Below are 57,671 nucleotides of genomic sequence, written 5' to 3' on the forward strand. Positions count from 1 at the left end.
TGTTATTGTCTCAAGGAATTCCATATAACGTATTGGCGGAAGAGGTAAATACATCTACTTTAACTGGGATTGATGATGCAAATGCTATCTTGAAAGGTCTTACAAAGGAACAACGTAATGCCTTAAAAACGTTGGATACAAAACCAGGTTTTGTTATTTCACCAGGCATCAATACAGCAAGTCCTAATAATGTGAATGTGATTATAGAATTTAAGCAAGCACCTAGCAAGATTGAGGTGTTAAAACAAGCGGCTAAAGGGAAAAAGTTAGCTCTTTCAAATGCGGAACAAAAGGTAGAGGCATCCCATAAAGGATTTAAAGCAGAGCTTGAACAGCTTCAAAAGAATAAAGATAAAGGGACGAATTTTAAATCTGCCAAAATAACAAGAGAATATAAGAATGCTTTTAATGGTGTAGCGATTTCGTTACCTGCGAATATGATTGAAGACTTAGTTCGCACTGGTATTGTTAAGCGCGTATGGGAAGATCAAGAGATTAAAATTGATTTACCGAAAGAAACAGCTAAGACGGCTGTCGAACCAAAAATGGCAGATAGTGTACCACAAATTGGTGTGGACAAGCTACATGCTGAAAACATAACAGGTAAAGGAATTAAGGTGGGGGTACTGGACACAGGCATTGATTATAACCACCCTGATTTGAAAGATGCATATAAAGGATATCGTGCAAAGCAAGGTGAAGATCCAAGCAAAATAGATCCGAACTCAATAAAAGGATGGGACTTTGTTAATAATGATGCTGATCCAATGGAGACAACGTATAAGGATTGGCAAAATTCTGGAGGATATCCCGAAATTTATGATGGAAGTGCATACTATACATCCCATGGTACTCATGTAGCTGGGACGATCGCTGCAGACAAAAAGAATAATGTTGATTACGCGGTTACGGGAGTCGCTCCAGATGTAGACTTATATTCATATCGTGTATTAGGACCATATGGAAGTGGTCAAACAAGCGGCATTCTTGCTGCGATTGATAAAGCAGTGAAAGACGATATGGATGTTATCAATTTATCGTTAGGTGCGGCTATTAATGATCCTTTATATCCTACTTCTGTGGCAGTGAACAATGCCATGTTAGCTGGTGTTGTTACAGTAGTAGCGGCAGGTAATAGTGGTCCAGGAGAAGGGACAATTGGATCACCTAGTGCGGCGGCACTTCCAATTACAGTTGGAGCAAGTGACGCTGCGATGTCTATCCCAACGTTTTCTGCCGCTGCAGGTGATTTACATGTGGATAAGATGATGCTACTTGGAAAAAGCTTTACTGATAAGCTTGAAGACTTAAAAGGTCAATCCTTATCGGTTGTATATGCAGGACTTGGGAAATCAGATGATTTTACAGGAAAAGATGTAAAAGGAAAATTAGCGCTTATCCAACGCGGTGAGATTACATTTGATGAAAAAATTAAGAATGCGAAGGAAGCAGGAGCAAAGGCTGTAATTGTATATAACAATGTTGATGGTGAAATCACAAGTTATCTCGGAGAAAGTACTTCATCTATTCCATCGTTCCGCTTAACAAAAGTAGATGGTGAGAAATTACAAGCAAACGCTGTCCAAGGGGATGTGGCTTTAGCATTTGGAGAACTTAATAATATAAAAACAGAGGGAGATCACTTAGCCGATTTCAGCTCTCGTGGTCCTGCAACTAAAACAGATGATATTAAGCCGGATATTGTAGCTCCGGGTGTGTCTATTTTCTCTACTGTTCCTGAATATATTAATGATCCAAAGGATGGAGAAAATTATCCGGTAGCGTATGGACGTATGTCAGGTACATCTATGGCAACTCCTCATACTGCGGGGGTAGCAGCACTCATTTTACAAGAACATCCAAACTATAGTCCATTTGAAGTAAAAGAAGCGCTTATGAATACCGCAGTTGACTTAAAAGAAGAGCGCTCTGTATTTGAGGTAGGCTCAGGCCGAATTGATGCATATCGTGCAGTTCATGCAGATACATCTATCGAGGTTATTGATAAAACATCAAACGTTGTAAATGATGAAGAGGTAGAAGTTGAAGAAAAAACAGGTTCTATTGCATTCGGGTATAAAAATCAACTCGGAAATGGACCTATTAAAGATAGTCGAAAAGTCTTAATTAAGAACAGCAGTAAAACAGACGGGAAAGAGTTCAAATTAGAAGTAGAGTTTTCACCTACAAGTGTAGGTGTGCAGGATGCAGCGAAGAATGGTGTGAAGCTGAACGTACAAGATTCTATTAAAGTGGCTCCTGGTACATCAGGGGAAATTAGCCCTGAAATTATCATTCCAGAAAATGCTGAATTTGGTAGATATGAAGGATATATTCATATTTCAAATAAAAACAATGAAAAAGAAGTATATCAAGTGCCATTTGCCGTTAAATTCACAGAAAAAGGGATTGCGTCTGTAGATTTACTAAGAGACACAATGGCAACAGATGCATCTAAATTCCATCCATTTATGGAAAGACCAAGTTCGCCGTTGGCATTTAAATTAAATAGTCCTCTTGAAACCATTGATGCAGTTGTGAAGGATCGAAAAACAGGAAAGGCATTAGGAGTCGTTGGTACACTTAATGCAAGCAGTCTAGCACCGAATGTTGAATATATGATGTTTTCTGGTATGGGAGGGTATGTACTTCCATTTACAGGAGATCCTGCTCATCCAATTGGGGATAAACCTGTTATGTTGCCTGATGGAGATTACGAATTGAACTTCGTTGGATATGATAAAGAAGGAAAATCTTATACAAAAGGCGATAGCATTATCATTGATAATGTAATACCTGAAATGAAATTTAAGGATGTACAACCTGGTATACATGAAGTAAATGATTCCATGTTTAAAGAAGAAGACGGTCAGCGAGCATTATGGGTACACGGTAATATTTATGATTCTACAGTGGATGCATTAAAGGCAAAAGGCCTGCAGTATGACCAAAAAGCTAATCAAATTGTATATTATCAAAACTCGGCCTTTCCATCAGGTTGGTTGAATACAATTCAAGCAAATGGTGATTTTAAATTTGGAGTACTTCCAGAGGAAATAAATGAACCGTTAACTTTAAAATTATTTGGATATGACCTCGCAACTGCAGGGGATATGGCAACCGGATTTAAAGACTATGTTTTTGTTAGAGAGGGAACGGAATACGCTGTTCCAAGCTATGACAAAGATAAAATCAAATTAGGAGAGAAAATTACGTTAACTTTAAATCTCAATAATGTAAAGCAACTTATGACAGGAACATTTGAAATTCCTTATAACAAGCAGCTATTTAAATTTACAGATGTGAAACCAAATTCAGCGCTTACGGAATATGCAAAACAACATGGATTAAACTTGAAATTAGAAGACCCAGCTATAAATACAGAAGGAGCTTGGGAAAACAAGGTGAAAGTTGGTGCGTCGTTAGAAGGAAAAGAATTTAAAGGGTTAGATGGAGACACACCATTTTTAGATGTTACATTCGAAATGACAAGCGATGAATATTTTAATGATGTAACTGCATTTGGAGCAGATAAATTTTATTATACAAAATCTGGTGCAGCAGAAGGTGTTGAAATTCCTGTGTTTAAGGATAAATCCATCTCCATTATTTCGAAGCATTCTACAGTTAGAGGGTATATCGGACCAGAAGCATTCTTGAATGAAGATGGTTATTTAGGTAAGAACGACTACACAAAACTAGGAGCAAAAGTGTACGTAGTTGGCAAGGATGGAAAGAAATATACAGGAACGATTGATGATCATGGACAATTTGAAGTTCATAATGTTCCTGTAAGTGATAAAGAATATGATGTTTTCGTAGAGATGCCAGGTCATTTAAATAGTAAACTAACAACCAAAATAGGGAAAATGCAAGATGGAGAATTAGTGGGACAAAACTTTAGAGCTGATATGGATGACAACCTTGCAGGTGATGTAAACGGCGATAAAGTGGTAGATATTCAAGATGCTAGAATAGCAGCTTTATCGTATGGAAAAGGAAAAGTATCTGTAAAAGATGGAGATATAAATCAAGACGGTGTTGTAGATGAAATAGATATTCGTTTTATCGAGAAAAACTTCTTGAAAAAGGGTTCAGATGCTAAAGAAAATCAGACACCGAAAGAAAATGTAGGGCCAGTGACATTAGATAAAATCTTACGCTCTATTGGTTTAGAGCCAAAAAAATAAGGGGACACACTTCTAGGGTAAACGAAGCGATAAAGCAATGAACACAGAAGAAAATTGGTTTTACTAAAAACGAACCGGTAATGATTCACTGTAACATTACCGGTTATTCTTAAAATAATAGCTATTTGGGTACATGAAGTAAATAGTTTAAAGTTAGTTTGCTTTCGTTATGGGACAAGGTAGTTGCTTAATTATTATTGTTTGTGGGATGGAAATAAGGTTTGTAGTTTGAACTTTAAAAATAGGGGGACTTGTGAAATGAGTATTAAGAAAAAACTTGGTATGGGTCTTGTAACTGCAGCGCTTGGTTTATCTTTAATTGGCGGGGGAACATATGCGTATTTTAGCGATAAGGAAGTATCACAAAACACGTTTGCAGCGGGTACTTTAGATTTGAGCATTAATCCTGAAGTTGTTATTAATGTTGACAATATTAAACCGGGTGATGAAATGGAGCGCGGCTTTCAATTAGTTAACAAAGGAACCTTAGCAATAGGAGACGTGAAACTTCTTACAGATTACAGTGTAATCGATGCTAAAGGAGATAATGGAAATGCGGATCTTGGTGATCATATCCGTGTTGATTTCTTGTGGAATTTGGATAAAAATGAGGTTCCAATTTGGTCTACTACATTGTCAGAATTAAAGGTAGCTACGCAAAAAGGAAGTATTCCTGATCTAGTACAAAAAGGTGTTGTAGACCGAGAAGGAAATGGACTTGCTCCTGGTGATGATGATACTTTCTATGTAATGTTCACATTTGTAGATAACGATGAAGAACAAAATGTATTCCAGGGAGATACATTGAAGTTAAATTGGACCTTCAATTCAATGCAGGCAAAAGGGGAAGAGAAATAAAGATAAATGTTATATATGAGAATGAATTGATGAAGAATTGAGAAATAGTATTTTTAATAGTGTAAAGGTTGATTTAGTGAATCAACCTTTTTTGTGTTTTGTGAGAAAATTAAGCTTGGATTATTTGGAAAAAGGGGATTGAAAGTTACGTTACGTCATCTTTTATACTTAAGGAAACAAGGAGTAGAGGGATGGTGTATATGACTTTGAAAAGTATGTGGGGATGGAAAGAAATTTTATATTTATTTGTTTTCGTATTTCTGATTGTTCCAGTAACAGTTGAATCTCTTTTTTATGATTATGCTTTAAAAATAATAGGGAACTCATTATATACTGGAGTTTTAATGGGACTTATAATGGCGGCGGTATTTACTTTTGTAGTTTATCTTTTTTGCATAAAAAGATATAAACTGTCGTGGAAAGATATTGGAATTCGGAAGCTTTCATGGAAAGATTTTTTATGGACAGTTATAGCGCTGATTCTCTTAATTGTAGTTAGCGTTGCTGTATTAATGATAATGGAGAAAATGGATATTTCCTTTGAAAATAGTAAAACAGAGACGATCCAAAATGATAAATCAATATACGCGTTCTGCATCGCGGGAATTGGAGCGGCAGTTATATCACCAATATATGAAGAGATTTTATATCGAGGTGCTTTTTATACGTTTTTTCGTAATAAATATGGCATATGGAGCGGTGTACTTATAAGTTCCATAATATTTACCGTTGTCCATATTCCAACATATAACACATTACCGGTGAATTTTTTAAGCGGAGTAGTATTTGCGTGGTTATATGAGAAGACCAATTCTATTTTATCGTCTATGATTGCCCACGCAGTATTCAATTTCATAGCAGTACTTCTCACATTTATGTCGAATTAAGAAAATATATAGGAGGGATACATATGGAAATAGCCGTAGAACGTGTTTTTACGAAAGGGATATTAAAAAGAGCAGCAAGTTTGTTTCATGTGGCAGTGGAAGAAACTCCACTTGGTGATTTTGAAAACTATATTTTTAAGGTAAAGGATAAAAATGATGAAGATTACGTATTACGTTTAACGCATTCTTCTCATCGCTCTAAAAAAGGGGTAGAGGCTGAACTAGATTTTTTACGATATGTTGCGGAGAACGGAGCAAAGGTGGCAGGACCTCTTTACTCAATATCTCAAAATCTTGTAGAAGAAATCGTAGCAGAGGATGGGACTTTCTTTTTCGCTTCCTTATTTACATATGCAAAAGGTGAGCAAGTAAAAGGAGAAGAATCGCCTTATTGGGGAGATGCTTACTTTGAAGCGTGGGGAAAAGCGATTGGACAACTTCATCGACTTACAATGGATTACCCTAAAACAGATTACCGTGATACGTGGGAAGAGGACGAGAGTGGGATTGTTAATGAATTAGAAGATGAGAAAGTGAAAGAGATTGCTACAGTATTAATGGATGAAATAAAGGGTCTTCCGGTTGGAAGAGAGACGTTCGGCCTTATGCATGGCGATATTCATCCAGGGAATTTTCATTATGATGGAGAAGAACTTACCATCTTTGATTTTGATGATGCATCTTATAATTACTTCATTCATGATTTGGCAATGGTTCTTTATTACTCTGTTTTATTTACACCGTGGACAGTGGAGGAGAAGACAGAATTTGCCTGTAAACAGTTAAAGGTGTTAAGAAAGGGATACGAATATGAACACATTCTAGCTGATACCTGGTATGAATCGTTACCGTTATTTTTACGTTTACGTGATATAGGTTTATACGGCACGCTCCAAAAGAAATTTAAAGGGAAAAATATGCCAGATCATTTCAGAGAATTAGCTGAACAACTTTATGAAAGAATTATAAAAAGAGAAGCGATTGTGAATATATAATACATTCGTATTAAAACAAAGTATATAAAATAAATATATACTTTGTTTTTTTATACAAAAATATGTTTACTTTATTAAAATAATATTGTTATAGATTCGGTATACACTTATAATTTTATATATATTCTGAAAATTCTTTATAAAGAAGGAGGGGGAATGTTGGAAGCTTTCGTAAATTGGTTAAACAATATTGTTTGGAGTCCAGCACTTGTTTATTTATGTTTAGGCGTAGGTTTATATTTTTCTATTCGAACGAAGTTTTTACAAGTAAGGCATGTAGGAGAAATGGTGAAGCTGACATTTCAAGGAGAAAAATCAGAGGCTGGTGTTTCTTCTTTTCAAGCGTTAGCACTTTCGTTATCAGGACGAGTTGGGACAGGGAATATAGCTGGAGTAGCAACAGCGGTTGCATTCGGCGGACCAGGGGCTGTATTTTGGATGTGGGCAGTAGCCTTTTTAGGGGCAGGATCAGCTTATGTAGAATCAACACTTGCACAAATATATAAGACGAAACATCAAGGACAGTTCCGCGGTGGACCTGCTTATTACATTGAAAAAGGTCTAGGTGTGAAATGGTATGCTTTAGTATTCGTTGCAGCAACAATTCTTGCAACAGGACTTTTATTACCGGGTGTGCAAGCAAATAGTATCGCTGTAAGTTTAGAAACGGCCTTTGGAATTAATACTTCATTATCAGGAGCTGTATTAGTAGTTGTATTAGCTCTTATCATTTTCGGCGGAGTAAAGCGAATTGTTAACGTAGCACAAGTTGTAGTACCGTTTATGGCAGTTGGTTATATTTTAGTAGCTTGCGTTATTGTTGCTATGAATATTGAAAAATTACCAGAAGCATTTATGTTAATTATAAGAAGTGCATTTGCATTGGAAGCTGCTTTTGGTGGTATTATCGGTTTAGCAATCTCTTGGGGTGTAAAACGTGGTATTTATTCCAATGAAGCAGGACAAGGAACTGGACCACATGCAGCAGCGGCAGCAGAAGTATCACATCCAGCTAAGCAAGGTTTAGTGCAAGCATTTTCCGTTTACATTGATACATTATTTGTTTGTTCAGCAACAGCATTTATGATGATTATTACAGGCATGTATAACGTATTTGATGCAAGCGGAAAAAACTTTATCGTTAATAAATTAAACGGTGCTCAGCCAGGACCTGGATATACACAGGCAGCGGTAGAATCTGTTTTCCCTGGATTTGGAAACGGTTTCGTTGCAATCTCGCTCCTATTCTTCGCGTTTACAACAATTATGGCATATTACTACATTGCAGAAACGAATATCGCTTACTTAAATCGTGATAAAGATCGTCCGTGGATGTCCATGGTACTAAAATTTGTATTTTTAGGAGCTGTATTCTATGGCTGTATAAAAACAGCCGCAACAGCGTGGGCTTTAGGGGACATTGGTGTAGGAATTATGGCATGGATAAATATCATTGCGATTTTACTATTACAAAAACCTGCATTAGTTGCATTAAAGGATTATGAAAAGCAGAAAAAAGAAGGAAAAGATCCAGTATTCGATCCACAGCCGCTAGGAATTAAAAATGCTGATTTTTGGGAACATGAATACGGGAAAGATAAGAAGGAAGAAGTATCTTAATAGAATAGGAATGAAAGAGCAAAGGGAGGGCCCTTTGCTCTTTTTTTATGGGCAAAATGTAGCTAGAAGTTATTTTTTTGCCTATTTTTGAATATAAAAAGAATGTACATGCTTTGTTAGAGGAAGGGGGGAGTATGTTGATAGAGTTTCGTAATGTAAATAAATATTATGGTAACTTCCAAGTTTTGAAAAATATTAATGTGCAAGTGAAAAAAGGTGAAGTGGTAGTAGTTGTCGGGCCTTCAGGGTCAGGAAAAAGTACATTGCTCCGGTGTATAAATCAATTAGAGACAATTACAGACGGAGAATTAATTGTACAAAATACAGAGGTACACAATAAGAAAACGGATATGAATGAATTGCGCCGAAATATCGGGATGGTCTTTCAACATTTTTATTTATATCCACATAAAAAGGTTCTTCAAAATATTACATTAGCACCGATTAAAGTAAATAAAATTTCAAAAGAGGAAGCTGAGCAAACAGCGATGTTTTATTTAGAGAAAGTAGGAATTCCAGAGAAGGCTAATGTATATCCCCATCAATTATCAGGAGGGCAACAGCAAAGGGTAGCGATTGCTAGAGGACTTGCGATGCAGCCGGAAATTATGCTATTTGATGAGCCTACGTCTGCTCTTGATCCGGAGATGATTGGTGAAGTGCTTGATGTTATGAAAACGCTAGCTAAAGAAGGGATGACGATGGTCGTCGTCACACATGAGATGGGGTTTGCACGCGAAGTAGCAGATAGGATTTTATTTATGGATGCTGGCCAAATTATCGAAGATACAACACCAGCACAATTTTTTGCGAATCCTGAACAAGAAAGAGCTCGTTTATTTTTAAGCCGAGTGTTAAACCATTAAAGGAGGAATTTCATGCTTAAAATGAAAAAGTTGTTTACTTTAATTGTATTCTCATGTTTATTCGTGCTTGTCGTTGCTGGATGTGGAAATAAACAGGATGAGGCGAAGGAAACGAATACGAAGCAAGGCGGAGTTGTTGAGCAAATTAAGAAGCGTGGGAAATTAGTAGTTGGGGTGAAGAATGATACGAATTTATTTGGACTAAAGAATCCTTCAACAGGACAGGTAGAAGGATTTGATATTGATATCGCGAAGGCGCTTGCGAAAAAAATTCTTGGTGATGAAAAGAAACTAGAGCTGAAAGAAGTAACTTCTAAAACTCGTATTCCAATGCTAAAAAATGGTGATATTGACGCGATTGTTGCGACAATGACCATTACGGAAGAACGTAAAAAAGAAGTAGATTTTTCAGATGTATATTTCAAAGCAGGACAATCGTTACTTGTGAAAAAAGGAAGCAATATTAAGAGCATTGATGATGTGAAACAAGGCGTTAAAGTATTGGCTGTAAAAGGCTCAACGTCTACAAATAATATACGTCAAAAATCACCAGAAGCGACTGTATTAGAATTTGAAAATTACAGTGAGGCATTTACAGCGTTAAAAGCAGGTAAAGGTGATGTTTTAACGACAGATAATGCAATTTTATACGGAATGGCAAAACAAGATTCTAATTATGAAGTGGTAGGAAAGATCTTCACAGATGAACCGTACGGAATTGCAGTGCAAAAAGGTGCAGATGATTTAACGAAAGAGATTAATAGCTTGCTAAAAGATATGAAGGCAAGCGGAGAGTATGACAAGTTGTATGAAAAATGGATTGGGCAAAAACCAGAAAAGTAAAGTGAAACTTTAATCAGTGGGGGGGGTGTTCATCCCCCACTGATTATTAGCCCACACCAATCAGGCAGTTATCTCCCACCTAACTTCCTCGCATTCGCCAAATTTTGAGGTGGGAGTCTTATTGCACGTTACTGCGGGATAAATAACAAAAGTGAGAGGATGGGGGTACTCATCCTCTTCTTGTAAAGAAAGAGGGGAGAATATGTGCCTGATTTTTCTATATTAACGAATAACATTGATATGTATTTAGAAGGGTTTAAATATACAGTTATGTCTAGTGTAATCGCATTAATAGGTAGTTTTATTCTAGGAGTAGTTTTGGCGGTAATGCGCATTGCACCGATTCGTATTTTAAATTGGGTGGGATCTGTTTTTGTAGAGTTTATAAGAAATATTCCACTCGTATTAATCGCATTTATATTCTATTTTGCTTTACCTGTAATAGGAATTACGTTAAATGGCTTTGTAGCAGGAACCGTTACGCTTACGATATACACTGCAGCATTTATTGCAGAAGTAATTCGCGCTGGTATTTTATCAGTTGCGAAAGGGCAAATGGAAGCGGCGCGCTCTTCCGGATTAACGTATGTGCAAGGAATGTATTATGTTGTCTTACCTCAAGCTGTGAAAATCGTAATCCCCCCTTTAGGAAACCAATTTCTCAATTTAGTTAAAAACTCCTCAATACTCGGAATTATCGCTGGTACTGATTTAATGTATCAAGGGGACTTAATTTCAACGAAGACGTTTGTTACGTTTGATGTATATATATTTGTCGGGATGTTTTATTTAATATTAACAATTCCCCTCAGTATGCTAGTGCGTTATTTAGAAAAACGCTTGGCAAAGGAGGCGGTGTAAATGGATTTTAAGGGAGCAATAACAGGTGATCATATTCTCTTTTTACTAAAAGGATTACTCATAACGTTAGAGGTAGCACTCGTAGCCATTGTACTTAGCTTTATCATTGGTAGTGTAATAGGAATAGTGCGCTACACGAAAATACCTGTCGTCTCACAAATATTAGGCTTTGTCGTTGAAGTGATTCGAAATTTACCGCTACTTTTAATTATATTTTTTACGTATTTTGCGCTTCCAGAAGCGGGATTGAAGTTAGAAATTATAACAGCTACAATCGTTGCTTTAACAATATTTGAAGCTGCAATGATATCTGAAATTGTTCGGAGTGGTCTATTGTCTATTGAAAAAGGGCAGATTGAGGCCGCAAGATCTTCAGGATTGACGTATGTTCAAGCGCTCTGGCATATTATTTTGCCGCAAGCATTAAGAAGAATGGTTCCGCCGCTTGTTAGTCAGTTTATTTCATTACTAAAAGATACATCGCTAGCAGTTGTTATATCATTGCCAGAGCTTATGCATAATGCACAAATTATTAGCGGACAAAATGTAAATTATATGATTCCAACGTTTATATTAGTGGCTTGTATGTACTTTATAGTGAATTATAGTTTATCAATTTTATCGAGAAGATTAGAGATTCGCTAACCCTTACAATATACGTGAGGGTTTTTCCTTTTTTAACCTTATTTTCCTCTAAATAGCATCTTAATCTTACAATAATTCGATTTTTTATATTGTTTTATCAGAAAAGTGTTAATTTTATATAGAAATTGTAATCGCTTTCGTGTATATTTTTATTATCAGAAAATTTTAACAAGATATAGGGGTATTTGTAGGGGGAGGATTTAGATGCAGCAACCAACGAATGAGAAATTACATCGTACGATGAAGAGTAGGCATTTATTTATGATCGCACTTGGTGGTGTAATCGGGACTGGTTTTTTTCTAGGTTCAGGTTATACCATTAATCAGGCTGGACCAGGGGGGGCCATCCTTTCATATTTAGTGGGCGGATTTATTATGTATTTAACAATGCTTTGTCTTGGAGAGCTAACGGTAGCAATGCCAGTTTCAGGATCTTTCCAAAAGTATGCGACAAAGTTTATTGGACCAGGAACGGGCTTTATGATCGGCTGGCTATACTGGCTTGGCTGGGCAGTAACAGTAGGACTAGAATTAACGTCGATTGGTTTAATGATGAAAAGATGGTTTCCAACTGTCGATGTTTGGGTATGGTGTCTCGTATTTGGAGTTATTTTATATGCTTCAAACGCTATCTCAGCGAAAAGTTACGCTGAATTAGAATTTTGGTTCTCTAGTATTAAAGTAATCACAATTCTTGCATTTGTTGTTCTTGGTGGTAGTGCATTATTAGGATTTATATCATATGATGGAAAAGAAGCGGCACCTCTTTTCTCTAACTTTGTAAGCGATGGCGGACTATTCCCGAACGGGCTAGCTGCTGTACTCCTTACAATGATTACAGTTAACTTCTCATTCCAAGGAACAGAGTTAATCGGGATTGCAGCAGGAGAGAGCCAAGAACCTGAAAAAACAATTCCACGTGCAATTCGTAATACAGTATGGCGCATTATGTTATTCTTCATTTTAACAATGACAATTTTAGTAGGATTAATTTCTTGGAAAGAAGCAGGCGTAATTGAAAGTCCATTCGTAGTTGTATTTGATAAAATTGGTATTCCATATGCAGCTGATATTATGAACTTCGTTATTATTACTGCTTTATTATCTGTAGCGAATTCAGGATTATATGCGGCAACTCGTATATTATGGTCACTTTCAAATGAAGGAATGGCACCAACTTCTTTCAAGAAAATAAATAAACGTGGTATTCCAATTACAGCGCTAGTTGTAACGATTGCTGTTGCGGCTTTATCTCTATTAACAAGCTTCCTTGCAGAAGATACAGTATATATGTATTTATTATCTATAGCTGGTTTATCCGCTGTTTCGAGTTGGATCATTATTGCTTTATCGCAACTTCGCTTTAGAAGTCAGTATATAAAAGGCGGAGGAAAGTTAGAGGACTTAAAGTATAAAACACCGTTATATCCAATTGTTCCAATTTTAGCTTTAGTTACAAATAGCATCGTTGTTATTAGTTTAGCATTTATTCCTGAACAACGAATGGCGTTATATTGTGGTATTCCATTTATCATTTTCTGCTATATATATTATTATATTAGTAAGAAAAGGAAGAAACCGATGAAAGTGGAGATGGACACAACGTATGAAACTAACAATCAAGCATGATGATATAGAGGCAGATTTATCGTACGGTCAATTAGCGATTGGAAAAGAAAACGGGTATTCACCGTTACAATTACTCGTTTCTTCCATCGCGGGATGTAGTGCAATTGTCTTTCGAACAATTTTAGAAAAGAAACGTATTACATACGATACGTTTACAATTGAAGCTGAAATTGGGAGAAGTGAAGCTTTATCGAAACCAGTTGAAAGTGTTCATTTGCACTATAAAATTAAAGCGGAAAACATTACAGAAGAGCAATTAAACAAGGCACTGCAACTTGCAGTGAAGAATTGTACGATTGTTCAATCTGTAAAAGATAGTATAAAGGTTACGGAGACAATTGAATTAATAAGGTGAAATGTAAAAACGTGAGAATAGGGCGCTCACGTTTTTATGTTTTTAACAGAGGGGGAAGTATTATGAAATGTTTAGGATGTAAATTAGCAAATGAAGAGGAAAAAATATATAAAATATATGAGGATGATTATGTAACGTGCTTCTTAGATCATGCGCCTTTTTACCCAGGACATATTTTAATTGTGCCAAAGCAGCATGTTTTAGAAGTAGACGAATTAGATGATGCTGTAGCAAGATCAATTATGGATGCTTCTAAAATTATTACAAAAGCGATTAAGTTAGTATATAAACCTGACGGAATTACAATTTGTCAAAATGGTGGAATCTTTAACGAGTTAACACATTACCATATGCATGTCGTACCAAGATATAAAGAGCGCTCGTTTGCTGAGTTTTATACGGTACAACCGGAGGAAAAGCAGAATCATAACTTTGAAGAAACAAAAACATTGTTAAAAGACGCGATAGAGAAAATACTGCATACTGAAAAGGCGTAAGAGGAATTTTCTTACGCCTTTCTAGTCTCCATACATATTTAAAACCTCTTTCGCACGTATACGTAAACCATCTATTAATTCTTTCGGTTCTAAAACTTTTGCATCTTTTCCAAGCCTATAAAATAAAGGGGTAATAAAATTGACTTCACCTTTATCAATTGTTGAATTTATATATCCTGTCCCATCTTCGTTTACTACAACGAACTCTTCAAGGTAAGGAACGCTTTTACATTGGCGCACGCCTTCTGTAGTTAGTAAAACATGTAACTGAGTAGGAATGGTTATTACGTTAGAGTTAGAGGCAAACCATTCTTCTAAATTCATGAATGTATCTTCATTTTCTTCCATTGATAATATAGAAAGAATACGATCGACGCGATACAGTAATACTTTCTTTCTACTAAAATCATAGGATGGCAAATACCATAAACCGTCGTGAGCATATACACCGATAGGATGAACATGTTTTATTTTTATCCCCGATTTAGATTCATATTGAAAGTGTAAATTTTTATTTTCAATAGCCGCGGTTAATACTTCGTTTAAAAAAGGTGTCTTAATTGCCCTCTTCGGATTCCAAAAAGCGATATAAGAACGTATTTTATCAACTTTAGTTTTCGCATCATTTTGTAGAGAGCTATACAGTTTATGAGTAACGGAATTGATTTCTGTATTAAAAGGTAAATTACGATAGTAGCTTAAAGATTGAAAGGCAAAAAAGATGGAGACCGCTTCTTCTTCGGTAAATAAAATAGGGGGAAGCATGCTGTTTGTTAATACTTTATATCCGCCATTACGACCTTGTTCAGCGTAAATGGGTAATCCCATATCACTTAAATCTAAAATATATCTATGGACAGTACGAACGGAAATATTAAATTCATCAGCTATTTCTTGAGCTGTAAATGTTTTTTTCGCAGAAGCAAATATAAGAATGTCTAATAAACGTTTTGCTTTTGACAAATATATCACCTTTTTTCTTGTTTAACATGACATGAATTGTCATGTTTTATTGTTAGTATATTGCTTACATCATAATTTTATCAAGATGAGACGCAAGGAGGAAAAGATATGTCACGTGAAATTGTTTTATTTATTGCAGCGAGCTTAGATGGATTTATTGCGAAAGAAGATGATGATTTACAATGGTTAATGGAAACGGAAGGAGAGGGAGACAACGGTTATACAGAAATGTACGAAACAATTGATACAATAATCATGGGAAAGAGAACGTATGATTATGTGATAGAGCATACGGAAACATTCCCGTACTTAGATAAAAAATGTTATGTTTTTTCTAATTCTGAAAAAGTTTCAAACGAACATGTAGAGTTTGTAAATGAAGATGTAGTGGAGTTTACAAAAAGGTTAAAGGCGCAGGAAGGATCAAAAATATGGATGATCGGTGGAGGGAGTCTACTGAGAGAGTTCTTTAAGAATAATCTAATTGATGAATATATTGTTACGATTACACCTCATATATTAGGTTCTGGCATTCCATTATTTAAAGAAAAGAATCCACAAATTGATTTAACTTTAACGGATACGAAACGTTTTGGGCAATTTGTAAATTTATATTATAAGGTAAAAGGATAAAAACACGACTATTGATGATAGTCGTGTTTTTATCCCGCTATTTGTGGGCAGTAAAACTCCCACCTCAAAATTCAGGTGGAGCAAAGAAGTTAGGTGGGAGGTCAACTGCCCGTAAACGCCCGATTGGTTCAACTAATAATCAGTGGGAGATGAAAAAACCCCCCACTGATTAAAGTTTCACTTTATATAGATGGCAATGAAATTGTAAAACAAGATCCATGATCAATCTCACTTGTTGCAGTAATATTTCCGCCGTGTAGTTCTACAATTTCTTTCACGATAGAGAGTCCTAAGCCAGTCCCGCCTGTAGCTCTGGAGCGTGCTTTATCAACACGGTAAAAGCGTTCAAAAATATGAGGGAGATCTTCAGGGGGAATACCTTCGCCTTCATCCTCAGTTTTGATGGAAATACGTTTATGTTCTTCTGTAACAGAAATATTGATATGAGAATCTTCCTTGGAATGTCTATAAGCGTTATTTAAAATGTTCACGATAACTTGTTCGAAACGTTGTTCATCTAAGTTTACTAGCAGGGAAGGAGGACAAGTAAAAGAAACCTTAACGTGTCTTTCCTTATACATGGCGTTTACTTTTTCAGTTATACGAGTAAGAAAAGAGTGTAATTGAACTTCTTTTACTTCGATAGAAAAGCTATGTTTCTCCATTTGTGCAAGTAAAAATAAATCTTGAACTAAGTTTGTAATGTAATCAGACTCATCTTTTATAATAGATAAATATCGCAAACGTTGCTCAGGAGGGGTGCTTTCTTTTAATGCAATGTCCGCATAACCTCTTACGTATGTTAAAGGTGTTCGTAATTCATGAGCAACACTAGCTAGAAATTCACTTCTTTCCGTTTTCATATAATGTAAATCATTTGCGAGAGCTTGAATAGATGATGCTAGTTCACCAATTTCATCATTTCGAGTAGTCGTTAATGAAACTGATAAATCGCCTTTACTCATCTTTTCAGTGGCATGTTTCATGTGTAACAAAGGCTTTGTTAATAAACGAGATAATAGAAAAATTATGATGACTGTTAGTAGAAATGTAATGATACCAGCAATAATGAATTGTTTCGTTAACCCGTTAACCATTTCTTCGATTGATTCTGTCCCAAGAAACATGTACACATAGCCTTCATGTTTTCCAGCCACTATAATGGGGCTAACTGTACAAATATAATTAGATGTTTTCCAATGATTTTCTATAATCGCTCCGTTATGGTCTGTTCGAGTTTGCATTCTACTAATATGATCTTTTATAGTCGTGTTTATTTCGTTTGATTTGGCTAGTACTTCTTTATTTGCATTTGTAATAACAACAGTTGTTTCAGCCTCGGATTCCATTAATGCAACGTGAGAGATTGTTTGCTTGTCATAATATTTTTCAAGTACATCTCGATGACTGTTTCCTCGTTTTAGTAAAGCAGTCATTTCTTCATTTACTCTATTGTTTACAAGGCTATAATAGAGCAAAACAAAGAGGACACTTTCGATTAAAAGTGTAACAATTAAAAAATAAAATCCGAATTGAATAGAAATTCGCTTCATTGTTTCGCTCCTCAATATTCGGTATCAACCCATCGATAACCGACTCCGTACACAGTTTTTAAATGATAATCAATTGGGAAATTTCTTTTTCGCAATTTATCACGTAAATTACGAATATGTGAATCGACTGTGCGATCTTCTGTATTTGTATTGAATCCCCAAATTCGTTCGATGAGCTGATCACGGCTTAATACGTAATTCACATGGCGTAAAAATAATCCGAGTAAAGAAAATTCGATTGGTGTAAGAAGGAGTTCTTCATTATGTACAGAAACGAAGTGCTTCGCCTCATCCCATAAAATACCGTGATATTGGATTTGCTTATGTTCATTTGTGCGCCTTAAAACAGTTTCAATTCTTGCGAAAAGCTCCTCTTCATGGAAAGGTTTCGTCACGTAATCATCTGCTCCGAGTTTTAATCCTTGAACGATATCTACCGTTTGATCACGGGCAGTTACCATAATAATAGGAACGTTACTAAACGATCTAATCCTTTTGCAGGTTTCCCATCCGTCCATTTTTGGCATCATAATATCGAGCAAAACAAATTTAAAGTTTCGATTTTCTATATGTAAAATAGCTTCTTCTCCTGATGTCGCACATATGCAGTTATATCCAATTGGAGTCAGATAAAGTGTTAATAATTCAAGCATTCTCGGTTCATCGTCTACGAGAAGTATATCAATCATAGAGAGCCCTCCATATTTATAATCGTTACTTAAAGTGTAATGCAAAATCATGAAGAAATGGTGCAGATTATGATGCGTCTGCATAATTTCTTCAGAATTGCTTGTTATTGTGTAGTTGAAATTTCATTTTAGGTAATCATATTGGCTCGAAAATGATTAATACGGAGGCGGTATAGTGAAAAAAACAACTCGGATTTTGGGAGTAACGATAATTACAGCAGTCGGTCTTGCGGCATGTGGGCAAACGAATACAGATCATAAAAACCATGAATCTACAAAAGAGAAGAAAACAGAGCAAAAGGAAATGAAAATGAATCAGGAGATAACTGCGCCGAAAGAAATGAATACAGGTGCCTCTAATGACTTATTAACGACAAGCTTAAAAAATGTAACGAGGTTAAATACAAATGATCCGCTGCGAATGGCAGTATTAACTTCGCAAACGATATGGTCAGCAACCCATAAGGAGAATCAACCAGGCGCTGTTATTTTAGTGCCAGTGAATGAGTGGCAATTAGGTATTGCAAGTGCGGATCTTATTCATCATCCGAATAATGGGCCGATTTTATTTATAGAAAAAGAAGTGGTGCCGGAAATGACGTTAAAAGAAATAAAAAGATTAAATCCTCTCGGAACGAAAGATGGAACGCAAATTATGGTGATGGGGGATGTAGGGGCATCTACGCTTGAGCAATTAAAAGATTATAAAGTAAAACAAATAAAAGAAACGGACCCAGCTACATTTGCAAAAGATGTTGATAAAGAATACGCCGATATAACAGGGAGCTATCCAAATAGCGTTATTGTCGGTTCGTCTGAAGAAGAAGGGCGTTTATATACAACACCAGCTGTAAATTGGATTTCTCATATGCCTGAACCTCTTCTATATGTAGAAAAAGACAAGGTGCCAGAAGCGACAATTCAGGCGTTAAAGATGAGAAAAGATAAAGCGAATATATATGTGTTAGGACCAGAAAAAATTGTTTCAAAAAAAGTAGAAAAAGAGTTAAGTAAATACGGGAAAGTAACGCGTATTAGTGGGGAAACTCCGACAGAGAATTCAATTGCGTTTGCGAAGTTTAAAGATGAAAAAACAAAATTTGGCTGGGGGTTTACGAAACCAGGTCACGGTTTGTCATTTGTTTCAAGTAAAACACCAGAATTAGCAATTGCGGGAGCACCTTTTTCACATATGGGTAAACACGCACCTGTTGTACTGTTAGAAGAAGGCAAAGTTTCACAACCAGTGTATGAATTCCTAGCTAGCATTCAGCCAAAGTTTAAAGATGATCCTACACTTGGACCTTATAATCATGGTTTCCTGCTAGGAGGTATTCGTGATATTTCATTTGAAATGCAAGGAATATTAGATGAGAGGTTAGAGATTGTGCAGGAAAGTGGGAAAGGTCACGGAGGACATTAATGAAAGGAGAAAAGGCACTACTAATGTAGCGTCTTTTTCTTTAGGAAACTTTTACATAGCACAAATCTCTCTACTCGTTATATAATAGCCCTCGTGCAGTCGGCCCTGATTTTCTTATGGGGAAAATCAAATTATAAAAGAGTAGAGGAGTGGTACTTTGTTTCAAACGATAAAAAATGACTGGTTTTCTAATGTGAAAGGGGATGTGTTATCGGGTATTGTTGTTGCTTTAGCATTAATTCCAGAAGCAATAGCTTTTTCTGTTATTGCCGGTGTAGATCCGACCGTTGGATTATATGCAGCCTTTTGAATTGCAGTTACAATCTCGTTTGTGGGCGGAAGACCTGGGATGATTTCAGCTGCAACAGGTGCAATGGCATTATTAATGGTGACGCTTGTGAAAGATCACGGTTTGCAATATTTATTTGCTGCGACAATATTAACAGGTATTGTCCAAATTGTTTTTGGTGTGTTTCAACTTAGTTCATTTATGAAGTTTGTCCCTAAATCGGTTATGAGTGGTTTTTTAAATGCACTTGGGATTTTAGTTTTTACAGCGCAATTACCGCATTTTAAAAATGCAACTTGGCAAATGTATGCACTTGTCGCATTAGGACTTGCAATTATATATTTATTTCCACGTATTACGAAGGCTGTTCCGTCTACACTTATTTCAATTATTATTGTGACAAGTATTGCACTTATGAGCGGATTACAATTGCGCACAGTAGGAGATATGGGAAGTTTACCGGAAAAGTTGCCGTTCTTTAGTATTCCTGATGTGCCATTTACATTAGAGACCTTAGGGATAATTTTACCGTACGCAGTTATGCTTGCAGTCATTGGTCTACTGGAGTCATTATTAACAGCTTCGGTTTTAGATGATATGACACATACAGAAAGTAATAAGCACAAAGAAGCACGTGGGCAAGGGATTGCGAACATCGTTGCTGGATTTTTCGGAGGAATGGCAGGATGTGCAATGATTGGACAATCTGTTATTAATATTAAATCAGGTGGACGAGGTCGTTTATCAACATTTGTAGCGGGCGGATTTTTAATTGTATTACTATTCGTTTTAGGTGATTACGTTGTTCATATTCCGATGGCAGCTTTAGTTGCCGTTATGATTATGGTTTCAATCGGAACGTTTGATTGGAATTCTGTAGCAACACTTCATAAGGTACCAAAAGGGAATGCGTTCGTCATGATCGTAACGGTTGTCGTTGTTCTTATCACCCACAATCTAGGATTAGGCGTAATTATCGGGACAGTAATTAGTGCCGTTTTATTTGCATTCAACATGGCAAAGATTCACGTGAAACATTTATATATTGAAAATAAGAAAATATATGAAATTCATGGTCAACTTTTCTTTGCATCTACGGCAGATTTTATCAATACTTTTTCATTTGATGAAGATGTAAAAGAAATTGAGATGAACTTTACTCATGCACATATATGGGATGATTCAGCGGTAGCAGCAATCGATAAAGTTATCATGAAATATGAACAAAGTGGTGTGAAAGTAAGGATAACAGGATTAAATGAACGTAGTTCGAAGCTTGTTACAAATTTAGCGGCTTATAATAAAAGGGTTGCTGGTTAAAGGATTACAATCTTTTCATTTTATATCGTTAGTTAGCCCCCTTTTTGAAAGACAAAAAAGGGGGCTTTTGTATTATAATACGAGTAGGATAATGAAAAGGGGATTCAGCATATGTACAAACAAATTATATTAGCATGTGATGGTTCTGAACATGCACTTCGGGCAGCGGAGCATGCAACACATATTGCGAAATTTAACGGAGAAACAAATGTTGAAGTGGTATATGTAGTAGATAATAGAACAGCAAAATCAGATATTATACAGGGACAAACAGATTTGGAAACAATATCAGCTAGTCGAAAAGATAAATTAAAAGAGATCGAAGGATTATTAAAGAAAGAGAAAATTTCTTACAAAATTACGATTCTGCATGGAGATCCTGGAGATACGCTCGTTCAATATGTAAATACAGGAGATATAGATCTTGTAATCGCTGGGAGTAGAGGATTAAATACATTGCAAGAAATGGTACTTGGTAGTGTAAGTCATAAAATAGCAAAACGAGTGAAGTGCCCAGTAATGATAATAAAGTAAAATGAATTGTAACGAAACTAAGACCTTGATATAGTCGAGGTCTTTTTTTTATGTATAAATATTGTTACTGTGTGGAAATACTAGATATATAAGTTAAAAAAATGTTAACTTACAAATTTGTAAGTTTGTTGTCAGAGAAATCGATGTTATGAAATTTTTCCCATTGGTAAAATAAGAGTATCAAAGGGGATATAGGGAGGATGGAAGGTATGAAATCATTTCAAAATTTGTCATATAGTCAAGGGGTAAGCTTAATTTGTTTAGGGGGATTTGCTGCATCTGTTACGTTAGCTGTATTAATAAAGGTATTTCATCAAATTTTTTAATTTTATAGTAGGGAAGGAATTGGTTGTTATAACTAGTAAGAAAAGTGATGTAAATAAAGAATAGCTCTTAGCATGTATGTAAATGCTAAGAGCTATTTTTATGTTTGTTTTTACATAGAATATTTTGTTTAAGCTTGTTTTGATTTTGCCGATCCTGTATTTAAAGTAAGGGCAAGGAAGAACATTGCAAGTACGCAAGATACAAGTAATAAAATGAATCCGCCATCCCATCCGAAAGCATCCACGATAAAGCCCATAGCGGCACTAGCGAAAGATGCTCCGCCTAAGTAACCGAAGAAGCCAGTTAAGCCAGCTGCAGTTCCAGCAGCTTTCTTTGGTGCTAAGTCAAGAGCGTGTAGACCAATTAACATAACAGGCCCGTAAATTAAAAATCCAATTGCGACAAGTGCGATGCTATCAACCATTGGATTACCAGGAGGGTTTAGCCAATAAACAAGAACTGCGATAAATACACCAACCATAAATAAAATACCAGCAGGTGCTCGGCGTCCTTTAAATAGTTTATCACTCATCCATCCGCAAAGAAGCGTACCTGGAATACCAGCCCATTCATATAGAGCGTAAGCTGTACGTGAGCTACTATGAGTAAAGCTTTTTTCCTCTACTAAATAAGTAGGAGCCCAGTCTACAACGCCATAACGTACGAAATATACGAAAACATTCGCGATAGCGATGTACCATAAAAATTTATTGTTTAGTACGTATGTAAATAAAATTTCCTTTACCGAAAGTTCGCGTTCACGATCTTGTACTTTTTCATCTGGTGGATATTCTCCAGTATGTTCCTCGATAGAAGGTAATCCGCAAGATTGAGGTGTATCTCTCATCGTAATTAATACATAAATACCAACTAAAATTGAAAGAATACCTGGGAAGTAAAAAATACTCTTCCAGTCATTTGCAAAGAAATATAAGCCTAATGTAACGAGAGAAGGCATAAGCGCGCCACCGACATTATGAGCGACGTTCCAAATAGACATTTTTGTACCACGTTCACTAATAGAGAACCAGTGAACCATCGTACGACCACAAGGAGGCCATCCCATACCTTGCACCCATCCATTTAAAAACTGAAGTACAAACATAAGTATAATGCTCGTTGTAATGAAAGAAAATGAGCCGAAAATAATATTAATGATACCTGATAAAAATAGCCCAGCTGCTAAAAAGTAGCGAGGATTACAACGGTCGGATACGATACCCATAAGAAATTTACTTAATCCGTAAGCGATAGATACTGCTGAAAGGATAACCCCAAGTTCCCCTTTACTAAAGCCTTGTTCGATTAAGTATGGCATTGCTAGTGAAAAGTTTTTTCGAACAAAGTAGTAACCTGCATAACCGATGAAGATACCTAAAAATACTTGTAAACGCAATTTACGGTATTCGCTATCAACGCGATCAGCTGGTAAGCGTTCTGCGTGGGACGCAGGTTTAAATAATTGTGTGAGAAACATAAAATGAAAATCCTCCCCTAATTAATTGGAAGCGTTTAAGACAGAGAGAATATAAAAAGGCCATGAAATATAAAAAAGTTCCCTTTTTTATGATTCATAGCCGTATACTCCGATTCTCCGTGACTGTCAATATTAACTTCGACGAAAATTATACAACTTTGTGACAAAAATGTAAACGTTTTTATGAATAAAGGGTGTTGACGGATTTTATTTTGGGGATTAATATTTAAATACGTTAAATATTTTAGTGTTTAAATAAGAGGTGGATAACATGCCAAATGATATGATGCATATCGATAAAATTCAAGCTCTTGCCTTTTCGATTGGAAAGAAAATGCAGACGGAGTTATTAGAACAAATGCAAGCAACAGGACTTACACCACCACAGTTTTATATTTTAAAGATTTTAGATCATTATGGAGCCTCAAGAGCGACAACATTAGCACAAAAGATGTATGTAAAGCCTAGTGCAATTACAGTGATGATTGACCGCTTAATTGATCAAGAACTTGTAGAACGCTATCATGACAAAAATGATCGTCGTGTTGTCATCATTGAGTTAACTAAAAAGGGAAAAGCTAGGGTAGAAGAGGCAATGACCGCTCGTAACGAGCATATTGCAAAATACTTCTCACACTTAGAGTTGCAAGAAAGAGAAGATTTGTTACGCCTCTTTGAGAAGTTAGAAACAATTATTTGCGGGACACAAGAGAAAAAAGAGAATAACTAAGAGGAATTGAGGAGATTACATGGAGCAACAAGAAAACCAAAATCGAAAGTTGTTGTTAATCGGTTTAATTATCGCGATGCTATTTGCTGCATTAGATGGAACAATCGTCGGTACAGCAATGCCGCGTATCGTTGGTGAATTAGGCGGATTAAGCTTAATGACGTGGTTAACAACAGCTTATATGTTAACATCAACGACAGTTGTACCAATTGCGGGTAAATTAGCGGATTTACTTGGACGTCGTAACGTATATATAACAGGGCTAGTTATCTTTATGATTGGTTCGGCTTTATGTGGTATGGCAAATGGTATGACAGAATTAATTATTTTCCGTGGTATTCAAGGTCTTGGTGGCGGTATTATGATGCCAATGGCTATGATTATTATCGGAGATATGTTCACGGGAAAAGAACGTGCGAAATGGCAAGGTATTTTTGGTGCATTATACGGTCTTGCTTCTGTAATTGGACCACAAGTTGGTGGTTGGATTGTAGACGCAGTGAACTGGAGATGGGTATTCTACATTAACTTACCAGTTGGTATTTTAGCAACAATCTTTATCGCAATGGGATTAAAATCACATAAGCAAACAGGACCAATTAAAATTGATATCGCTGGAATCTTTACGATGATTCTCGGTGTTGTAAGTTTATTACTTGCGTTAACGTTTGGCGGAAAAGATTACGCATGGGATTCTTGGCAAATTATCGGTTTATTTGCACTAGCTTTAATTGGTATCGTTAGTTTTGTTATCGTTGAAACGAAAGCTGAAGAACCAATTTTACCGATGCATTTCTTTAAAAATCGCACATTTACATTGCTGAATGCGATTGGATTCTTTATGAGTATCGGAATGTTCGGTGCGATTATGTTCGTACCATTCTTCATGCAAGGTATTGTAGGAGTAAGTGCAGCTGAATCAGGAACGATTATGACGCCAATGATGATTACAATGATTGTGATGAGTATTATCGGTGGGCAACTTGTATTAAAAGTTGGTGTAAAACCACAAATTATCACAGGTATGCTTATTATGGCTGGTGGCTTCTGGTTATTAACAACGATGGATATGCACACAACGAAGCTGACTGCTACTTCTTACATGATGGTTATCGGTTTAGGAATGGGTCTTGTTATGCCAACATTAACATTGGCGTTACAAGAAAGCTTCCCGAAAAAAGATCTTGGTGTCGTAACATCATCAAGTCAATTCTTCCGTCAAATTGGGGGAACATTCGGTATTACAATTTTAGGATCAATTATGAATAACACTTCAGGTACAACATTATCAAATAAATTAGTACCTGTATTAGATACATTCCCGAAAGAAGCGGGACAAATGGTAACAAAATTTAAAGATATGATTCATACAGACCCACAAGGTTTATATTCGATGCTATTTAGTCCGGAGGCATTAAAACAAATGCCAGAAGCATTCGCTAACAGCATTGTACCAATTTTGAAAAATTCTTTAGTAGACTCACTTCATACTGTATTCTTAACAGGATTAGTATTTATCGTAGTAGGTGCTATCTTTACGATTTTCTTACAGAAGATTAAACTGTCGGATCGTAAAAAAGGTGCTGAAGAGCCTGCTGTAGAAGAAAAAGAAAAAACTGTATCATATTCGTAATGAAGAAGCATCGCCTTATGGCGATGCTTTTTTGAGTATAACCTTAAAAGCTTTTTAATGAGAAATGATTGACGTATTTTTAGAAATAGGTTATATTATCTTCTGTAAACGGTTACATGAAATGAGGAGAAAATAGAATGAGTACGATTAAAGACGTTGCAAAATTAGCAGGGGTATCTGTTGCGACCGTTTCCAGAGTGTTAAATAAAAATGGATATGTTCATGAGGATACATTAAAGAAAGTAGAGCGAGCGATTGAGATGCTAGATTATAAACCTAGTACAGTAGCGCGTTCTTTATACAATAAAAAATCTCGTTTAATTGGCTTAGTCGTTCCAAACATTGTGAATCCATTCTTTCCAGAAGTTGCACGTGCCGTAGAAGATGTAGCACATAAACAAGGTTACACAGTTGTCCTTTGTAACTCTGATGAAAGTTTAGAAAAAGAGAAACAATACATTGATGTACTTAGACAAAATAATGTAGATGGATTTATTGTAGCAACGAATCCACAAAATAGTGTCAATTACATGAATTTATCTGTTCCAGTCGTTGCGATTGACCGTATGTTTAATGAGCGTATTCCTACTGTATATGCAGATAACTATGCAGGAAGTCAGGCTGCGACAAGGTTGTTAATAGATAAAGGATGTAAACATATTGCCCATATTCGCGGGCCACGTGATGTAAGTACAGCGAATGAGCGTTTTGAAGGTTTTGTAGACGTTATAACTCAAAATAATCTTTCGTATATGATTGCAGAGAGTACATTTGATCCAGGTAATAGTGAGCGTGTAGCGATGGAATTGTTAGAAGAATACCCGCATATTGATGGTATTGTTGCTGGAAATGATTTAATTGCGATTGGTATCGTAAAGGCTGCACTTCAAAAGGGAATTTCTATTCCAGACGATTTACAAATTATCGGATTCGATGGAATTTCTTTAACAGAAATGATGTATCCATCTATTACAACTGTTGCACAGCCAATATATGAAATGGGGAAAATTGCAACAGAGTTGTTGTTAGAGCAAATGGAAGGAAATGCATTAGAAGAGAAACACTATCGTCTACCGATTGAAATTATAGAACGAAATACAACGAAGTAAGGAGATGAAAAAGATGCCAAATATTGCAGTGGTAGGTAGCATTTCAATGGACTTAGTGGCTGTTTCAAAAAAGCGGCCGAAAGCAGGAGAAACAGTAATTGGTGAAGCGTTTCATACAATCCCGGGAGGGAAAGGGGCGAATCAAGCTGTTGCTGCAGCTAGATTAGGAGCAAATGTAGCAATGGTTGGAGCGGTAGGAAATGATGACTATGGAACAGTAGTTAAGAAAAATTTAGAGAACGAACGCGTTTTTATCGACTATGTGGTACCGGTTACAGATGAAACGACAGGAATTGCTCATATCGTTTTAGCAGAAGAGGACAATAGTATCGTTGTCGTGCAAGGGGCAAATGCTCTTGTAAATGAGTCGGTTGTAGATCGTTCAAAAGATCTTCTTGTAAAAGCAGATATGGTTGTTCTTCAGCTAGAGATTCCGCTTGAAACAGTAAAATATGTATTGGCTATTTGTGAGGAGCACAAAATCCCGGTGATGTTAAATCCAGCGCCAGCACAAGTGTTATCAGAAGATATCTTAGAAAAGGCAACGTATATTACGCCAAATGAACATGAGTGTCGCATCGTATTAGATGATTTTATATCACCAATGGAAGAGTTACTGGCGAAATATCCAAATAAGCTATTGATGACAGAAGGTTCTAACGGTGTTCGTTTCCATAATGGTACGGAGATTGTACATGTTCCTAGTATTGCTGTTGATGTGGTGGATACGACTGGAGCTGGTGATACATTCAATGGTGCGCTAGCAGTTGCACTTTCTGAAGGAGAAATACTTCAAAAAGCAATTCGTTTTGCGAATATTGCTGGTGGTCTTTCTGTAACAAAACTTGGGGCACAGGGCGGTATGCCAACGAGAGATAGAGTACGTGAAGTGCAGGTGATTGTTGGATGAAAAAGCACGGTGTATTAAACAGTGAGATTGCAGCAGTTCTTGCTTCACTTGGGCATACAGATACGATTGTAATCGCAGACTGCGGGTTACCTATCCCTGATGGAGTAAAACGAATTGATTTAGCAGTTGAGATTGGAAAACCAAGTTTTTTAGATGTATTACAAGTTATAGCTGATGATATGGCAATTGAAAAAGTGACGTTAGCAGAAGAAGTCATGATCAATAATGCGGAAGTAAATAAAGAGATTGAGCTGAAATTAAAAGAACCAGCATTTGAATATGTGTCTCATGAAGAATTTAAGGAGCGTACGAAGAGAGCGAAGGCGATTATTCGTACAGGAGAGGCTACTCCTTATGCCAATGTTATTTTACATGCAGGCGTGATTTTTTAATAAAGGGAAGTGATGAGGATGCGTATTGAAATGAAAAACATTTCAAAGGCGTTCAATGGTAATTCTGTTTTGAAGAATGCACAGTTTATGATTGAAACAGGAGAAGTCCATGCATTGATGGGGGAAAATGGAGCGGGCAAATCGACGCTCATGAAGATTTTAACAGGTGTATATACAGAAGATGGTGGAACAGTCACGATTGATGGGCAAGAACGTACTTTTAAAAATGCGAAAGAAGCTGAAGAGTATGGTATTGCATTTATACATCAAGAACTGAACATATTGCCGAATTTAACGGTAGCTGAAAATATGTTTCTCGGTAAAGAATTAATGTATGGGAAAACAGGTATTTTACGCACTCGTCAAATGAACGCAATTGCGCAGCAGCAATTAGCGGGGTTAGGATTGCATGTAAAAGGTGCTATGTTAGCAGGAGAATTATCGGTTGGACAACAGCAAATTATCGAAATTGCGAAAGCGTTAATGACAAACGCGAGCGTTATTATTATGGATGAACCAACTGCGGCACTGACGGATCGTGAGATTGAAACGCTCTTTACAGTTATAAATAAGTTACGTAAAGAGGGGGTTTCATTCGTTTACATTTCGCACCGCATGGAAGAAATATTCTCAATATGTGATGCCATTACGATTTTACGTGATGGTGAATATGTAGGTAAGAGGTTAATTCCAGAAACATCATTTGATGAAGTAGTGAGTATGATGGTGGGACGCAGCATTGGTGAACGTTACCCAGAGCGAAATAGTCAAATTGGTGATGTCATTTTTGAGATGCGTAACGGAACGAAAAAAGGGAAATTTGAAAATGTTTCGTTTCAAGTTAGAAAAGGTGAAATCCTTGGTGTTGCTGGCTTGATGGGAGCTGGTCGTACGGATATTATGAAAGCGATATTCGGATATGAACCTTTAGACTCTGGACAAATTTTTATAAATGGACAAGAAGTAAAGATTGATAGTCCGATAGATGCAATTAGACAAAGAATTGCTTTCATTACAGAAGATAGAAAATCTGAAGGGCTAGTGTTAGATTTCTCAATTCGAGAAAATTTAGCGTTACCGAATTTAGAAAGTCTTTCAAAGGGAAGTGTCTTGAATAACGAACTAGAACAACAGTTTACAGAGGACATGATGAAACTTCTTAATGTGAAAGCATCTAGTGGAGAGCAAGCGGTGAAATCTCTTTCTGGTGGAAATCAGCAAAAGATTGTAATCGCAAAATGGCTAGGCATTCATCCGCAGTTACTCATTTTAGATGAGCCAACGAGAGGTGTCGATGTAGGAGCAAAAAAAGAAATTTACTCTATTATGAATAAGCTTACTGTGCAAGGAGATGCCGTTATTATGGTATCATCTGAGCTTCCAGAAGTTTTAGGAATGAGTGATAGAGTTCTTGTCATTCATGAAGGAAAAGTCGGCGGCATTTTAGAGAAAGATGAGGCGTCACAAGAGTCCATTATGGCACTAGCTACAGGGGGAGAGTAAGGATGGCTAAGAAGGGGAATGTACTGCAACAACTCGGTTCTTTAATCGGTTTAGTATTAATTATCGTCGTAATTACAGCTTTAAATCCAGCGTTTATTGAAATTCCAAATTTATTTAATATACTGCGTCAAGTATCGATTAATGCGCTTATTGCATTCGGAATGACCTTTGTAATTTTAACAGGGGGTATTGACTTATCGGTAGGTTCTATTTTAGCATTATCAAGTGCACTTGTTGCTGGAATGATGGCAAGTGGCATGGACCCGTTCCTTGCAATGGCAGTTGGACTACTTGCTGGTCTTGTAATGGGGATTGTAAACGGTATCATCATTGCGAAAGGAAAAGTAGCTCCATTTATTGCGACTTTAGCAACAATGACTATTTTTCGTGGGTTGACGCTTGTTTATATGGACGGACGTCCGATCACTGGTCTTGGTGATCATTTAATGTTCCAAATGTTTGGCCGCGGTTATTTTCTTGGTATTCCGGTACCAGCTGTTACAATGATGATCGCTTTCGCAGTACTGTACTTCATTTTGAAGAAAACAACATTTGGTCGCCGTACATTTGCAATTGGTGGGAATGAAGAAGCAGCAGCACTATCAGGTATTAATGTTACGAGAATTAAAGTAATGATTTACGGTCTTTCCGGAATTTTGGCAGCGCTTGCAGGTATTGTCTTAACATCACGACTAGATTCTGCACAGCCGACTGCAGGTACTTCTTACGAATTAGATGCAATTGCAGCAGTTGTATTAGGAGGAACAAGTCTTTCTGGAGGAAGAGGATGGATTGTTGGTACATTCATCGGTGTACTTATTATCGGTGTACTAAATAACGGTTTAAATTTATTAGGTGTATCTTCTTTCTTCCAACAAGTTGTAAAAGGACTTGTAATCTTACTAGCTGTATTAATTGATCGTCGAAAAGAAGCGTAATGGAGGGATAGTTCATGAAGAAATGGTTACTTATACTCGTTGCATGTATTATGGTCATTACTGCTGGTTGTTCAATGGAACCGCCAGAATGGGCAAAGGATTCTAGCGATAAAGGTCGAAATAAAACTATTAAAGTTGGATTCTCTGTTTCAACTTTAAATAATCCATTTTTCGTGACTTTGAAAAAAGGTGCAGAAAAGAAAGCGAAAGATAACGGCATTGAATTAATTGCTGTTGATGCGCAAAATGATGCCGCAAAGCAAACAAACGATGTTGAAGATTTAATTCAAAAAGGTGTCGATATAGTTGTTATTAATCCAACCGATTCAGATGCTGTTGCTTCAGCAGTAAGTGCGGCAAATGCAGCGAATGTTCCTGTTATTACAGTAGACCGAGTTGCGAATTCAGGTAAAGTTGTTTCTCACATCGCTTCTAACAATATCGAAGGTGGTCAAATGGCTAGTGATTACATTCGTGAATTAGTTGGTGAAGGAGCAAACGTTGCTGAGTTAGAAGGAATCCCTGGATCCTCTGCTGCTCGTGAGCGTGGGAAAGGATTCCATAACGTAGCTGATAAGTCTTTAAAAGTAGTAGCAAAACAAGCAGCTGATTTTGATCGTGCAAAAGGGTTATCTGTTATGGAAAATATTTTGCAAGCAAATAGCGATATAAAAGCAGTATTTGCTCATAACGATGAAATGGCATTAGGTGCACTTGAGGCATTAAAATCTGCTGGAAAAACAGATGTAGTAGTTGTTGGATTTGATGCAACAGACGATGCTGTAAAAGCGGTTAAAGATGGGCGTATGGCAGCAACAGTCGCTCAAAAACCGGAATTAATCGGAGAGAAGGCGATGGAGACAGCAAAAGAGATTAATCAAGGTAAAAAAGTGGACAAATTTATTCCGATTGAATTAGAGCTTATTAAGAAAAATAAATAAATATAAAATGAAAATTAGGAAGGAAGAATAACAAATGAAATTCTTTATTGATACAGCAAACATTAACGAAATTAAAGAGGCAAATGCACTAGGCGTATTAGCTGGAGTAACGACAAATCCATCACTTGTAGCAAAAGAAGGCGTAGATTTCCACGAGCGTATTCGTGAAATTTGCAGCGTTGTAGAAGGTCCTGTAAGTGCAGAAGTAATTAGCTTAGAAGCTGATAAAATGATCGAAGAAGGAAAAGAATTAGCGAAAATTGCTCCAAACGTTGTTGTAAAAGTTCCAATGACAACAGAAGGTTTAAAAGCAGTAAAAGCATTCTCTGACTTAGGAATTCGTACGAACGTTACGTTAGTATTCTCAGCAGTTCAAGCATTACTTGCAGCTCGCGCTGGTGCGACATATGTTTCACCATTCTTAGGTCGCCTAGATGATATCGGTCATAACGGTATGGACTTAATTCGCCAAATCGCAGAAATCTTTGCAATTCACGGCATTGAAACAGAAATCATTGCAGCATCTGTACGTCACAGCGTTCACGTAACTGACGCAGCATTAAATGGTGCACATATTGCAACAATCCCAGCAAACGTAATTGCTTCATTAGTGAAGCACCCATTAACAGATCAAGGAATTGAGAAATTCTTAGCTGATTGGGAAAAAACACAAGAGAAATAATATGAAATCGAGAATCCTAGTTTAATTGACTAGGGTTCTTTTTTTATTTAAAAGAATTTTCATGCAATTTTGCATATTATCTTTTAAATTTTTAATATAAGCTATTTAATATATACAAATCACTCTTTATTTTTCATATTTCGATATAAAAGATAGAGGGTCTGACCAGAAAACTGGAGGGCATGATTCTATAACAGAAGGCTTAACGTTTATAGAATTATGCCTTTTTATCCCGCATTAACGGGCAGTAAGACTCCCACCTCAAAATTCAGCTGGAGCAAAGAAGCTAGGTGAGAGATCAACTGCCCGTTAATGCCCGATTGGTTCAACTAATAATCAGTGGGGATGGACAAACCCCCACTGATTAAAGTTTCACTTTATATAGGGAGGGCAGAAAGCAGGGATTTCGATTTAAATGCACTTATTTATCTGAATTTTAAGTTTTATAAAAGGAGAGACATAGGATGAAAAGAAAAGCTCCATTTAAAGTGTTGTCATCATTAGCAATTGCGGCAATTATAGGATGTACATCTGTAATGAGTGCTCCGTTAGCATACGCAGAAACGCCAGCGAAAGAGAAAGATAATGTGTCTACAACACCAATTGATTACAATTTAATTCAAGAAGATCGTTTAGCGGAAGCGCTGAAAGAAAGAGGAACAATTAATCCAGCATCTTCTAAAGAAGAGACGAAAAAAGCTGTAGAGCAATATATTGAAAAGAAAAAAGGGGATCAAGCAAATAAAGAAATTCTTCCAGATGATCATACACAAGAAGCATCTGATTTCGTGAAAAAAGTAAAAGAGAAAAAAATGGAAGAAAAGGAGAATGTGAAGAAAGTCGAAAAAAATGTTAGCCCTGAGCAAAAGCCGGAACCAAATAAAAAGCAATTGAATGGACAAGTTCCGACTTCCAAGGCAAAGCAAGCTCCGTATAAGGGATCTGTTCGATCTGATAAAGTATTAGTGTTACTTGTTGAATTTAGTGATTATAAACATAATAATATTGAGCAAACATCAGGGTACATGTATTCGAAAGACTTTAGTAGAGAACATTATCAAAAGATGTTGTTCGGTAATGAGCCTTATACATTATTTGATGGTTCAAAAGTAAAAACGTTTAAACAATACTATGAAGAACAGTCTGGCGGCAGTTATACGACTGACGGATATGTAACAGAGTGGTTAACTGTTCCAGGAAAAGCATCTGATTATGGAGCGGATGGTAGCAGTGGTCACGATAATAAAGGGCCAAAAGGTGCACGTGATTTAGTGAAGGAAGCTTTACATGCAGCTGCTGAGAAAGGGTTAGATTTATCTCAGTTTGATCAATTCGATAGATATGATACAAATGGCGATGGGAATCAAAATGAACCTGACGGTGTAATTGATCATTTAATGGTAATCCATGCTGGTGTTGGCCAAGAAGCTGGTGGCGGTAAATTAGGTGATGATGCAATCTGGTCACATCGTTCAAAATTAGCAACAGATCCAGTAGCGATTGAAGGTACAAAATCAAAGGTAGATTATTGGGGTGGAAAAGTAGCAGCGCATGATTACACAATTGAACCAGAAGATGGAGCAGTAGGTGTGTTTGCACATGAATTTGGACATGACCTTGGTTTACCGGATGAATATGATACGAAATATACTGGAACTGGCTCACCTGTTGAAGCTTGGTCATTAATGAGTGGAGGTAGTTGGACAGGGAAAATTGCAGGAACAGAGCCGACTAGTTTTTCACCACAAAATAAAGACTTTTTACAAAAGAATATGGGTGGCAACTGGGCAAAAATATTAGAAGTAGATTACGATAAAATTAAGCGTGGTGTAGGTGTTCCTACATATATTGATCAAAGTGTTACGAAATCAAATCGTCCAGGTGTTGTACGTGTGAACTTACCAGGTAAGAGTGTTGAAACGATTAAGCCTGAGTTTGGAGAGCATGCATATTATAGTACAAGAGGCGATGATATGCATACAACATTAGAAACACCGTTCTTTGATTTAACAAAAGGAACAAATGCAAAATTCGATTATAAAGCAAATTATGAATTAGAAGCAGAGTGTGATTTCATCGAAGTGCATGCTGTAACGGAAGATGGGACGAAAATATTAATTGATAGACTTGGAGAAAAAGTAGTTCAAGGAGATAAAGATACAACAGATGGAAAATGGATTGATAAATCATATGATTTAAGTCAATTTAAAGGAAAGAAAGTGAAACTACAATTCGACTATATTACAGATCCGGCTTTAACATATAAAGGTTTTGCAATGGATAATGTAAATGTAACAGTTGATGGACAAGTAGTATTTTCTGACGATGCAGAAGGACAGTCTAAAATGAAGTTAACTGGATTCGCTGTCTCTGATGGGACAGAAACGAAACCTCATTATTATTATTTAGAGTGGAGAAACTATGCTGGGTCAGATAATGGATTAAAAGCGGGAAGAGGTCCGGTGTATAATACAGGCCTTGTCGTTTGGTATGCAGATGATAGCTTCAAAGATAACTGGGTTGGGGTGCATCCAGGCGAAGGATTCCTTGGTGTTGTAGACTCTCATCCAGAAGCACTTGTTGGTAATTTAAACGGGAAACCAGCGTACGGTAATACTGGCATGCAAATTGCAGACGCTGCATTTTCATTTGATCAAACGCCAGTATGGAGTGTAAATTCGTTAACACGTGGACAGTTTAATTATACTGGATTACAGGGTGTTACAACGTTTGATGATTCAAAAGTATACAGTAATAAACAAATTGCTGACGCGGGACGAAAAGTTCCAAACCTTGGACTTAAATTCCAAGTTGTTGGACAAGCAGAGGATAAGTCGGCAGGTGCTGTTTGGATTAGACGTTAATAATAAAAAAGCACATTCTTCATATGAAGAATGTGCTTTTTTTATTTGTACAGTAAGTTATTATTTTAGCTCGTGTAATACAACTGTTTATTCATGTGTAGTGTATCAAATTATGTGGGGAAAGGAAATATTTCCGGGGAAATTGTCGAAGTATCCTCGGTATTTAAATTAATTGGCATTATTCCAACTCTGCTATTATATTACGGGTTATATCAATATGCATTTGAAAAAAAGACAATGATGGAATTAACCCATCATTGTCTTTTTTACTTTGCTTCGTACATAAATCATTCCGGCAAATGTTAATAAGAACGCAGTTCCGATAATGAAGCTGGCGCTAGGTGATGCACCGATTGCTCCAACTGCAAAGGAACCAGCAACAACTCCTAATGAGAAGAATGCATAAAATAATCCGAATGCTTTCCCACGATTATTATCCGTCGTATTTTCAACAAGCAAGGCATTAATTGATGGGAAGAGAATAGCAAACCCAATTCCATAAATCATCATCACGATGAAGAGCATACCTTTTGTTGCAAATAATCCGAGTAAACATAATGCGAATGCCATTACTGTAATCCCGATTAGCATTAGTTTTGATCGATTAAATCGATCGTAAATAAGATTTGTTGGAAGTAAGAAGAAGAGGATAGCGGTAATTCCGAACACACTTAACATCATGCCTGTTGTAGATGCTTTAAGTGCTAACGCCTCAACTTTCACTGGTAGCATATAAGTGACAATTCCTTGCGAAAACATGAGTGTAAAAGCACCAATATATGCTTGTAATAACGGCTCTGATTTTAATAGTTCAATCATATCTTCTTTGTTCATCATTTGAGTTCTTGATGTATCTTTCCTTGATACGTTATTTGGTAAGAGGAATAGAGATACGATTGTACCAAGAACCATTAAAATAGAAATGGTAATGAAAACCCACTCTATGCCAGCCGTTGCTTTCATAATGCCACTGAAAGCAGGTCCTACGATTGCTGCTGTTCCAACAGCAGCACCAGATAGAGCCATAGCTTTTCCTTGTCGTGCTGACTTCGTTTGCTTTGATAAAAACGTAAAGGCGGCAGGGATTAAAAATCCGTCACTAAAACCGTGCATAAAGCGCACAACTAATAGTTGTTCACCACTTTGAACAACGGTGTATAACAAGACTATGAAACTCGTAATTCCCATGCTTATATAAAGTATTTTTTTTGCACCAAATTTATCGACAGCAGCTCCGGCAATAATATTACCAATCATATTAGCAAATGAGTACATACCAACAACTAGCCCGATAATAAGAGGAGTTCCGCCAAGGCTTTGAGCGTAAGTACTCATAATAGGTAATTGTGAAAATGTATCTAAAAACGCTACGATAACAATAAAGTAAATAAAATATTTCAAGCGATATTCACCTCTCCTATGCTATTATGGCATAATGCTAATTTCAACTGCAATGAAATTGAATTAACAGATGTGGAAAAAAGTACAAAGTGACAAAATATTGAACGTTATTTGTTAAAAATTGGTGAAAATGAGATTGTTTTTTTGAAATATATGGATAGAAGTACTATAATAGATTTGTAAACTTCACCAAGTTAAGTATATACATAGAGAGGGATGTATAAAATGAAAGCATTACTTTGGCATAATCAACGTGATGTACGAGTAGAAGAAGTACCAGAACCAGCTGTAAGACCAGGAGCAGTTAAGATTAAAGTTAAATGGTGTGGTATCTGCGGGACAGACTTGCATGAATATTTAGCAGGGCCGATTTTTATTCCAACAGAAGAGCACCCATTAACACATGTGAAAGCACCAGTTATTTTAGGTCATGAGTTTAGTGGTGAGGTAGTAGAAATTGGTGAAGGAGTTACATCTCATAAAGTGGGAGACCGCGTTGTTGTAGAACCAATCTATTCTTGTGGTAAATGTGAAGCTTGTAAACATGGACATTACAATGTTTGTGAACAACTTGTTTTCCACGGTCTTGGTGGAGACGGCGGTGGTTTCTCTGAATATACAGTAGTACCAGAAGATATGGTTCATCATATTCCAGATGAAATGACGTATGAACAAGGTGCACTTGTAGAACCAGCAGCAGTAGCAGTTCATGCAGTACGTCAAAGTAAGTTAAAAGAGGGTGAAGCTGTAGCGGTATTTGGTTGTGGTCCAATCGGTCTTCTTGTCATCCAAGCAGCAAAAGCAGCAGGAGCAACTCCTGTTATTGCAGTTGAACTTTCTAAAGAACGTCAAGAGTTAGCGAAATTAGCAGGTGCGGATTACGTATTAAATCCAGCTACTCAAGATGTATTAGCAGAAATTCGTAACTTAACAAACGGTTTAGGCGTAAATGTTAGCTTTGAAGTAACAGGTGTTGAGGTTGTACTACGTCAAGCAATTGAAAGTACAAGCTTCGAAGGACAAACTGTAATTGTTAGTGTGTGGGAAAAAGATGCAACAATTACTCCGAACAACCTTGTATTAAAAGAAAAAGAAGTTATCGGTATTCTTGGATACCGTCATATTTTCCCGGCTGTTATTAAATTAATTAGCTCTGGTCAAATTCAAGCAGAGAAATTAATTACGAAAAAAATTACAGTGGATCAAGTTGTTGAAGAAGGATTTGAAGCGCTTGTAAAAGATAAAACACAAGTGAAAATTCTTGTTTCACCTAAATAATAGAGAATCGAAAAAAGTAGCCCTTTTCTAGAAATAGAAGAGGGCTACTTTTTTTCTATACTGAAAGGTGATAGACTTTCCTTTGACTAAATGTACTTTTGTTTGGGAGGGGGAATTGGATGCTTTCGTTTTTTTTAACATTGAAACGTATGCTAAGAGCCTGCTTACGAGCGTGGAAAGATAAAGGATTTCAAGTGTTATTCGTATTAACAATTTTGACTTTAATATCGGGTACAATCTTTTATAGCACGGTGGAGGGATTACGTACCCTTGATGCTTTATATTTTAGTGTTGTGACATTGACAACTGTAGGAGATAAAGATTTTAGTCCTCAAACTGATTTTGGAAAGATATTTACGATACTATACATATTTATAGGAATCGGATTAGTATTTGGATTTATTCATAAGTTGGCAGTTAATGTGCAACTACCAAGTATATTATCGAATAGAAAAAAAGAGTAAAGCATGTAATTGCTTTACTCTTTTTTACATTAGTTTAGACAAGTATTTGCAATAGCTTAACAATACTTTATTACAATGTAAGTGCATTTATTATATTCACTATGTATAAAGTTATAATGATATGAACATTTACATATTTTAATTTATTGATAGAAATTTTATGAAAGGTGGGATATTCTAGTCATAGGTTAACCGGACGACATCATAGGATTCTAACAAAATATTTAAAATATCTTAATTATAAAATGGAGGATTTTATATGAAAAAGAAAGTACTTGCTTTAGCAGCAGCTATTACATTAGTAGCTCCGTTACAAAGTGTTGCGTTTGCTCATGAAAACGATGGAGGACAGAGAGTAGGAGTTATTCCGCGCTGGTCTGCTGAAGATAAACATAAAGAAGGCGTAAACTCTCATTTATGGATTGTAAACCGTGCAATTGATATTATGTCTCGTAATACAACACTTGTAAAACAAGATCGAGTTGCACTATTAAATGAATGGCGTACGGAGTTAGAGAACGGTATTTATGCTGCTGACTATGAAAATCCTTATTATGATAATAGCACATTTGCTTCACACTTCTATGATCCTGATAATGGGAAAACGTATATTCCATTTGCAAAGCAGGCAAAGGAAACTGGAGCTAAATATTTTAAATTAGCTGGTGAGTCATACCAAAATAAAGATATGAAACAAGCATTCTTCTATTTAGGATTATCTCTTCATTATTTAGGGGATGTAAATCAACCGATGCATGCGGCAAACTTTACAAATCTTTCGTATCCACAAGGGTTCCATTCTAAATATGAAAACTTTGTAGATACGATAAAAGATAATTATAAAGTAACGGATGGAAATGGATATTGGAATTGGAAAGGTACGAATCCAGAAGATTGGATTCATGGGGCGGCAGTAGTTGCGAAACAAGATTACTCTGGCATTGTAAATGATAATACGAAAGATTGGTTCGTGAAAGCAGCTGTATCACAAGAGTATGCAGATAAATGGCGCGCTGAAGTTACACCAATGACAGGTAAGCGATTAATGGATGCACAACGTGTTACTGCTGGATACATCCAACTTTGGTTTGATACGTACGGAAATCGTTAAGTATTTGAAAAAGGTCAAATCTCAGAATAGAGTATTTGGCCTTTTTATCACTATATGGAGGTATGAAACGTGAAAAGTAAATTGCTAAAAGGCGCACTTAGCTTTGGGATTGGTTTAGGAGCTTTATATGGTGGATCTTCGGTTCAAGCAGAAACGCCTACAAATCAAAATAATACTTTAAAAGTGATGACGCATAATGTGTACATGCTATCAACAAACTTATATCCGAACTGGGGACAAAGTGAGCGTGCTGATTTAATTGGAACGGCAGATTATATAAAGAATCAGGACGTTGTTATATTAAATGAAGTGTTTGATAATAGTGCCTCAGATCGTTTGTTAGGAAATTTGAAGAAAGAATATCCAAATCAAACGGCGATATTAGGTCGTAGTAGTGGAAACGAATGGGATAAAACATTAGGTAACTATTCATCTTCGACTCCTGAAGATGGGGGCGTTGCGATTGTGAGTAAATGGCCAATCGTTGAAAAAATTCAATATGTATTCGAAAAAGGCTGCGGGCCAGATAACTTATCAAATAAAGGATTTGTATACACAAAAATTAAGAAAAATGATCGCTTCGTTCATGTAATTGGGACACATTTACAAGCTGAAGATAGTATGTGCGGAAAAACATCACCAGCATCTGTACGTACAAACCAATTAAAAGAGATTCAAGATTTTATTAAAAATAAAAATATACCAAATAACGAGTATGTGTTAATTGGTGGTGATATGAATGTGAATAAAATAAATGCGGAGAACAAGAGTGATTCAGAGTATGCATCTATGTTTAAAACATTGAACGCTTCTGTACCATCTTATGCAGGACATACAGCAACTTGGGATGCAACGACAAACAGTATTGCGAAATACAATTTCCCCGATAGCCCTGCCGAGTATTTAGATTATATTATTGCAAGTAAGGATCATGCGAATCCATCGTATATAGAGAATAAAGTTTTACAGCCAAAGTCTCCAGAATGGTCTGTTACATCATGGTTCAAAAAATATACGTATAATGATTACTCTGATCATTATCCAGTAGAAGCGACTATCTCTATGAAATAGTCTAAAAAAAGTTTCTTCGTGAAGAAGAAACTTTTTTTATTTGCAAACAGGAAAATCATTCTTTCTTTCCAATATGTATAAGACATATATAGAAGAGGAGAGAAAAATGTGGATCGAGACATTTTTAAGGAGGTTCCATTGCCGTGCGCATTTTTAGATGAAGTAGCTTTAGAGAAGAATATTCAATCGATTATAGAGTTAAGTGGAGATAAGAAGATTCGTATAGCGAGTAAATCATTACGCTCCGTTCCAATTATGAAAAGAATTTTAGCTGTAAATAATCGGTTTCAAGGTATTATGTGTTTTTCACCTAGAGAAGCTTTATTTTTAATTGAACAAGGGTTTAATGATTTATTAATAGGATATCCTGCCTATGATGAACGAGCTTTACATGAAATTAGTTTGCTTACAAAACAAGGTTTTATGATTACATGTATGATGGATTGTGAGGAACATATTACTTATTTAGAGAAAATTGCTGAAGCGTCTAGTGGGTGTTTTCGAGTTTGTTTGGATATTGATATGAGTATTCGGTTTTTTCAATTTCATTTTGGTGTACAAAGATCCCCAGTAAAAAATGTGCAGGGCGCTTTGAAAATAGTAGAAAAGGTGAAGGAGTCATCATATTTAATGCTAGATGGTGTTATGGGATATGAAGCTCAAATTGCCGGGGTAGGGGACCATATACCGAATCAATGGATGAAAAATAAAGTAATTTCGTATTTAAAGAAGAAATCAGTTTTAGAAGTTAAAGAAAGAAGAGGACGTATCATAAAAGAAATACAAAATCTTGGTATTAAACTAAGGTTTGTAAATGGAGGAGGAACAGGAAGTATAAAAACAACTGAGCAAGATAACTCAGTTTCAGAGATTACAATTGGTTCTGCTTTTTATTCCCCAAAACTGTTTGATTATTATAAAGAAGTACAATTTCATCCGGCTGTCGGATTTGCTTTACCAGTTGTGCGTAAACCAGCCTCGTTTATTTATACTTGCCTAGGTGGTGGATATATTGCTTCAGGTGCAGTTGGTAAAGATAAAGAGCCTGAGGTTTGGAGGCCGGGTGGTGCAAAACTATTAGCTTTAGAAGGTGTTGGTGAGGTACAAACTCCCGTTCATTATAAAGGTGAGGAACGAGTGGATATAGGAGATGCTATATTGTTTCGTCATAGTAAAGCTGGGGAAATATGTGAGCGTTTTCCAATTTTGTATCGTGTGAAACAAGGGGAAATTGTTGGGGAGTATTCAACATATCGGGGGGATGGCCAATGCTTTCTATAGAGGGGCAAAAATGGAGAAATTGGACAGGGAATGTAGAAGGAACACCGCATTATACGATGTATCCAGAAAGTATGCAAGATGTAGTAGAGGTTGTGGGGCTTGCAAGAAAAAAAGGAAAGAAAATTCGTGTTGTCGGTTCAGGGCATTCGTTTACGCCCCTCGTGCAAACGGAAGAAATTTTAGTTTCTTTAGATGAATTGAAGGGTATTACGAATATTGATGAAGAGAAGATGACGGTTGAAGTGTGGGCAGGAACAAAGTTACATGATTTAGGGAAGTTACTTGAGGAAAAAGGTTATGCACAAGAAAATTTAGGGGATATTGATTCGCAATCTATTGCAGGGGCAATTAGTACAGGGACACACGGAACGGGTGTCACTTTTGGGAGTCTATCAACACAAGTTATAGAAATTACAACAATTTTATCTACAGGTGAGAGTATAGTGTGTTCGGAAACCGAAAACGTCGAATATTGGAAAGCATTTCAGTTATCGCTTGGAATGTTAGGTATCATTGTAAAGATAAAATTGAAGGTTATTCCAGCATATTCGCTCGTTTATGAAAGTGAAAAACAATCATTATCTACTGTAATGAACAAACTAGAAGAATATAAGAAGAACCGTCATTTTGAATTTTTCGTTTTTCCTTATTCTGATGAAGTGCAAGTGAAATTTACGAATGAAACAACGAGTAAAGAAAATGATTTAAAATGGCATAAACTAAAGGTAGAGCTACTTGAAAATAGAGTGTTCTCTTTGTTATCTAAAGGGTGTAAATGGTTTCCCTCTATAAGTAAAGGAGTAAGTCGATTATCCGCTAAGGCTGTACCGAACACAAAAATAACTGGTCCAAGCTATGAAGTATTTGCTACCTCACGTACGGTACCATTTTATGAAATGGAGTATAGTATTCCTTCAAAGTATATGAGGACTGTTGTAGAAGAGATTTCAAATCTTATTGGAAAGAAAAAGTATAAGGTGCATTTCCCAATTGAATGCCGTTATGTGAAAGGTGATGATATATGGCTCAGTCCAGCGTACGGAAGAGATTCAGCGTATATTGCTGTTCATATGTATAAAGGTATGAAGTATGCTGCTTATTTTGGTGAAGTGGAGAAAATTTTTTTGAAGTATGAAGGACGCCCGCATTGGGGGAAAATGCATACATTATCGTATGAACAATTACAAGATATATATCCAGAATTTCATTCATTTTTAAAGGTGAGGAAGTCGCTAGATAAAACCGAAATGTTTTTAAATCCTTATGCAGAAAAATTATTCATGAGCATGAAAAAAGCTGACAAATAATCATTTGTCAGCTTTTTTAAGTGTAATTGCATTTCGTGTTTGACTAATACGTTCGTAAAATAGTAACTTATCACGACTAAATACATGTAATAAGACATGAATAATAAATAGACCGTTAATTACGAATTGGAATAACAATATAACAAGTAATACTAAAGGCTCTGTATAATTTAAAATAGAGCTACTAGAAAGAATATAATTGATTCCACCTAAAATGAAATAGAATATACCGTAACGAATGAATAATTCTTTTATTGTAATACGATCTGATTTTCCTTTCACGTAAATGCGAAGCAATGCTTTCCCAATTGTTTTTCCATTCGTAAAGTATGGAATGATAATAAAATAAATAAAGATTGAACACGTAATGAAAATGAGTTCATATATATTGGTATAAGATTGAATATTAGAAATGAAGAAAGAATTTCCTTTGTTTTTAATGACAGGCACAACGATAGATAAGAAGAGCCAATCAATTTGCATAGCGATGAGACGACGAACGAACCCGACTGGTTTCGTTTCTAAATCAATATGACTATCTAATTCACTTGTTTTCGGAAGAAAGTACGTAAATATTGGTGCAATGATAAAACCAATTACGCCACCTAATGTATTTAAAAACAGATCATCGATATCAAATAAGCGATATGCACAATTGTATATACCGTATAGTCCAGTCACTTGTGTTAGCTCAAAAAATAGTGAAAGACAAAAAGAAATACAAATGGTCTGTAAGAAGCTACGTCGGAAATAATAGCGTAAGTAAATCCCGAATGGAACGGTTAGTAAAACGTTAAAAGCGACTTGTAAAAATGCAGATTCCTTTAATAGATAGAAATAAGTAGCTGGTTTCGTGAAAATTGCCGATGTATGATTACTAATTTCTTGCACGAAATAAAATGGCGAGAGTTGCATATGCTGTGTATTAGCCGGTTGTAGGCTACATGTGTCATATGTCTGTGGTAAAGGTAAAATTACAAGAAAATAGGCATTTAATAAATAGAGTAGTAGTGAATATAAAATAAATGAGCGCCATTTATTTAAATAACCATATTTTCGATAATTAAATATTAAAAAAGGAATTAAGAGAAACATTGCTAAAAAAGGAAATAAAATAAAAGCTGTTTTTACTGGAAATAAATATGCAGTCAAAATGAAGCTCCTTTCAATGAAATTTCGTTTATCATTATAGCGCTAAAAAGAATCTAAAACAAAGTTAAAATAGTTCGAAATAGAAAAAATTACAAATTTCAAAGGAATTAAGTTACAATAAATTTAATATAAGGATATAGTGATTTTATGAATTGAGAGAGGGTACAAGAGATGCAATATGAGCTTTTTTCTGTAAGCGAGAATCATATTACGACTTTTGAAAGTGCGTGGCGTTTTCAGGAGGGGGAACAGATTTTTGTTCATGACGATCAAACAAAACGAAACTTTATTATTATTCGCTTAACACATGATGTATTTCAACAAAATAAACATGTTATTCGTTTGTATTGTCAAGAAAAGAAAGTTTATGCATAAGGAAAGCCCTCTTACTGTATGAGAAAAGGTAAGAGGGTCTTTTTCACTTTATAAGAAAAGAATAGTAAGTACACCTACGATAATACAATAGAAAGAGAAATATTTTAAATTTCCTTTTGCCATAATGTTCATAAACCATTTTAATGAAATATATGTCATGATAAATGTCGCAATAAAGGCAACGATATAAGGTACGAATAATGTATCTAGATTTGGATCCTTTGCAATGTCTGTAATACTTAATAGTAAACCACCTAAGCTAACAGGAATATATAGTAAGAATGAGAAGCGAAGAGCTGTCTCTTGCTTCATACCAAGTAACATCGCTGCTACGATTGTAGCACCAGATCGGCTTATTCCAGGGATTAGTGCGCAAGCTTGTGCTAGACCGACAATGATTGCATCTTTCATAGAAAGATCGCCATCATTTTTACGTCCACGCAAGTTTCGAATAACCCAAAGGCCGATAGCAGTAATGAGAAGGGAAATCCCAACCATTTTCACACCTTTTAAGTACTGATCGATATAATCTTTAAATAAAACTCCAATTACACCTGCTGGAATGGTTGCAATAACAAGGTAAATAATGAAGAAAAAATCTGCTTTTGCTTCTTTTGATCTTGTAAATATATAAGATAGACCATTCTTTGTTAGACGAATTAAATCATTTCTATAAATAAGTAATACAGCTAATAATGAAGCTGAATTAACAAGTAGTTCAAAGCTAAATCCTTCTATTTTTAGTCCTAGCAAATGTTGTGCTAAAACGAGGTGACCACTTGAAGAAATCGGAATTGGTTCTGTTAGTCCTTGGAACAGACCGAGAATTAAATATTTTAAAATGTAGTAAAATTGTTCCATAACATCCTCCTTGTTAATTAGTATAAAGAAACAACTTTTCCATTATAACAAAGATATGGATGAATATTGAAAAGGAATAAATATTCAAAATATAATAAAAATCCCTTATAGCGTTATAAGGGATTTTTATTATTAATGAGAAACTACGGTCTCTTGAAGACCTTCAGTCAATTGAACATCGACTTTTTCAGCATCATGAATATGGTTCATAATAGTAGTATTTAATTTTTGGAACATTTTTTGTGTATTTGCAAATTCTCGTAATATATCATCATTACAAGATTTTTGGTTTTCAATCGCTTGAATAACATTTGTAGCACCATTTTGTAACGTTTGAATCATGATTAAAATATTTTCGATTCTAGCGTTTGTATCGGCACTCATTTCTACACCTTCATCGACTAAATGTAGATTATCTTTTGTGTTATCGTAGGCTTTTTCAATTTCTTCTTGAATTTTTTTCGTTAAGTTTCCGATGTTTTTTGTACTTTCTGCTGTACTTTCCGCTAGTTTTCTTACTTCATTGGCAACAACAGCGAACCCTTTACCATGCTCTCCAGCACGTGCAGCTTCAATACTTGCATTTAACGCAAGTAAATTTGTTTGTGCTGCAATGTTTTGAATTACTTCTACAATTTGCTCGATTTCTTTTGAGCGTTCGCTTAAATGATTCATACTGTTAGAAGTGCGCTGAGATTGTTCACCTAATTTATTAATTACAATGAGTAAACGGTGAACAGATTCTTTTCCTTCATTAGAGCAGTCAATGATCTCTTCAATAGACTGAATTAAGCTTTGTTCTTTTTGTAACATTTCACTATTTAATTCATTGGAATGTGTCGTACGTGTTGAAACATTTTCAAAACATGAGTTTAATTGTTGAACTAAATTTTGGAGTGTATGGTGCTGATTATTTACAAGTTGATGCTCTTGAACAACGTTCTGCACACGGTCATGGATAGAAGAAATCATTTCTTGTTTTTCAATATCTTTTTGTTTTAATTCTGCTTCTAATTCTTTTATACGATTTTCTAATTGATCAATTTTATGTTGGAGTGCTTTTTTTTGAGTAAACATGTATTTATTTCAACCGCCTTTAGAAGTTATATTTTCTCTATATTTGGATTTTAGCATCTTTTATAATTTTTAAATATAGAAATTGTTAAATATTTAAGAATCTATTACATTTTATTCATAATTCCCTTTTTTTCGTCATGAAAAATAAACTGTATTTAATAGTATTGTAAACAAACTGTAAAATAAATCATGTATAACTGTATAAGAAGGGAGTCGGATTATGAACTATTTTAAGCGAATCAGTAGTCTAGTATTAGCAGGAATTATCGGTCTTTCTAGTACAGTCGCTGTTAAAGCAGAGTCAAACGACGAGAAACTTAATAACATGCAACAGCAATTGCAGCAAAGCGATGCAGATATGCAGAAGAAAGAGCAAGAGAAGCAAGCTGTTAGTAAAGAAATTCAAGGTATTGAAAACGAACTACATAATTTAAATAATACAATTGCAAAAAATAAAGAGGATCAAGCTGCTATTCAACGTAAAATTGATGAAACACATAAGCAGATTGAACAAAAAAAGCAAGAAATTGTCGTTTTAGAGGATAAAGTCCTTGCTCGTAAGGATATTATGAGAAAACGTATGGTTTCTGTTCAAAACAGTTCAAATACAAGTTTAGTAGTAGAAGTTGTTGTAGAGTCTAAAAACTTTGCAGATTTCTTACAACGTATGAACGCAGTTTCTACTATTCTAGAAGCTGATAAAGAAATTTTACGTCTACAAGAACAAGATCTTCGTCAAATTGAAGAAGATAAGAAAACAATTGACGAAAAGGAAGCGTCTTTAGTAGTAGACAAACAAAAATTAGCAAAAGCACAAGCGGAATTGCAAGATAACTTGAAAAAACGTCAAGATAACTTACAAAACGTTCAAGCTAAATATAACGAGATTGCAAACCAAATCAATTTAGCAGCAGAAGAAAAAGCTAAAATTGAATCAAACATGAAGGCAGTACAAGAAACGATTGCTCGTGAACAAGAAGCAGCAAGAATTGCAGCAGAAGAGCGTGCAAAAGCAGAAGCAGCTGCAAAGGCTGAGCAAGAAGAGTTAGCGAAAGCGAAAGCAGAAGCAGCTAAGCCGGCAGAGCCTGTAGCGAAAAGTACAGCACCAGAGTCTAAGCCTGACACGAAACCAGCTCAAGGTGGAAAAGAATTTTATGTAACAGCAACTGCTTATACAGCTGATCCATCTGAAAATGGCTATAAAGCGGGTGAAACTGTAAAATCTAAGTTAGGGCATGATTTAACTGCAAATCCAAACATGAAATTAATTGCTGTAGATCCAGCTGTTATACCGTTAGGTTCTACTGTATATGTAGAAGGATATGGAACAGCGATTGCTGGAGATACTGGTAGTGCAATAAAAGGACATATAATTGATTTATTAATGCCAGATTCAGCTACAGCAAATGCTTGGGGTAGAAGAACAGTTAAAGTTACAATTTTAAACTAAAACGTAATCCAACTTTACAATGTGTAAAGTTGGATTTTTTTATAAAATAATGTTAAGTTGAGTTTACATTTTGTTAAGGATAGCATACAATGTTGGTGAGAGGTGGTAAATTTGACCATTTGCAATAAAGTAAAGGAATTAAGAGCTCGCTTTAATTTTACGCAAAGTGTATTAGCAGAAAAAGTTGGAGTGACAAGACAGACGATTGCTGCAATTGAAAAAGGGGATTACGTTCCTTCGTTGTTATTAGCGCTTACGATTTGTGATGTGTTCCAGTTAAAGATGGAAGATGTGTTTGTTTTAAATAAGGAGGGGGAAGAGGATGAATAGAATTGTTGCTTCATATATCATAAATTTATTTTACAGTGTATTGGCATGCTGGGCATTTGTAGAGTTTTATGATTTTTATATACAGTTTGCTGATATTATTAAAACTGAAAAGTTCCCATTTGAAATAACGATACGTTGGGTGCCATTTGCATTAATATTTATTGTAGCTATCCTATTAGCATTTTTTAAAAGATTGCAGAAGAAGAAATATAAAAAATCATCATTGCGATTGTATCCTTTATTATTTCCTCAAGAGGATGAACGCGAGAAGGATATTACAGATAGAGCATGTCGAACAACATTTGTATCATTATGGTTTGTATTACCTTGTGCACTAGGATTATTAATATTTACACCTGTAGCAAATTTATATATTCCGGCATACCCTTTATATGTTGTATATTTGATTTATTTAATTCAAATGACAGTATTCCATGTATCACTATACAGAAATAAATTAGCTTAAAAAGAAACCTTCTTGCACCGGCAAGAAGGTTTCTTTTCAGCTTACACTTGTACATATAGCAATATTATTTTATCATTTTATATAGAGTAAGATTTTGTAAGGGAAAGGAATTGTATATGAATAAGCAAAGAATTTATAGTATAGTAGCAATCCTTCTATTTGTTGTAGGTGGTGTTTTAATCGGAAAGCCATTTTATGATGGATATCAGGCGGAAAAGAAACAGACTGAAAATGTACAAGCTGTTCAAAAGATGAATTATGAAAAGCATGATACGGAGTTTGTAGATGCTTCGAAAATTAATCAACCAGACTTGGCAGAAGTAGCGAATGCATCATTAGATAAGAAACAAGTAATCGGTCGTATTTCGATTCCAAGTGTTTCAGTAGAACTTCCTGTTTTAAAAGCTTCTACTGAAAAAAACCTATTATCAGGTGCAGCGACTGTAAAAGAAAATCAAGTCATGGGAAAAGGAAATTACGCACTAGCTGGACATAACATGTCTAAAAAGGGTGTTTTATTTAGTGATATATCATCTTTGAAAAAAGGCGATAAAATTTATTTGTATGATAATGAAAACGAATATGAGTATGCTGTTACTAGTGTATCTGAAGTAACTCCTGATAAGTGGGAAGTTGTAGAGGATCATGGAAAAGATGAGATAACGCTGATTACATGTGTATCTGTGAAAGATAATTCTAAGCGTTATGTTGTTGCTGGTGATTTAGTAGGAACGAAGGCGAAGAAATAAAAAAGAAGGTCAATTCTTTAAAGAGTTGACCTTCTTTTTTACTAATATTGAGAAATAATAGAATATTTTAGTTGGTATTTAAGTATTCTTCTATTTATGTATAATAAAGTTAGAATTCTAGATTTTGGGAGGAACAAGAGTGAGACAACAGGTGAAGAAACTTCTTTTAACAACAAGTGTAGCGTTATTCGTAGCTCCAATTTTAGCTTATGCGCATCCAGGGCGTACAGATGCTAATGGTGGACATACGTGTCGTACAAATTGTGAAAAATGGGGATTACAGTACGGAGAATATCATTATCACAATAAACCAGCTTCTAGTAGTGGCGCAACGAGTCCAGCTCCTAGCCAAAATAATAATGGTGCTGTGGAAGCTGAAAGACAAGCAGAAGCACAGCGCAATGCTGAGGCTGAAAAACAACGTGCTACAGAAGCACAGCGTAAAGCTGAAGAAGAGCGTCAACGTGTAGCTGAGGAGCAAAGAAAAGCAGAAGAGGCACGTAAGCGAGAGGAAGCGCAGCGCCAAGCTGATATGGAAAAAGGGCAACTTGAAGGGCAAAAAAATGGAGAGACTGATTTCAAAGCAGGGAAAAACAATGCAGAAGCGCGTTTAGCTGGAAAGTCGGATACATATAAAAAAGCATTTACAACTGCTTATGCTGCAGCTTGGTCTTTAGAGGAGCAGAAGAAAACGCATGTTGAAAAAGGGAAAGAACAAGGTTTAGCGCAAGAGACGATGGACGATAGTCAAATTGCTCCGGAGTTTAAGCAAAACTTTGCGGAAGGTTTCAACGTAGGAAATAAAGAAAGAACAGAAAAAATTGAAAAAGAACAAGCTGAATTAGGGGAAAAGGCTGGGAAAGAATTAGCTGAAAAGAAACCTGGAAATAGTGAGAAAGATGTATATGTGAAAGCATATGAAACAGCGTACGAAAAAGGGTATAAGTCTGCAAAAAAATCTGCAGAAAAGGCTGGATATAAATATGCATTTGAAAATTATGATTTAAAGGTTCCTACTAAATATGAAAAGAATGAATCGTTAAAGAAATGGTTTATTGAAGGATTTAAATCGAATAAAAAAGCAGCGGAAATTCGAGAAGAAGGATATAAAAAAGGCGACAGCTGGCTTTCGTTCTTCTATAAGAGTTTCGTGCCAAGTGAATATAAAGAACATAAAGAGCTGTACGAGCAAGCAATAGAAAAAGGGAAGAATGCATAAAAAAGATGAGGAATTTCTCCTCATCTTTTTTAGTCCATCCATTTCACTAATTTCTTAGAAATTAATAGTAAAACACAACCTAATACGATCGCTACAGCACCAATAACGGTAAATACTTCAGAATACCCAAGTGAAGTTGTGAAGCTTGCTAGTTGTCCGCCTAAAACGTTGGCAATACCTGAACTTGCTAGCCATACACCCATTAGTAAAGATGCTAGTTTTACTGGAGCGAGAGCACTAACCATCGATAGTCCGACAGGTGATAAGAATAGCTCACCTAGCGTATGGAAAAGATACGTAAAGACGATAAATAGTAAGTTTGCTTTTTCCGTAATGTTATGTTCGTCACTACCCGTTTTTAATGTAGCGATAACAAGTACGATATAACCGATACCGAGTAAGATCATACCAAGTCCCATTTTGGTTGGGATTTTTAAATCTCCGCGCTTGCGAGTTGCAAGTTTAGCCCATAATGCTGAAATGGCTGGCGCAAGTAGAATAATAAATAATGGATTGACCGATTGGAACCAAGACGTTGGTACTTCCCATCCGAATACAGAGCGGTCAACGAATTTATTTGTATATAATGTTAATGAACTACCGGCTTGTTCAAAACCAGCCCAGAAGAAGACAACGAAGCACGTTAAAATGACGATAACTGCTGTATGTTGTTTTTCTTTTTTTGTTAACGGTGTATTTCCTACTGTTTGTTGTCCAGCTGCTGTTTGTAAATCGCGAGATGGCTTTTTGCCGATATCACCAAGGAAGCGATTAGATAGTGTTGTAAATAAAATTTGTCCAATGATCATTCCGATTGAAGCGGCTAAGAAACCGTAACGGAATCCGTAATGAACAACGCCATCCACCGTTGTTTTGAATAAATTTTCTGATAAAAATCCGCAAACGAGTGGAGCTAAGAATGAACCGACGTTAATACCCATATAGAAAATTGTAAATGCACTATCACGTTTTGGATCGTGCTCTTCATATAACTCTCCGACAAGTGTAGAGATATTCGGTTTGAAGAATCCGTTACCGATAATAATAAGCGCTAATCCGAGGTATAGACCGACTTGGTTTTGCAAGGCAAATAGTGCAAGGTTACCGATTGCCATTGTTATACCGCCAATTGTGATGGCTTTCCGTCTACCTAGGAAACGGTCTGTTAAGTATCCACCAATTAATGGGGTGAAATAACAAGCTCCAGTATAAAACCCGTAAATAGAGAGTGCCCATGCGGGACTAAACCCAAGACCACCGCTTACTAAAGCTGTTGTTAAATATAGTGTTAATAATCCTCGTAATCCATAGTAACTAAATCTTTCCCACATTTCTGTAAAGAAGAGTAAGTATAAACCCGGAGGATGTTTCTTTTTTCTCTGTTGTTCTTTTTCTAGTTGTATCGCTGATTCCATGTTATTTTCCTCCTGACACAAACAAAAACAAAGTTAATAATTTTGTACATTTAATATTTTACTTTATTAACTATTATAAGTCAATAAAGGTTGATTTTTCAGAAGAAATTGGAAAAGGGAAATAGCTATAGAATGGATGTTTCTTTTATGTTAGACTATGGACTATGTTTTCTTTATAAGGAAGCGGATTATCGCGCTTTTTTATTTATGGAATTGATTTCACAAGAGATGAAATTGAAGAAGGAGAAAGAGATGAAATTGTTACAGAAAAAAGAAATTTTACTTATTAGCCTTATGTTATTCTCTATGTTCTTTGGTGCGGGGAATCTTATATTTCCGCCTTTTCTTGGATATGAAGCAGGAGAACATGTGTGGATTTCATTAGTAGGATTTATTATATCAGCAACAGGTCTTCCGATATTAGGGGTTATCGCTATTGCAAAAGCAGGAAGTTTTCAAACGTTAGCGGGTAGAGTTCATCCTTCATTTGCAATTATTTTTCCGTGTATTGTGTACTTGTTTATTGGACCAGGGCTTGGTATACCACGTGCAGGAAGTTTAGCATTTGAAATGGGACCAGGGCAGTTATTCCCAGAAGCGGGTAGTGTGGTTTTATTGTTTTACACAGTTATTTTCTTTAGTATTGTGTACTGGTTAAGTTTATCACCATCTAAATTAATGGGCTTGTTTGGAAAGGTGTTAACGCCTTTATTATTATGTATGATTGCACTTATTTTTATAAAAAGTATGTTTACACCAGTAGGGAATTTGAAAGAGCCTGTAGGAAATTATGGACAAGCTCCGATGTTCCAAGGCTTTTTAGATGGATATTTAACGATGGATGCTTTAGCAGCCTTGATTTTTGGAATTGTTATTGCAAATACTCTTCGCACAAAAGGTATTGAAGATGATAAAGGTTTAGCGAAATATATGAGCATTGCTGGTATTGGTGCAGGTCTTTTATTATCTATTATTTATGTCATTCTTGGATATGTTGGTTCAATTAGTGGTTCGTTAGGCACATTTGATAATGGTGCGAAGGTGTTAGCACAAGTGATGACTACATTATTTGGACAAGGCGGAGTCGTTTTATTAGGTCTTATTTTTACTATTGCGTGTTTATGTGTTTCAATTGGACTTGTTACGTCTTGTAGTCAATTTTTTACGAGTGTATTTCCGAAAGTATCTTATAAAGTTTGGGCGTTTATATTGAGCTGTATTAGTATGGTTCTTGCTAATTTAGGATTAACACAAATTTTAAAAGTCTCGGTACCGATTCTTGGATTTATTTATCCAGTTGCACTAACTCTTATTATTTTAGGATTATTCCATAAGTATATTGGAAAGTATGTATGCATATATCCTGTTACAATTGTGATTGTAGCGGTATTTAGTGCAATCGATATTTTGAATAAAAATGTGATGATGAATCAGTGGACGCCAATATTGAAGTATATTCCGTTTTATACAGAAGGTGTAGGATGGATCATTCCAGCTCTTGTAGGTGTGTGTATTGGTGTAATCGTTAGTAGCATGATAAATAAGGACAAATAAGTGAAAGGGTGTTCTCCATAATGGGAAAACACCCTTTCTTTTTTGGAAAAATACTATTGAAAATGAATAGACTAAGAGTATGATAAAGGTAATTGGTAATATATAGGTTTCGAATAAATGATGAGGGGGGAGCGTATGAAGGAGGATTTAAATAAGAAAATAGAGGCACTCGAAACTGCAATTGAAACGATTCAAGAAGCACTTTTTGAGTTGAAAGAAAAACAAAGGGAAATAGAAGTAGAAAACGCTCAGCAACATGTTAGTAGGGAAAAGAAAGAATATATTGAAACGGTAATGGAGGAAAAGCTACAAGAAGATGTAGTTACGATAAAAGAGTCTATGCAAGAACTTGAGGTAAAACAAGTAGATATAGCTGCTTTTAAACCAGAACCATTTAATATTATAAAATTTTGTCAAACATGGTTACCACGTATATTTGTCGGTATTATGTTACTTGGAGTAATCTGGCTATTTAAAGCAGGGGTAGATGCTGGATTATTAACACCAGCGATACGAATTGTGTTTGGTATAGCGCTATCTATCGGTTTGTATTATATAGGAGATATACAAATTAAAAAAGAGCGGCAAGCGTTAGGGTTAGTATTAGCAGGAGGCAGTATTACGGGTATTGTTTTAACGACGTTTGCAGCACATTATTTATATGGATTTATTCCAGCAAGTGCCGCGTTTATCTGTAATATTGCATGGGTTATTTTAGGTATTTATTTAGCGAAAAGGTATCAATCGGAATACCTCACTATCTTTGTAGCGGTAGGGGCTTTCTTCGTGCCGTTCTTGTTAAATAGTACGACTCCTAATCCTTATATTTTCTTTGGATATGAGACGATATTAACGCTTAGTTTATTATGGTATGCGTTGAAAAATCGTTATAAGTACTTATATATGATTTCTTATGTTGTTGCTGCTATTGTTCTTTTTGTCTTCTTTGCTGTTATGACAATGTTAGTAGAGAATTTGCAAATACAATTAACGTTTGTTTATGGTTTGATTCATTTACTATTATTTTGGCATATGTTTACGGAGAGAAGTTTTATATCAGAACCACGCTTGGCGATATTTAGTGCGAATGCAGTTTTCTTTATTTTATCTATTGCAAAAATACATGATTTTACAACATGGGGATTACTTATAAGTGCATTCGTGCATGCTGTTATGTTCGGATTTGAATATAGGAAGAATAAACAGTCTGTGTTTACAAATCTTTTATTTGGTTTTGCGATGGGGTCATTCAGTTTAGCCATTTTATACGAGTATAGTTTAGTGAATGCAGCAATTGTATTGTTGTTACAAGGGTTCCTTGGTATGGTTACTTCTATTAAAGGAAAACAACAGATAAAATTATATGTTAGTGCAACGATTTACGCGATTGGAATGATACAGACGATTTTCAGCCCATTTGATCAATTTATTTCAGCGGGATTTGTTGCTCATATTATTTTAATAGGAACGTTCTATTATTGCATGAGACAAGCGAAAGAAGTGTTAGCGAATTTTGGTAAATATGTGTACTCTATAGCGCTCTATTGGTTTATGATCATTGTATTCATTGCAATTACTAGAGTCGGTGAAGTTCTTTCTACAGATGGAAGTATAATAAGCGTATCTGTATCGTTATTATGGATGGTATATGCATTATTTGCAGTTTGGCTTGGACGGAACAAAAATATGAATGAAATATTGTATGCCGGCTTAGTCGTTTTAGCAGTAACGATAGGAAAGCTATTCCTTCTGGATTTACCAGAAGTGTCGATGATGATTCGAGCAGTGTTGTTCCTAATTGTAGGTAGTATAGGTATCGTTATTTCAAGAATGTTTTTCTCAAAAGAAGAGAAGTGAAAAGAAGGCAATCCGTATGCGGATTGCCTTTTTCATTATTTTTTATTAATCGTTACAGATTCATTATATTTCGCTGTTGTATTTTGGCGTAGACGAAGCGTTGCTTGTCCAATTGTATTTGGATCGATTTGTACGTTCACAATTTTCTCGGCAGAACCTAAGCTGTTTGTTGTGAAAGAGAATGCACTGCTATAACCGAAAGTAGATGGCCAAGTGCCGTTTGTATTTTGAACTTTTGCTATTTGTGTCCCGCCAGTAGTGAATATACCTAAAGAGTAATTATTGTATGTTGTGTTTGGTAATAAGTTATTTACTTGAATCTTTATTTGGAACACTTCATTGTTTGGTAGAATGCTAGGGCGTGTAATCACATAATCGCTTGCTGTTACGGCGCCGTTATATCCGTATGAACCAGGTTTAAATGTATTTGTATTAAACCATTGGTAACCTGCGTTTGGTGCACTCCAAGGTTCTGGTTGTGGTTCTGTTGATAAACTTGGTTGTTCGAATGTTTGTAGAGCTGTAGGTGCATCAAGCTGTAAACCGTTAACTTGATCTAAGCTAGTATAAGTTTCTTGTTTAGCCAACCAATTTACGATATTTTCTAGTAAAACAGCATCGTTTTCTTCTTTATATCCATCATATGTTTTCTTTGATTGCCCTGAATCTTCACGTACATATTTTGGAGATGCGTCTTCAACAGGAGAAGAGTCACCAATAAATGCAGCTTTCCCAAGACCAACTTTTGCAATAGCAGCATAAGGTCCTTCTGCAACACCACCGCCGTTATAAACACCGCTATCAACAGCGTTATTCCATTTTGCTGGATTTTCTGGAAGATAAACAAGACCTTTTGCTAGTTTAGGATTTGTAATCGCAAGTGTAGAGCCAGCATGCATTGCGACAGATGAAACGCCATTTGTAATTCCGAATGATTGTTCAGGTGAGACAATATTTTTAGCAGAAACATCACCAAGTGCATTGTAGCGGAAGCGAATACCGAAATTATCGGATAGCCAATCAGAGCTTTCCACTCCTTGCATAGCTTGTGAATTTGCTTCATCGCTAGACATTCCTTTTGCTGGATTATCCCATGCACCACGTCTATATCCATTGAACACTTCTGAAGAGTCCCAACGGTTTTTATTACGATCTGCATTATAGTGATCGGCAATGAAGAAAATACTGCCACCGTTTTTCACGTATTGTAACATTGCATCTTGTTCAGATTTTTTGTAAGGAATATTTGCCTCTGGAATGATAAACACGTTGTAATTTTTTAAGTCGTCGTATGTAATAGGTGTTGATTTACGAAGTTCTTTTACATGATATCCGTTTTGGGCAATGCCGTTTCCAAAATCAGAAAAGCCGCCATCAATAACCCAATCAGCTGTCCCGGCAGTTTGCCCGTGTGTATTATCGAATAATACTTTCTTCCCATTGTTTTGATTTACAACTTTTGCAGCAATTTCAGGAGCAGGGTCTACAGAGCTTTCGGCATAAGTAGATGGTATGAACGAAGTCCCTATACTCAGTGTGATTGCTGTTGCTAAAGAAAATGTAATCCATTTTTTATTCTTCATAGAAGAATCCCCCTAATAATAAATATATGTGCTCTAATAATGTAATTTATTTTTCTGAAAAAATAAAGACAGAAAACGTAAAAAATATTAAAAAATTGTAAAAATACCGTGAATTTTGTTGAGAAATATTTGTGTAGACAATAAAGAATCCCTTCCAATTAATAAGGAAGGGATAGCATGTTTAACTAATTTTTGAATTAGGTGTTTCATCTACTTTATGAAACCCTTTCGTGTAATACACGATAGCTAAGCCGATAAGCCAAATTGGACCGACGATTAATGCGATTCGTGTATCTTCTGAATACGCCATTATACCTAATACTAATGCAAGGAAAGCGAGTGAGAAATATGAACTTAATGGGTATAAAGGCATTTTATAAGATAACTTTTGTTTGTTTTGCGTAGGCAAACTTTTACGGAATTTAATTTGAGCGACTAATATAATACCCCAAGTCCAAATTGCTCCGAAAGTTGAAATACTAGTGAGCCATGTAAATACCTTTGCAGGAACAAG

General features: G+C 35.8%; 51 protein-coding genes and 1 pseudogene (2 of these 52 cut by a window edge). 41 read left to right on the forward strand and 11 right to left on the reverse strand.

What is annotated here, in order from left to right; all coding sequences use genetic code 11:
* The 12 genes from ACQKNR_RS21505 to ACQKNR_RS21560 all read left to right on the forward strand — a co-directional run.
* Positions 1-4,190, forward strand: the 3' portion of a protein-coding gene (locus ACQKNR_RS21505; RefSeq protein ID WP_427320402.1) for a S8 family serine peptidase. 52 nt of this gene lie to the left of the window's left edge; the window shows 4,190 of its 4,242 coding nt (coding positions 53-4,242); its start codon lies beyond the left edge, outside the window; it ends in the stop codon at positions 4,188-4,190.
* A gap of 258 nt (positions 4,191-4,448) precedes the next feature.
* Positions 4,449-5,048, forward strand: coding sequence for a TasA family protein (locus ACQKNR_RS21510; RefSeq protein ID WP_427320404.1), 600 nt, complete (start codon positions 4,449-4,451; stop codon positions 5,046-5,048).
* 200 nt (positions 5,049-5,248) lie between these two features.
* Positions 5,249-5,935: a CPBP family intramembrane glutamic endopeptidase gene (locus ACQKNR_RS21515; protein WP_427320406.1), complete on the forward strand. Its 687-nt coding sequence runs from the start codon at positions 5,249-5,251 to the stop codon at positions 5,933-5,935.
* Between the two features lie 23 nt (positions 5,936-5,958).
* A complete protein-coding gene (locus ACQKNR_RS21520; RefSeq protein WP_427320408.1) occupies positions 5,959-6,930 on the forward strand; it encodes a phosphotransferase enzyme family protein in 972 nt (323 codons plus the stop codon).
* A gap of 159 nt (positions 6,931-7,089) precedes the next feature.
* The gene (locus ACQKNR_RS21525) at positions 7,090-8,550 is read left to right on the forward strand and encodes an alanine/glycine:cation symporter family protein (protein WP_427320410.1); all 1,461 of its coding nucleotides are present in this window, start codon (positions 7,090-7,092) and stop codon (positions 8,548-8,550) included.
* A gap of 77 nt (positions 8,551-8,627) precedes the next feature.
* The gene (locus tag ACQKNR_RS21530; RefSeq protein WP_427320412.1) at positions 8,628-9,416 is read left to right on the forward strand and encodes an amino acid ABC transporter ATP-binding protein; all 789 of its coding nucleotides are present in this window, start codon (positions 8,628-8,630) and stop codon (positions 9,414-9,416) included.
* Positions 9,417-9,428: 12 nt separating this feature from the next.
* Positions 9,429-10,259 carry a glutamine ABC transporter substrate-binding protein GlnH gene (gene glnH, locus ACQKNR_RS21535; protein WP_427320414.1) on the forward strand — a complete coding sequence of 277 codons (831 nt, stop codon included), beginning with the start codon at positions 9,429-9,431 and terminating at the stop codon, positions 10,257-10,259.
* A gap of 204 nt (positions 10,260-10,463) precedes the next feature.
* A complete protein-coding gene (locus ACQKNR_RS21540) occupies positions 10,464-11,120 on the forward strand; it encodes an amino acid ABC transporter permease (RefSeq protein WP_427320416.1) in 657 nt (218 codons plus the stop codon).
* Positions 11,121-11,765, forward strand: coding sequence for an amino acid ABC transporter permease (locus ACQKNR_RS21545; RefSeq protein WP_427320418.1), 645 nt, complete (start codon positions 11,121-11,123; stop codon positions 11,763-11,765).
* 204 nt (positions 11,766-11,969) lie between these two features.
* On the forward strand, positions 11,970-13,394 hold the full coding sequence (locus ACQKNR_RS21550) for an amino acid permease (protein ID WP_427320420.1): 1,425 nt from the start codon (positions 11,970-11,972) through the stop codon (positions 13,392-13,394).
* The gene (locus tag ACQKNR_RS21555; RefSeq protein ID WP_427320422.1) at positions 13,372-13,749 is read left to right on the forward strand and encodes an OsmC family protein; all 378 of its coding nucleotides are present in this window, start codon (positions 13,372-13,374) and stop codon (positions 13,747-13,749) included. The genes ACQKNR_RS21550 and ACQKNR_RS21555 overlap by 23 nt, the downstream gene beginning before the upstream one ends.
* Positions 13,750-13,811: 62 nt before the next feature.
* Entirely contained in the window at positions 13,812-14,246 is a 435-nt protein-coding gene (locus ACQKNR_RS21560) for an HIT family protein (RefSeq protein ID WP_427320424.1), read from the forward strand.
* A gap of 21 nt (positions 14,247-14,267) precedes the next feature.
* Here ACQKNR_RS21560 and ACQKNR_RS21565 read toward each other — a convergent pair whose 3' ends face one another.
* Positions 14,268-15,209, reverse strand: a complete 942-nt coding sequence (locus tag ACQKNR_RS21565; RefSeq protein WP_427320426.1) for a helix-turn-helix transcriptional regulator — start codon at positions 15,207-15,209, stop codon at positions 14,268-14,270.
* 108 nt (positions 15,210-15,317) lie between these two features.
* On the opposite strand from ACQKNR_RS21565, the gene ACQKNR_RS21570 reads away from it, so the two are divergent.
* Positions 15,318-15,842: a dihydrofolate reductase family protein gene (locus tag ACQKNR_RS21570; RefSeq protein ID WP_427320428.1), complete on the forward strand. Its 525-nt coding sequence runs from the start codon at positions 15,318-15,320 to the stop codon at positions 15,840-15,842.
* 182 nt (positions 15,843-16,024) lie between these two features.
* Here the strand turns inward: ACQKNR_RS21570 and ACQKNR_RS21575 are convergent, their stop codons facing one another.
* Entirely contained in the window at positions 16,025-17,395 is a 1,371-nt protein-coding gene (locus tag ACQKNR_RS21575; RefSeq protein WP_427320430.1) for a sensor histidine kinase, read from the reverse strand.
* Between the two features lie 11 nt (positions 17,396-17,406).
* Positions 17,407-18,084: a response regulator transcription factor gene (locus tag ACQKNR_RS21580; protein WP_427320432.1), complete on the reverse strand. Its 678-nt coding sequence runs from the start codon at positions 18,082-18,084 to the stop codon at positions 17,407-17,409.
* Between the two features lie 175 nt (positions 18,085-18,259).
* Between ACQKNR_RS21580 and ACQKNR_RS21585 the strand changes: the two genes are divergently transcribed.
* The 4 genes and pseudogenes from ACQKNR_RS21585 (at position 18,260) to ACQKNR_RS21600 (ending at position 21,976) form a co-directional block, all read left to right on the forward strand.
* Positions 18,260-19,507 (forward strand): cell wall-binding repeat-containing protein, encoded by a 1,248-nt coding sequence (locus ACQKNR_RS21585; RefSeq protein ID WP_427320434.1) that lies wholly within the window; start codon positions 18,260-18,262, stop codon positions 19,505-19,507.
* A 157-nt stretch (positions 19,508-19,664) separates the two neighbouring features.
* A pseudogene (locus ACQKNR_RS21590) lies at positions 19,665-21,116 on the forward strand (SulP family inorganic anion transporter).
* Between the two features lie 111 nt (positions 21,117-21,227).
* Positions 21,228-21,650 carry a universal stress protein gene (locus ACQKNR_RS21595; RefSeq protein WP_427320436.1) on the forward strand — a complete coding sequence of 141 codons (423 nt, stop codon included), beginning with the start codon at positions 21,228-21,230 and terminating at the stop codon, positions 21,648-21,650.
* A gap of 209 nt (positions 21,651-21,859) precedes the next feature.
* On the forward strand, positions 21,860-21,976 hold the full coding sequence (locus ACQKNR_RS21600; protein ID WP_000834733.1) for a DUF4027 family protein: 117 nt from the start codon (positions 21,860-21,862) through the stop codon (positions 21,974-21,976).
* 128 nt (positions 21,977-22,104) lie between these two features.
* Here ACQKNR_RS21600 and glpT read toward each other — a convergent pair whose 3' ends face one another.
* Positions 22,105-23,454, reverse strand: coding sequence for a glycerol-3-phosphate transporter (gene glpT, locus ACQKNR_RS21605; RefSeq protein WP_427320439.1), 1,350 nt, complete (start codon positions 23,452-23,454; stop codon positions 22,105-22,107).
* A gap of 271 nt (positions 23,455-23,725) precedes the next feature.
* Between glpT and ACQKNR_RS21610 the strand changes: the two genes are divergently transcribed.
* From ACQKNR_RS21610 to inhA2, 10 genes are all read left to right on the forward strand, one after another.
* Positions 23,726-24,184 (forward strand): MarR family winged helix-turn-helix transcriptional regulator, encoded by a 459-nt coding sequence (locus ACQKNR_RS21610; protein ID WP_427320441.1) that lies wholly within the window; start codon positions 23,726-23,728, stop codon positions 24,182-24,184.
* Between the two features lie 19 nt (positions 24,185-24,203).
* Positions 24,204-25,817: an MDR family MFS transporter gene (locus tag ACQKNR_RS21615; protein WP_427320443.1), complete on the forward strand. Its 1,614-nt coding sequence runs from the start codon at positions 24,204-24,206 to the stop codon at positions 25,815-25,817.
* A gap of 137 nt (positions 25,818-25,954) precedes the next feature.
* Entirely contained in the window at positions 25,955-26,926 is a 972-nt protein-coding gene (gene rbsR, locus ACQKNR_RS21620; protein WP_427320445.1) for a ribose operon transcriptional repressor RbsR, read from the forward strand.
* 13 nt (positions 26,927-26,939) lie between these two features.
* Positions 26,940-27,836, forward strand: a complete 897-nt coding sequence (gene rbsK, locus ACQKNR_RS21625) for a ribokinase (RefSeq protein WP_427320447.1) — start codon at positions 26,940-26,942, stop codon at positions 27,834-27,836.
* On the forward strand, positions 27,833-28,228 hold the full coding sequence (gene rbsD / locus ACQKNR_RS21630) for a D-ribose pyranase (RefSeq protein WP_427320449.1): 396 nt from the start codon (positions 27,833-27,835) through the stop codon (positions 28,226-28,228). Before rbsK ends, rbsD begins: the two co-directional genes overlap by 4 nt.
* An 18-nt stretch (positions 28,229-28,246) precedes the next feature.
* A complete protein-coding gene (gene rbsA, locus ACQKNR_RS21635) occupies positions 28,247-29,731 on the forward strand; it encodes a ribose ABC transporter ATP-binding protein RbsA (RefSeq protein ID WP_427320451.1) in 1,485 nt (494 codons plus the stop codon).
* Between the two features lie 2 nt (positions 29,732-29,733).
* Complete coding sequence (locus ACQKNR_RS21640) at positions 29,734-30,669, forward strand: ABC transporter permease subunit (protein ID WP_001074641.1); 936 nt, start codon at positions 29,734-29,736, stop codon at positions 30,667-30,669.
* A gap of 14 nt (positions 30,670-30,683) precedes the next feature.
* The gene (rbsB, locus tag ACQKNR_RS21645; protein WP_427320453.1) at positions 30,684-31,610 is read left to right on the forward strand and encodes a ribose ABC transporter substrate-binding protein RbsB; all 927 of its coding nucleotides are present in this window, start codon (positions 30,684-30,686) and stop codon (positions 31,608-31,610) included.
* A 34-nt stretch (positions 31,611-31,644) separates the two neighbouring features.
* Positions 31,645-32,292: a fructose-6-phosphate aldolase gene (gene fsa / locus ACQKNR_RS21650; protein WP_000667664.1), complete on the forward strand. Its 648-nt coding sequence runs from the start codon at positions 31,645-31,647 to the stop codon at positions 32,290-32,292.
* Positions 32,293-32,756: 464 nt separating this feature from the next.
* Entirely contained in the window at positions 32,757-35,156 is a 2,400-nt protein-coding gene (gene inhA2, locus ACQKNR_RS21655; RefSeq protein WP_427320455.1) for a M6 family metalloprotease immune inhibitor InhA2, read from the forward strand.
* Between the two features lie 246 nt (positions 35,157-35,402).
* On the opposite strand, the gene ACQKNR_RS21660 is transcribed toward inhA2, so the two are convergent.
* Positions 35,403-36,557: an MFS transporter gene (locus ACQKNR_RS21660; RefSeq protein WP_427320457.1), complete on the reverse strand. Its 1,155-nt coding sequence runs from the start codon at positions 36,555-36,557 to the stop codon at positions 35,403-35,405.
* A 225-nt stretch (positions 36,558-36,782) separates the two neighbouring features.
* On the opposite strand from ACQKNR_RS21660, the gene bdhA reads away from it, so the two are divergent.
* From bdhA to ACQKNR_RS21690, 6 genes are all read left to right on the forward strand, one after another.
* Entirely contained in the window at positions 36,783-37,835 is a 1,053-nt protein-coding gene (bdhA, locus tag ACQKNR_RS21665) for a (R,R)-butanediol dehydrogenase (RefSeq protein ID WP_427320459.1), read from the forward strand.
* Positions 37,836-37,954: 119 nt separating this feature from the next.
* The gene (locus ACQKNR_RS21670) at positions 37,955-38,299 is read left to right on the forward strand and encodes a potassium channel family protein (protein WP_427320461.1); all 345 of its coding nucleotides are present in this window, start codon (positions 37,955-37,957) and stop codon (positions 38,297-38,299) included.
* A gap of 259 nt (positions 38,300-38,558) precedes the next feature.
* The gene (cerA, locus tag ACQKNR_RS21675; RefSeq protein WP_427320463.1) at positions 38,559-39,410 is read left to right on the forward strand and encodes a phospholipase CerA; all 852 of its coding nucleotides are present in this window, start codon (positions 38,559-38,561) and stop codon (positions 39,408-39,410) included.
* 69 nt (positions 39,411-39,479) lie between these two features.
* Entirely contained in the window at positions 39,480-40,481 is a 1,002-nt protein-coding gene (gene sph / locus ACQKNR_RS21680) for a sphingomyelinase C (RefSeq protein ID WP_427320465.1), read from the forward strand.
* Positions 40,482-40,589: 108 nt separating this feature from the next.
* On the forward strand, positions 40,590-41,762 hold the full coding sequence (locus ACQKNR_RS21685) for an amino acid deaminase/aldolase (RefSeq protein WP_427320467.1): 1,173 nt from the start codon (positions 40,590-40,592) through the stop codon (positions 41,760-41,762).
* Complete coding sequence (locus ACQKNR_RS21690; RefSeq protein WP_427320469.1) at positions 41,750-43,069, forward strand: D-arabinono-1,4-lactone oxidase; 1,320 nt, start codon at positions 41,750-41,752, stop codon at positions 43,067-43,069. The genes ACQKNR_RS21685 and ACQKNR_RS21690 overlap by 13 nt, the downstream gene beginning before the upstream one ends.
* Here the strand turns inward: ACQKNR_RS21690 and ACQKNR_RS21695 are convergent, their stop codons facing one another.
* A complete protein-coding gene (locus tag ACQKNR_RS21695) occupies positions 43,070-44,221 on the reverse strand; it encodes a VanZ family protein (RefSeq protein ID WP_427320471.1) in 1,152 nt (383 codons plus the stop codon).
* Positions 44,222-44,392: 171 nt separating this feature from the next.
* Between ACQKNR_RS21695 and ACQKNR_RS21700 the strand changes: the two genes are divergently transcribed.
* Positions 44,393-44,596, forward strand: coding sequence for a hypothetical protein (locus tag ACQKNR_RS21700; RefSeq protein WP_427320473.1), 204 nt, complete (start codon positions 44,393-44,395; stop codon positions 44,594-44,596).
* Positions 44,597-44,644: 48 nt separating this feature from the next.
* Here ACQKNR_RS21700 and ACQKNR_RS21705 read toward each other — a convergent pair whose 3' ends face one another.
* Positions 44,645-45,457, reverse strand: a complete 813-nt coding sequence (locus ACQKNR_RS21705) for an undecaprenyl-diphosphate phosphatase (RefSeq protein ID WP_427320475.1) — start codon at positions 45,455-45,457, stop codon at positions 44,645-44,647.
* Positions 45,458-45,589: 132 nt separating this feature from the next.
* Entirely contained in the window at positions 45,590-46,534 is a 945-nt protein-coding gene (locus ACQKNR_RS21710; RefSeq protein ID WP_427320477.1) for a methyl-accepting chemotaxis protein, read from the reverse strand.
* Between the two features lie 220 nt (positions 46,535-46,754).
* Between ACQKNR_RS21710 and ACQKNR_RS21715 the strand changes: the two genes are divergently transcribed.
* From ACQKNR_RS21715 to ACQKNR_RS21735, 5 genes are all read left to right on the forward strand, one after another.
* The gene (locus ACQKNR_RS21715) at positions 46,755-47,984 is read left to right on the forward strand and encodes a 3D domain-containing protein (protein ID WP_427320479.1); all 1,230 of its coding nucleotides are present in this window, start codon (positions 46,755-46,757) and stop codon (positions 47,982-47,984) included.
* A 102-nt stretch (positions 47,985-48,086) separates the two neighbouring features.
* Complete coding sequence (locus ACQKNR_RS21720) at positions 48,087-48,314, forward strand: helix-turn-helix transcriptional regulator (RefSeq protein WP_078176732.1); 228 nt, start codon at positions 48,087-48,089, stop codon at positions 48,312-48,314.
* On the forward strand, positions 48,307-48,780 hold the full coding sequence (locus ACQKNR_RS21725) for an RNA polymerase (protein WP_427320481.1): 474 nt from the start codon (positions 48,307-48,309) through the stop codon (positions 48,778-48,780). Before ACQKNR_RS21720 ends, ACQKNR_RS21725 begins: the two co-directional genes overlap by 8 nt.
* Positions 48,781-48,896: 116 nt before the next feature.
* Positions 48,897-49,529, forward strand: coding sequence for a class A sortase (locus ACQKNR_RS21730; protein WP_427320483.1), 633 nt, complete (start codon positions 48,897-48,899; stop codon positions 49,527-49,529).
* Positions 49,530-49,668: 139 nt separating this feature from the next.
* Positions 49,669-50,748, forward strand: a complete 1,080-nt coding sequence (locus tag ACQKNR_RS21735; protein WP_427320485.1) for a YHYH domain-containing protein — start codon at positions 49,669-49,671, stop codon at positions 50,746-50,748.
* A gap of 29 nt (positions 50,749-50,777) precedes the next feature.
* Here the strand turns inward: ACQKNR_RS21735 and ACQKNR_RS21740 are convergent, their stop codons facing one another.
* Complete coding sequence (locus ACQKNR_RS21740) at positions 50,778-52,163, reverse strand: peptide MFS transporter (RefSeq protein WP_427320487.1); 1,386 nt, start codon at positions 52,161-52,163, stop codon at positions 50,778-50,780.
* A 252-nt stretch (positions 52,164-52,415) separates the two neighbouring features.
* On the opposite strand from ACQKNR_RS21740, the gene brnQ1 reads away from it, so the two are divergent.
* Both brnQ1 and ACQKNR_RS21750 read left to right on the forward strand, forming a co-directional pair.
* Entirely contained in the window at positions 52,416-53,717 is a 1,302-nt protein-coding gene (gene brnQ1 / locus ACQKNR_RS21745; RefSeq protein WP_427320489.1) for a branched-chain amino acid transport system II carrier protein BrnQ1, read from the forward strand.
* Positions 53,718-53,852: 135 nt separating this feature from the next.
* Complete coding sequence (locus tag ACQKNR_RS21750; RefSeq protein WP_427320491.1) at positions 53,853-55,574, forward strand: DUF2339 domain-containing protein; 1,722 nt, start codon at positions 53,853-53,855, stop codon at positions 55,572-55,574.
* Between the two features lie 35 nt (positions 55,575-55,609).
* On the opposite strand, the gene ACQKNR_RS21755 is transcribed toward ACQKNR_RS21750, so the two are convergent.
* Both ACQKNR_RS21755 and ACQKNR_RS21760 read right to left on the reverse strand, forming a co-directional pair.
* Positions 55,610-57,157: a DNA-binding protein gene (locus tag ACQKNR_RS21755; RefSeq protein WP_427320493.1), complete on the reverse strand. Its 1,548-nt coding sequence runs from the start codon at positions 57,155-57,157 to the stop codon at positions 55,610-55,612.
* A gap of 181 nt (positions 57,158-57,338) precedes the next feature.
* Positions 57,339-57,671 carry the end of an amino acid permease gene (locus ACQKNR_RS21760; RefSeq protein WP_427320495.1) on the reverse strand. It continues 1,059 nt past the right edge of the window, so only the last 333 of its 1,392 coding nucleotides appear in the window; its start codon lies off the right edge, out of view; the stop codon is at positions 57,339-57,341.

The organism is Bacillus sp. NPDC094077 (assembly GCF_050279465.1).
Classification (GTDB): domain Bacteria; phylum Bacillota; class Bacilli; order Bacillales; family Bacillaceae_G; genus Bacillus_A.

What these genes read in the sequence shown, in the direction of transcription:
- ACQKNR_RS21510 (WP_427320404.1), top strand. Translation starts at nt 4,449, where the DNA reads ATGAGTATTAAGAAAAAACTTGGTATGGGTCTTGTAACTGCAGCGCTT.
- ACQKNR_RS21515 (WP_427320406.1), top strand. Translation starts at nt 5,249, where the DNA reads ATGACTTTGAAAAGTATGTGGGGATGGAAAGAAATTTTATATTTATTT.
- ACQKNR_RS21520 (WP_427320408.1), top strand. Translation starts at nt 5,959, where the DNA reads ATGGAAATAGCCGTAGAACGTGTTTTTACGAAAGGGATATTAAAAAGA.
- glnH (WP_427320414.1), top strand. Translation starts at nt 9,429, where the DNA reads ATGCTTAAAATGAAAAAGTTGTTTACTTTAATTGTATTCTCATGTTTA.
- ACQKNR_RS21545 (WP_427320418.1), top strand. Translation starts at nt 11,121, where the DNA reads ATGGATTTTAAGGGAGCAATAACAGGTGATCATATTCTCTTTTTACTA.
- ACQKNR_RS21550 (WP_427320420.1), top strand. Translation starts at nt 11,970, where the DNA reads ATGCAGCAACCAACGAATGAGAAATTACATCGTACGATGAAGAGTAGG.
- ACQKNR_RS21555 (WP_427320422.1), top strand. Translation starts at nt 13,372, where the DNA reads ATGAAACTAACAATCAAGCATGATGATATAGAGGCAGATTTATCGTAC.
- ACQKNR_RS21560 (WP_427320424.1), top strand. Translation starts at nt 13,812, where the DNA reads ATGAAATGTTTAGGATGTAAATTAGCAAATGAAGAGGAAAAAATATAT.
- ACQKNR_RS21570 (WP_427320428.1), top strand. Translation starts at nt 15,318, where the DNA reads ATGTCACGTGAAATTGTTTTATTTATTGCAGCGAGCTTAGATGGATTT.
- ACQKNR_RS21575 (WP_427320430.1), bottom strand. Translation starts at nt 17,395, where the DNA reads ATGAAGCGAATTTCTATTCAATTCGGATTTTATTTTTTAATTGTTACA.
- ACQKNR_RS21580 (WP_427320432.1), bottom strand. Translation starts at nt 18,084, where the DNA reads ATGATTGATATACTTCTCGTAGACGATGAACCGAGAATGCTTGAATTA.
- ACQKNR_RS21595 (WP_427320436.1), top strand. Translation starts at nt 21,228, where the DNA reads ATGTACAAACAAATTATATTAGCATGTGATGGTTCTGAACATGCACTT.
- ACQKNR_RS21600 (WP_000834733.1), top strand. Translation starts at nt 21,860, where the DNA reads ATGAAATCATTTCAAAATTTGTCATATAGTCAAGGGGTAAGCTTAATT.
- glpT (WP_427320439.1), bottom strand. Translation starts at nt 23,454, where the DNA reads ATGTTTCTCACACAATTATTTAAACCTGCGTCCCACGCAGAACGCTTA.
- ACQKNR_RS21610 (WP_427320441.1), top strand. Translation starts at nt 23,726, where the DNA reads ATGCCAAATGATATGATGCATATCGATAAAATTCAAGCTCTTGCCTTT.
- ACQKNR_RS21615 (WP_427320443.1), top strand. Translation starts at nt 24,204, where the DNA reads ATGGAGCAACAAGAAAACCAAAATCGAAAGTTGTTGTTAATCGGTTTA.
- rbsR (WP_427320445.1), top strand. Translation starts at nt 25,955, where the DNA reads ATGAGTACGATTAAAGACGTTGCAAAATTAGCAGGGGTATCTGTTGCG.
- rbsK (WP_427320447.1), top strand. Translation starts at nt 26,940, where the DNA reads ATGCCAAATATTGCAGTGGTAGGTAGCATTTCAATGGACTTAGTGGCT.
- rbsD (WP_427320449.1), top strand. Translation starts at nt 27,833, where the DNA reads ATGAAAAAGCACGGTGTATTAAACAGTGAGATTGCAGCAGTTCTTGCT.
- rbsA (WP_427320451.1), top strand. Translation starts at nt 28,247, where the DNA reads ATGCGTATTGAAATGAAAAACATTTCAAAGGCGTTCAATGGTAATTCT.
- ACQKNR_RS21640 (WP_001074641.1), top strand. Translation starts at nt 29,734, where the DNA reads ATGGCTAAGAAGGGGAATGTACTGCAACAACTCGGTTCTTTAATCGGT.
- rbsB (WP_427320453.1), top strand. Translation starts at nt 30,684, where the DNA reads ATGAAGAAATGGTTACTTATACTCGTTGCATGTATTATGGTCATTACT.
- fsa (WP_000667664.1), top strand. Translation starts at nt 31,645, where the DNA reads ATGAAATTCTTTATTGATACAGCAAACATTAACGAAATTAAAGAGGCA.
- inhA2 (WP_427320455.1), top strand. Translation starts at nt 32,757, where the DNA reads ATGAAAAGAAAAGCTCCATTTAAAGTGTTGTCATCATTAGCAATTGCG.
- bdhA (WP_427320459.1), top strand. Translation starts at nt 36,783, where the DNA reads ATGAAAGCATTACTTTGGCATAATCAACGTGATGTACGAGTAGAAGAA.
- ACQKNR_RS21670 (WP_427320461.1), top strand. Translation starts at nt 37,955, where the DNA reads ATGCTTTCGTTTTTTTTAACATTGAAACGTATGCTAAGAGCCTGCTTA.
- cerA (WP_427320463.1), top strand. Translation starts at nt 38,559, where the DNA reads ATGAAAAAGAAAGTACTTGCTTTAGCAGCAGCTATTACATTAGTAGCT.
- ACQKNR_RS21690 (WP_427320469.1), top strand. Translation starts at nt 41,750, where the DNA reads ATGCTTTCTATAGAGGGGCAAAAATGGAGAAATTGGACAGGGAATGTA.
- ACQKNR_RS21700 (WP_427320473.1), top strand. Translation starts at nt 44,393, where the DNA reads ATGCAATATGAGCTTTTTTCTGTAAGCGAGAATCATATTACGACTTTT.
- ACQKNR_RS21705 (WP_427320475.1), bottom strand. Translation starts at nt 45,457, where the DNA reads ATGGAACAATTTTACTACATTTTAAAATATTTAATTCTCGGTCTGTTC.
- ACQKNR_RS21710 (WP_427320477.1), bottom strand. Translation starts at nt 46,534, where the DNA reads ATGTTTACTCAAAAAAAAGCACTCCAACATAAAATTGATCAATTAGAA.
- ACQKNR_RS21715 (WP_427320479.1), top strand. Translation starts at nt 46,755, where the DNA reads ATGAACTATTTTAAGCGAATCAGTAGTCTAGTATTAGCAGGAATTATC.
- ACQKNR_RS21725 (WP_427320481.1), top strand. Translation starts at nt 48,307, where the DNA reads ATGAATAGAATTGTTGCTTCATATATCATAAATTTATTTTACAGTGTA.
- ACQKNR_RS21730 (WP_427320483.1), top strand. Translation starts at nt 48,897, where the DNA reads ATGAATAAGCAAAGAATTTATAGTATAGTAGCAATCCTTCTATTTGTT.
- ACQKNR_RS21740 (WP_427320487.1), bottom strand. Translation starts at nt 52,163, where the DNA reads ATGGAATCAGCGATACAACTAGAAAAAGAACAACAGAGAAAAAAGAAA.
- brnQ1 (WP_427320489.1), top strand. Translation starts at nt 52,416, where the DNA reads ATGAAATTGTTACAGAAAAAAGAAATTTTACTTATTAGCCTTATGTTA.
- ACQKNR_RS21750 (WP_427320491.1), top strand. Translation starts at nt 53,853, where the DNA reads ATGAAGGAGGATTTAAATAAGAAAATAGAGGCACTCGAAACTGCAATT.
- ACQKNR_RS21755 (WP_427320493.1), bottom strand. Translation starts at nt 57,157, where the DNA reads ATGAAGAATAAAAAATGGATTACATTTTCTTTAGCAACAGCAATCACA.